The sequence below is a fragment of the Pseudomonas sp. UYEF17 genome (assembly GCF_040546125.1).
Lineage (GTDB): Bacteria > Pseudomonadota > Gammaproteobacteria > Pseudomonadales > Pseudomonadaceae > Aquipseudomonas > Aquipseudomonas putida_Z.
Map to the genome: position 1 here is coordinate 1 of NZ_JBEPNE010000011.1, position 57,671 is coordinate 57,671.

The window sequence follows — 57,671 nt, forward strand, 5'->3', positions numbered from 1 at the left end:
TAAGAAACCCTAAACTTGGCTCAGCAATCTCAAATGACTATGTGATTTCTCGCATGGTCACTTGTGATGCTGATAATCTTTGTGACTATCAGTCCATACTCACAAGCACCCACACGAATTGCTTGATTCGATTTGTTAAAGAGCGTTTGGTTAAGAGCTTTTCGTCTCAACCGAGGCGCGCATTCTACGCTTTCCTCATTTGCTGTCAAGCGTTTATTTTGAAGTTTTTTGCGAGAAACTCGTTTAGCTTCAAACACTTGACTCGCTGCGATCTCTCGTAGCGGGAGGCGAATCATACAGCGTTTAGAAACGCTGTCAACCATCATCTCAACCGCTGTCGATCATTTGATCGTAGCCCTTTCAGCTCTTTCCGAACAACCTAACTTATTGAATTTCAAGAAGTTTGTCGTTCCGATGTCGCTGGAAGTGGGGCGCATTATAAGGGGATTCGAAGGGGCGTCAACCTTTAATTTCAAGAAATTGAAATATCAGGGGAAAAGACCACATCAAGGCCACCAGGTGTTCGCCACAACACCTTCTGCGCCTATGAGATCGAGCGCCGCCCGCGCGGCGCTTCGCAGCACAAGGCTGCTCCTACATCTGTTTCGGGCCAGTCTCTCCTGTGCCTGGTGCGCGCGACCGCCTTGTCTGTTCCATTCAATATCGAAGGTTGCGCCTGCTGCTCTTCATCAATCTCCAGCCATGCACCCAGGGTGCGCGCGCCAATGGCGCAGGAATAATTGGCCCGAAACAGATGTAGGAGCAGCCTTGTGCTGCGAAGCGCCGCGCGGGCGGCGCTCGATCTCATAGGCGCCAGAAAACACAAGGCAGGCACCTCTCAAAGCCAATACCATCTCAAGACAGGCCCATAGCCGCCCTGACGCACCCAACAACCAAAAGCCAAACCCCAAAAACAAAGCGGGGAGGCCTATCGGCCTCCCCGCTTCTATATAGCCACACCCAAAGCCAATCACTCAGCCTTCAAGGTAACCCGCGCAAACGACTTCTTGCCCGCCTGGCACACATGGGTAGCACCCAGCGCAAACATGAAGTCACGATCAACCACCGCACCATCGACCTTCACCGCACCACCACTCAGCAAGTCCCGCGCCTGCGCAGAGTTCTTCACCAGGCCAGCCCGGTTCAGTACGGCAGCAATCGGCAGGCTTTCGCCCGCAGCCACTTCGATTTCCGGCAGATCTTCCGGCAGCTCGCCTTCCTTCATACGGTTACCCGCTGCACGGTGAGCATTGGCCGCTGCCTCCTCGCCATGGAAGCGCGCAACGATCTCTTCCGCCAGCTTGATCTTGATGTCGCGCGGGTTGGCACCATTGGCGACGTCGGCACGGAACTGCTCGATCTCTTCCATCGAACGGAAGCTCAGCAGTTCGAAGTAGCGCCACATCAGGGTATCCGGGATCGACACCAGCTTGCTGTACATCACCCCCGGCGCTTCCTGGATACCTACATAGTTACCCAGCGACTTGGACATCTTCTTCACGCCGTCGAGCCCTTCGAGCAGCGGCATGGTCACGATGTTCTGCGCTTCCTGGCCATAGGCGCGCTGCAGCTCACGTCCCATCAGCAGGTTGAACTTCTGGTCGGTACCACCCAGCTCGACATCCGCCTTCAGCGCCACCGAGTCATAACCCTGCACCAGCGGGTACAGGAACTCGTGGATGGCAATAGGCTGGTTGGTGGTGTAGCGCTTGTCGAAGTCATCGCGCTCGAGCATGCGCGCCACGGTGTACTGCGATGCCAGGCGAATGAAGTCGGCCGGGGTCAGCTTGTCCATCCAGGTGGAGTTGAACGCGACCTCGGTCTTGGCTGGATCGAGGATCTTGAACACCTGCTGCTTGTAGGTCTCGGCGTTTTCCAGCACCTGCTCGCGGGTCAGCGGCGGGCGCGTGGCGCTCTTGCCGCTCGGGTCACCGATCATGCCGGTGAAGTCACCGATCAGGAAGATGACCTGGTGGCCCAGGTCCTGGAACTGGCGCAGCTTGTTGATCAGCACCGTGTGCCCAAGGTGCAGGTCAGGCGCGGTCGGGTCGAAGCCGGCCTTGATGCGCAGAGGCTGGCCGCGCTTGAGCTTCTCCACCAGTTCCGACTCGACCAGTACTTCTTCCGCACCGCGCTTGATAAGCGCCAGCTGCTCTTCAACCGACTTCATAGACAAACCCGCAAGGCTCAGATTCAGGGGGAGCCAACCATACAAGATCGGCCGTCAATTACAAGTTTCGCAAAGGAATGTGACCCGAACGTGGGCTTGCGGCGTCTACGCGCCCTTGCGTGAAAATGGATTTGGTTATATTTTATACAGTTATTTCATCTTCATCATGTCATTCATCTTTTCCATTTCACCTTTTTCAAAGTCACCTTGCCCATGACCAACGAACCGCCTAAAGCGCCCCCGCTTTATCCGAAAAGCCATCTGTTGGCCGCCAGCGGCATCGCCGCCCTGCTCAGCCTGGCCCTGCTGGTGTTTCCCTCCAGCGAAGTGGAAGCCAAGAAAACCACCCTCAACCTCGAACTGGAGAGCCCTGCCGAGCAGTTGAAGGACGAATCCCGCGCTGCGCCCCTGGTGCAGGCAGAAGGTGAGCAAGGCTCGCCATTCGCCCAAATCGAAGAGACCACCCCCGAGACCCAGAACGCCGAGCAGGAAGCCCCTGCGGCCGAACCGGTCGTCGAAGCTGCCAAGCAACCCAGTCACCGTGAAGTCACCGTGGCCCGGGGCGATACCCTGTCCACCCTGTTCGCGAAGGTCGGCTTGCCGAGCAATGCGGTGCACGACCTGCTGGCCAGCAACAAGCAGGCCAAGCAGTTCAGCCAGCTCAAGCACGGCCAGGTGCTGCAGTTCGAGCTCGACAAGGACGGCCAGCTGGCCAGCCTGCACAGCAAGGTCAGCAACCTCGAAACCATTCGCCTGACCAAGACCGACAAGGGCTATACCTTCAACCGCGAAATCAGCAAGCCGGTAGTGCGTACCGCCTACGCCCACGGCGTGATCAAAAGCTCGCTGTCGGCCTCGGCCCAGCGCGCCGGCCTGTCCCACAGCATGACCATGGACATGGCCCGCGTGCTGGGTTACGACATCGATTTCGCCCAGGACATTCGCCCGGGCGATGAATTCGACGTGGTCTACGAGCAGAAGGTAATGGACGGCAAGGTCGTCGGCACCGGTAACATCCTGTCCGCGCGCTTCACCAACCGCGGCAAGACCTACACCGCCGTGCGCTATACCAACAAGCAGGGCAACACCAGCTACTACACCGCCGATGGCAATAGCTTGCGCAAGGCCTTCATCCGCACCCCGGTCGACTTCGCCCGCATCAGCTCGCGCTTCTCCGCCGGCCGCAAGCACCCGATCCTGAACAAGATCCGTGCCCACAAAGGCGTCGACTACGCCGCCCCACGCGGCACTCCAATCAAGGCAGCCGGTGACGGCCGCATCGAGCTGGCCGGGCGCCGCGGTGGTTACGGCAACACCGTGATCATCCAGCACGGCAACCGCTACAAGACGCTGTACGGCCACATGCAGGGCTTTGCCAAGGGCATCAAGACAGGCGGCTCGGTCAAGCAGGGCCAGATCATCGGCTACATCGGCACCACCGGCCTGTCCACCGGTCCGCACCTGCACTACGAGTTCCAGGTCAATGGTGTGCACGTCGACCCGCTGAGCCAGAAGGTGCCGATGGCCGACCCGATCGCCAGGAACGAGCGCCAGCGTTTCCTGCAGCAGAGCCAACCCCTGATCGCCCGTATGGATCAGGAAAAGGCCACCCTGCTCGCAGCGAACAAGCGCTAAGCCCATGGCGCTCTACCTGGGGGTGATGTCCGGCACCAGCCTCGATGGCCTGGACATTGCCTTGATCGAACAAGGCGAGCAGCTCGAACTGCTCGCCACCCACTACCTGCCCATGCCCGGCGACCTGCGCCAGGAACTGCTGGGCCTTTGCAGCAGCGGCCCTGACGAGATCGCCCGCGCTGCACTGGCGGAAAACCGCTGGGCCAGCCTGGCAGGCGAAGGCATCCGCGAGCTGCTGGCCAGGCAAGGGCTGCAGGCCGGAGCCATCCGCGCCATCGGCAGCCACGGCCAGACCATCCGCCACGAACCTGCACGCGGCTTTACCGTGCAGATCGGCAACCCGGCGCTGCTGGCCGAGCTTACCGGCATCAGCGTGGTCGCCGACTTCCGCCGTCGCGATGTGGCCGCCGGTGGCCAAGGTGCGCCACTGGTGCCGGCCTTCCATGAAACCCTGTTCAGCCACCTGGGCCAGCGCCTGGCCATTCTCAACGTGGGCGGTTTCAGCAACCTCAGCCTGATCGAACACGACAAGCCAGTCCACGGCTTCGACTGCGGCCCGGGCAACGTGCTGCTGGATGCCTGGATCGAACGCAAGCGCGGCCAGGCCTACGATGCGGATGGGGCTTGGGCTGCCTCGGGCGTAGTGCAAGCCGACTTGCTCAGCGCACTGCTGGCCGACCCGTTCTTCGCCGGCAGCGGCCCGAAGAGCACGGGCCGCGAAGTATTCAACCTGCCCTGGCTGGATGGCCACCTGACCCGCCTGCCCGCTTACCGCGACGAGGACGTACAGGCAACATTGCTGGAACTGACCGCACGCAGCATCATCGACTCGTTGAGCAACGCCCAGCAAGGCACCGAAGCGCTGCTGGTCTGCGGTGGCGGTGCGCGCAACGGCGCCCTGATGGCACGCCTCGGCCAGTTGCTGCCCGACGCCCGTGTCGCCAGCACCGGCGCCCATGGCGTGGACCCGGACTGGGTCGAAGCCATGGCCTTCGCCTGGCTGGCCCACTGTTGCCTGGAAGGCATCGCTGCCAATCGCCCTAGCGTGACAGCGGCCAAGGGCCTGCGCGTACTCGGCGCAATCTACCCGGCCTGAACGTTACGCCAGAAAGCAAAACGCCGCGCAATTGCGCGGCGTTTTCATATGGCCAGGCCTCAGATCGAGAACGAGGAGCCGCAGCCACAGGTGGTAGCAGCGTTCGGGTTCTTGATCACGAAGCGCGAGCCTTCCAGGCCTTCCTGGTAATCCACCTCGGCGCCGGCCAGGTACTGGAAGCTCATCGGGTCGACCACAAGGGAAACACCTTCGCGCTCGACGATGGTGTCGTCTTCGGCCACGTCTTCATCGAAGGTGAAGCCATACTGGAAGCCCGAGCAGCCGCCACCGGTGACGAACACGCGCAGCTTCAGACGATCGTTGCCTTCCTCGGAAACCAGGTTCTTCACCTTTTGCGCAGCGCCGTGGGTGAATTCCAAAGCGGTGGGGGTGAAGGTTTCGACGCTCATGTTGATTCTCCCGGCGTGGTAGCCGCCATAAAACTCGATGACGCGCATTATCCGCTTTCCCGAGAAAATCGGTCAAGAATTGTGCGGCTTTAGTCGCGACCTACAAAAAGGCCCGCACGACGCGGGCCTTTTCGAACGCTGGCGGCTTACGGCAGCAGGCCCGCGTGTGACAAGCCCATGCGCTCGTCCAGGCCGAACAGGATGTTGAGGTTCTGCACCGCCTGGCCGGACGCGCCTTTGACCAGGTTGTCGATCACCGACAGCACCACCACCAGGTCACCGCCTTGCGGGCGATGAACGGCAATGCGGCAGACGTTGGCGCCGCGCACACTGCGGGTTTCCGGGTGGCTGCCAGCCGGCATCACATCGACGAACGGTTCATCGGCGTAACGCTTCTCGAACAGCGCCTGCAGGTCGACCGAGGTGTCGGCGACGGTAGCGTACAAGGTGGCGTGGATGCCACGGATCATTGGCGTCAGGTGCGGCACGAAAGTCAGGCCGATATCCTTGCCAGCGGCCAGGCGCAGGCCCTGGCTGATTTCCGGCAGGTGGCGATGGCCCTTCACTGCGTAGGCTTTCATGCTTTCGCCGGCTTCGCAGAACAGCGAACCCACCGCCGCACCACGACCAGCGCCGCTGACACCCGACTTGCAGTCGGCGATCAGGCGCGACGGGTCGGCCAGGCCAGCTTCCAGCAGCGGCAGGAAGCCCAGTTGGGTGGCGGTCGGGTAGCAACCCGGCACAGCGATCAGGCGCGCCTGGCGAATCTTCTCGCGGTTGACTTCAGGCAGGCCGTATACCGCGTCCTTGAGCAGCTCTGGCGCACCGTGCGGCTGGCCGTACCACTTGCCCCACTCGGCGGCGTCCTGCAGGCGGAAGTCGGCCGACAGGTCGATCACCTTGGTACCGGCCGCCAGCAGTTCGCCAGCCAGGGCGTGGGCAACACCGTGCGGGGTGGCGAAGAACACCACGTCGCAGGCGGCCAGGGTCTTGCTGTCCGGCACGCTGAACGCCAGCCCGTCATAGTGGCCGCGCAGGTTCGGGTACATGTCCGCCACTGCAACGCCCGCCTCGGAGCGCGAAGTGATGACCGCCACTTCGGCCTGTGGATGCTGTGCCAGCAGACGCAACAGTTCGACGCCGGTGTAACCCGTGCCGCCGACGATACCGACCTTGATCATAACGCTTGCCCCTTATCAACGAGCCGTCTGGAAAGCGCACGATAATAGGGGCGCAAGGCGCCTGTAACAACTCTTCGGGTGACCCTTCGGGCGCTTGACCACTACTATCTGACGACCGTGAATACCTGAAGGAACTCCCCCATGCTTTACCTATGGATCAAAGCGCTGCATATCGTCAGCGTGGTCTGCTGGTTCGCCGGCCTGTTCTACCTGCCGCGGCTGTTCGTCTACCACGCCCAAAGCCAGGACAGCATCAGCCAGGAACGCTTCGTGACCATGGAGCGCAAGCTGTTTCGCGGCATCATGAACCCGGCGATGATCGCTACCTACGTGTTCGGCGCGTGGATGCTCTACCTCACGCCCGGCTGGTTCAGCCAGGGCTGGCTGCATGCCAAGCTGACCCTGGTCATCCTGCTGACCGTCTACCATCACATGTGCGGCGCCCAGCGCAAGCGCTTCGCCAGCGGCAGCAACACCCGCAGCCACGTCTACTATCGCTGGTTCAACGAAGTGCCCGTGCTGTTCCTGCTGGGTATCGTAATTCTGGTGGTGGTCAAACCGTTCTGACATAGCCACCCGCTCAAGGAGCCTTGCCATGTCGTTACCTGCCTCCCTCGAACAACGCCTGCGCCTGCCCGTGGTTGCCGCACCGATGTTCCTGATCTCCAACCCCAGGCTGGTACTGGCCTGCTGCTCCAGCGGCGTGGTCGGTAGCTTCCCGGCCCTGAACCAGCGCGACAGCGCCGGCTTCAAGGCCTGGCTGGAGGAAATCGAGGCAGGCCTCGCACAGTTGCAGGCGCCAGCCCCCTATGCCGTCAATCTGATCGTCCACCCGACCAACCCGCGCCTGCAGGCCGACCTGGCGTTGTGCGTGGAACACCGCGTGCCGATCGTCATCACCAGCCTCGGCGCGGTGAAGGAAGTGGTCGATGCCGTGCATGGCTACGGCGGCCTGGTGTTCCACGATGTCACCACCCGCCGCCATGCCGAGAAAGCCGCCGAAGCCGGTGTCGATGGCCTGATCGCCGTTGCTGCAGGCGCAGGCGGCCATGCGGGCACCTGGAGTCCGTTCGCCCTGGCCGCGGAGATTCGCCAGTTCTTCGACAAGACCCTGCTGCTGGCCGGCTGCCTCAACCACGGCCACGAGATCCTCGCCGCGCAAATGCTGGGTGCGGACCTTGCGTACATGGGCACCCGCTTCATCGCCACCGCAGAAAGCCAGGCCCCGAGCGCCTACAAGCAGATGCTGCTCGATTCCCATGCCGCCGACATCGTCCACACCCCGGCGGTGTCCGGCGTCCCCGCCAGCTTCCTGCGCCAGAGCCTGGAACAGGCCGGCTATGACATGAACGCCATCAGGGGCGGCCATGAGCAAGGCAAGCTCAAGCCGATCGACGACGAAGCCAAGGCCTGGAAGACCGTGTGGTCGGCGGGCCAGGGGGTCGGCGGTATCGACGACCTGCCCAGCGCCAGCGCGCTGATCGGACGGCTGCATGACGAGTACCGGGACGCCCTGGAACGCTGCCAGGCCCTGCGCGCCCGCACCCTGTAGCAAAAGGCAACACCTTGCCCGGCCAAGCTGTACACTAGGCGCCCTCTTCAGCCCCCAGGAGCCTTGCATGACCCGTTACGCCATGATCACTGGTGCTTCCAGCGGCCTGGGCCTGGCCCTGGCGGAAGCCCTGGCGCGGCGCGGGCGTAACCTGATCCTGGTGGCACGCCAGCGTGAAACGCTGGAACCGGTGGCCATCGAGCTGACCCAACGCTTCGGTGTCGAGGTGCTGTTCCGTGCCTGCGACCTCAGCCAGCCGTTGCGCCTGTCGGGCTTCGTGCTGGAACTGGAGGAAGGCGAGCGGCGCATCGACCTGCTGGTCAATTGTGCCGGCCTGCGCACCTACGGGCCATTCCTGGCCCATGAGTGGGCCGACGAGCAGGACCTGCTTGAAGTCAACGTGCTGGCCCTAAGCCGCCTGTGCCACGCCATCGGTAACCTGATGGCCGTGCAGGGCGGCGGGCAGATCCTCAATGTCGCCGGCCTGGCCGGGGTGGCGCCTGGCCCGTGGATGGCCGCCTATGCCGCCAGCAAGGCCTATGTGCTGAGCTTCTCTGAGGCCTTGCGTGAAGAACTCAAGCGCACCGGCATAAAGGTTTCGGTACTGTGCCCCGGCCCGGTGCGCTCCTCGCGCCGGCGCATTCCGCGGCTGGATGGCAAGCCACGCTGTCTCAGCCCTGAGGAAGTGGCGCTATACACCGTGCGCGCGCTGGACAAGAACCGCGCACTGATACTGCCCGGCCGGCGTAATCGCTTGCTGGCGTTCGCCCCGCGCCTGCTGCCGCGCTGGCTGGTGCGCAAGCTGGCCGGGGCCATCCACCGCCGCTATTGCCCGGTCGGCATGGAATAGCCACTGGGCGAGCGGCGCCCGGCTGAGTACACTCGGCCCGACCCTCACCATGGAGCAAGTGCTGTGGACGATTTATTCATCAAGATCATCAACCGGGAGATCCCGGCGAAGATCATCTACGAGGACGACCAGGTTCTGGCGTTCCACGATATCGCCCCCCAGGCGCCCGTGCATTTTCTGGTCATCCCGAAAAAGCACATCCGCACCCTCAATGACTTGACCGAAGAAGACAAAGGCCTGGCTGGTCACATCTTGTTCACCGCCCAGCGTCTGGCCAAGGAACTTGGCTGCGAGGAAGGCTTCCGCGTAGTGATGAACTGTAACGAGCAAGGCGGCCAGACCGTCTACCACATCCACATGCACGTGCTTGGCCAGCGCCAGATGCACTGGCCACCGGGCTGATCCACGGCAAGCGACCCTGCCACTATTGCGGTAAACTGTCGGGCACATTCTTGCGGAGGTGCCCGATGGCTACCGAACGTCACTACTCGCCGCTCGACCGCTTGTTGCTGCAGGCCGATACCGCCATGCGCACCTTGCTGCCCTTCAGCGGCCAACCCGCCCGCCCATCGCCGGCCATCGTCCAGCCGGACGCGGACCTGGACGAACAGCAGGCCCGCCATGTTGCCGGGCTGATGCGTATCAACCACACCGGTGAAGTGTGCGCTCAGGCGCTGTACCAGGGCCAGGCCCTGACCGCCAAGCTGCCCGAAGTGCGCAAGGCCATGGAACACGCCGCCGAGGAAGAAGTGGACCACCTGGCCTGGTGCGAACAGCGCATTCGCCAGCTGAACAGCCACCCCAGCGTGCTCAACCCGTTGTTCTACGGCATGTCGTTCGGTATCGGTGCACTCGCCGGGCTGGTCAGCGACAAGGTCAGCCTGGGCTTCGTCGCCGCCACCGAGCATCAGGTGTGCAAGCATCTCGACGAGCACCTGGAGCAGATCCCGCAGGAAGACGAAAAGTCCCGAGCCATCCTCGAACAGATGCGCATCGATGAGGAACAGCATGCCGAGTCTGCACTGGAAGCCGGCGGTTATCGCTTCCCCGCCCCTGTTCGCTTTGGCATGAGCCTGTTGGCCAAGGTCATGACCAAGAGCACCTACCGTATCTGAAGGCATCACCATGACGGACCGTTTCGACGCCAAGGACCTGGCGCGCGCCGTGCAAGCCGGCATTCTCCAGCCGGGCCAGGACCAGGCCCTGCTGGCTTTCCTGCACCATCAGCCGGCACAGCGCGGCAGCTTCCAGCTGGCCCATGTCGCTTTCTACTTCGGCGCCATGCTGATCATGGCAGCCATGGGCTGGCTGCTCACCGAAGCCTGGATGCGCATCGGCGACTGGGCGCTGCTGGTCATCGCCAGCCTCTATATCCTGCTGCTCACGCTGTTCGCCGTTAACCTGCAACGGCGCGTACAGCCCGTCGCGGCCGGGGTGCTGGCAGCAGTCGCGGTCAGCATCGTGCCATTGGCGGTGTTCGCCATCGAACGGCTGGCTGGCTGGTGGCCAATGGATGATGCGCAGGCAAACTATCACCAGTACTACACCTACGTGCAGGGCGGCTGGCTGGCAATGGAAGCAGCCACGGTGCTTGCCGGGCTGTTGATGCTGAGGCTGATCCCCTACCCGTTCATCGTCATGCCGATTGCCGTGGCCTTGTGGTTCATGTCGATGGACCTGAGCGAATGGTTCTTCGGCTCGCCATTCAGCTGGGAACAGCGCCGCGAGGTTTCGCTGTGGTTCGGGCTCGGGTTGCTGGTGGTGTTCGTCGGGGTGGACGGCCGCACCCGCGAAGACTACGCCCACTGGGGCTACCTGGCCGGGCTGGCGGCATTCTGGGGCGGGCTGACGCTGGTAGACAGTGGCAGCGAGCTGGGCAAGGCCCTGTACTGCCTGATCAATATTGCCCTGATGGGTATGGCGGTGCTGTTGCGTCGGACGGTGTTCATGGTTTTCGGGGCGTTAGGCGTGGCGGCTTACCTGGGGTACCTGTCGTACGAGGTGTTTGCCGACTCGCTGCTGTTCCCAGTGGTGGTGACCTTGATCGGGCTGGGGGTTATCGGGCTGGGGCTGGTTTACCAGAAGCGGCGGGAGCGGTTGAGCCGGGTGATGCGCGATTGTTTGCCGGGGTGGGTGCGGGCTGCGCTGCCGGCGCTTCGCAGCTGAAATTGTCGGGGCCGCTCCGCGCCCCATCGCGACACAAGGCCGCTCCTACAGGTGGTACGCGATCCCCTGTAGGAGCGGCCTTGTGTCGCGATGGGGCGCAAAGCGGCCCCAAAATGTCAGCCTTGACCCAGCTCTACAATCTCGTACCCGTGGGTAATCTCAACCCCGGCACGCTCGAGCATGATCGAAGCCGAGCAATACTTCTCCGCCGACAGCTCTACCGCACGCTTGACCTGGGCCTCCTTCAGCCCACGCCCCTTCACCACGAAGTTCATGTGGATCTTGGTAAACACCTTCGGGTCTTCGCTGGCACGCTCGGCCTCCAGGAACGCCTCGCAGCTTTCTACCGCCTGGCGCGACTTCTTCAGAATGCTGACCACGTCAAAGCTGCTGCAGCCACCCAGGCCCAGCAACAGCATTTCCATCGGGCGCACGCCCAGGTTACGGCCGCCGGCCTCGGGCGGGCCGTCCATCACGACGACATGGCCGCTCCCCGATTCGCCGAGGAACATCGCCTCACCGGCCCACTGGATACGTGCCTTCATCTACCCGGACTCCTGATTTTCGGAAAAGGGTGTCAGCTTAGACCTTGTGCGGCCGTGGGAAAAGCACGAGTCGTGTCGGTTTAGTACCGAAACATCCTGTAGTGTCTGATAAGCTGGCGCCAAATGACTGGCGCGCCCCGCCAGCCAACCTTTATAAAAAGCCTATGCGTCATATCGAACAGGATTTCGTGATGGTTGCTTCCGCCCTACCCGCCAAGATCAAGAACATCGACAAGCTGCTGGTGCACTGCCAGCGCCGTCGCTATACCGCCAAAAGCAACATCATCTGCGCCGGCGACCGGGCCGAGACACTGTCGTTCATCATCAAGGGTTCGGTCACCATCCTCATCGAGGACGATGACGGCCATGAAATGATCATCGCCTACCTCAACAATGGCGACTTCTTCGGCGAGTTGGGCCTGTTCGAACCGGTCGAGGGTGAACAGCAGCGTAGTGCCTGGGTGCGCGCCAAGACCGAATGCGAAGTAGCCGAAATCAGTTATGAGAAATTTCGCGAACTGGCGCGCCAGGACCCGGAAATCCTCTATGCCCTGGGCAGCCAGATGGCCCAGCGCCTGCGCAACACCACGCGCAAGGTCGGCGACCTGGCGTTCTTCGACGTTACCGGGCGTGTCGCCCGCTGCCTGCTGGAACTGTGCAAGCAACCCGACGCCATGACCCACCCCGACGGCATGCAGATCAAGATCACTCGTCAGGAAATCGGCCGCATCGTCGGTTGCTCGCGGGAAATGGTCGGCCGCGTCCTCAAGGACCTTGAAGAACGCAGCCTGGTGCAGGTCAAAGGCAAGACCATGGTGGTCTACGGTACCCGCTAGTCCCTGGGCAGGTCGGCCAGTACCTTGGCATAGGCTTGCGACAGCCGCTCGAACCATGGGGCCGCAGGCGCCACTTCGTGCAGGGCGATGTGCGCATCGGCGCGGCAGCGCTGCTCCAGCTCGCAGCACTCGTTGAAGCGGTTGACCGCCGCCACCATCGATTCACGCTCGTTGTCCAGCAGCAGCGCACCGTGCACCAGCACCACCGGGCGCTTGCCACCCAGCCCCTGGCGCCAGCGCTGGGCGGTGCCCACCAGTTTGCGGCCATTGAGGTTGACGTTGTAGCGGCCATCGCAGAAGGCACCGTCGATTTCGCCCACCGACGCCACCCCACCCCACTCGCGCAGCACGTCACACAGCGGCAGGCACAGGCGCTCGTAGGCGTTTTCGATGCGGCCGTGGTCGCCTTCGCTGCGGGGGGCAACATAGACCAGGGCAACATTCACCGTGGAGTGTGATTGCGGAACCGGCTCGCCGCCGGTTTCGCGCAGCAGCACCGGCCAGCCGGCAATCGCCAGCTCCGAGCAGGCGGCTTCGAAATTGTCCAGACGGCTCATGCGCCGGGGCATGACCAGGGCGTGGTCGGTCGGGCGCCAGAACAGCACGCCACTGTCGCGCTCGCCGCGGCAGACGGCGGCCAGCAATTCCTGTTCGGCGTGCAAGCCTTGTTCTACGGTCAGGGCCAGGGGTTGATCGGTCATTGATCCACCTTTGATGTTGTTATTCAGAGCCTCTTCGCGGGCACGCCCGCTCCCACAGGGATTACCACAGGCCCCGGGGGTGATGGAGAACCTGTGGGAGCGGGCGAGCCGAAGCGTCGGACCGCCGCGAAGGGGCCATTACAGGCATACAAAAAAGCCGGCAATAACGCCGGCTTCATTTGATCAGTCCAGTTGCTGAACAGTCTTCTTCACCTGTTCCGGGAAGAACAACCGCTGCAGCTCCAGCCCCGGCTGCTCGGCGCGCATGAACGCCTCACCGACCAGGAAGGAGTAGACCTCGTTGATCTCCATCAGCTCCACATCGGCCCGGTTCAAGATGCCGCTCTCGGTAATCGCCAGGCGATCACGCGGAATACGCGGCAGCAGGTCGAGGGTGGTTTCCAGGCTGACCTCGAAGGTGTGCAGGTTGCGGTTGTTCACCCCCACCAGCGGTGTATCCAGGGTTTTCAACGCGCGTTCCAGCTCATCGCCGTCGTGCACTTCCACCAGCACGTCGAGGCCGACATCCTTGGCCGTGGCCGCCAGTTCGGCCATCTTCACGTCATCCAGCGCCGACACGATCAGCAGTACACAGTCCGCGCCCAGGGCCCGGGCCTCGACGATCTGGTACGGGTCGACCATGAAATCCTTGCGGATCACCGGCAGCGACACCGCCGCGCGGGCCTGCTGCAAGTACTCGTCGGCACCCTGGAAGTAGTCCACATCGGTCAGCACCGACAGGCAAGTCGCCCCGCCCTTCTCGTAGCTGACGGCGATTTCCGCCGGCACGAAATGCTCGCGAATCACGCCTTTGCTCGGCGAGGCCTTCTTGATTTCGGCAATCACCGCCGGTTGCTTGCGCGCGGCTTGCTCGATCAGGGCCTTGGCAAAGCCACGCGGGGCGTCGGCAGCCTTGGCCAGGGCCTCCAGCTCGGCGAGGCTGACGCGCGCGCTGCGCTCGGCCACTTCCTGAAACTTGCGGGCGATGATCCTTTCCAGCACCGTCGGCACACTCATGCTTCGTTCTCCACCTTGAATACTGCAGTAAAGGCGCCCAGCTCCTGCAGCTTCTCCCAGGCCAGCCCGGTGTGCAGTACATCGTGGGCCAGTTCCACACCGGCTTTCAGGCTCATGGCATGGTCAGCGGCATAAAGCGCCGCGCCCGCATTGAGCACGATCATCTCGGCGGCCTTCTGGCCGTTTTCGGTCTTGCGTCGGCCTAGCGCATCGCGGATCAGCTCCAGCGACGCCTGCGGGTTCTCGACGGCCAGGCCGTGCAGGCTCTGGCTCTTCATGCCAAGGTCCTCCGGCTCTACCCAGTATTCGGTGATTTCGCCATTCTTCAGTTCGGCGACGAAGGTCGGCGCAGCCAGGCTGAACTCGTCCAGGCCGTCCTTCGAGTGCACCACCAGCACGTGCTTGCTGCCCAGGCGCTGCAGTACTTCCGCCAACGGGCGGCACAGGGTCTGGGCGAATACGCCGACCACCTGGTGCTTCACCCCGGCCGGATTCGTAAGCGGGCCGAGCATGTTGAACAGGGTGCGCAGCCCCAGCTCGCGACGCGGGCCGGCAGCGTGCTTCATGGCCGAATGATGGCTTTGCGCGAACATGAAGCCGATGCCCAGGCTGTCGATGCAGCGGGCCACCTGGGTGGGCGTCAGGTTCAGGTAGATACCGGCGGCCTCCAGCAGGTCGGCACTGCCGCTCTTGCCTGACACCGCGCGGTTGCCATGCTTTGCCACGGTGCAACCTGCCGCCGCCAGGACGAACGACGAGGCGGTGGACACGTTGAAGATGTTGGCGCCATCACCGCCGGTACCGACGATATCGACCACGCCATCGAGGCTCTGCAGTTCGACCTTGTCGGCCAGCTCGCGCATCACCGACACCGCACCGACGATCTCGTCGATGCTTTCGCTCTTCATGCGCATGCCCATCAGGAAGGCGCCGATCTGCGCTTCGCTGCACTGGCCGGTCATGATCTGGCGCATGACGTCGCGCATTTCTTCGGTGGAAAGGTCCAGCTGGCCGACGATACGGCTCAACGCACTCTTGATATCCATGTTCGATCCTTAGCGGCGGCCGCCGGTCTGCTTGAGGAAGTTGGCGAACAGTTCGTGGCCCTGTTCGGTCAGGATCGACTCGGGGTGGAACTGCACCCCTTCGATATTCAGCGTCTTGTGGCGCAGGCCCATGATCTCGTCGACCGAACCGTCAGCATGGGCGGTCCAGGCGGTCACTTCCAGGCACTCTGGCAAGGTTTCGCGCTTTACCACCAGCGAGTGGTAACGGGTCACGGTCAACGGGTTGTTGAGGCCGGCGAACACGCCCAGGTCACGGTGATGTAACGGGCTGGTCTTGCCGTGCATCACCTGGCGGGCACGTACCACATCACCACCAAAGGCCTGGCCGATGGACTGGTGGCCCAGGCATACGCCAAGGATCGGCAGCTTGCCGGCAAAGTGCAGGATGGCCTCGATGGACACGCCCGCCTCGCTCGGCGTGCACGGGCCTGGAGATACGACGATGCGCTCGGGGTTGAGGGCTTCGATCTGGGCGATGGTCATTTCGTCATTGCGAATGACCTTTACCTCGGCACCCAGCTCGCCAAGGTACTGAACGACGTTGTAAGTGAATGAGTCGTAATTGTCGATCATCAGTAACATCGGGTTAAACCTCTTGAATCTACTGACTTCAGAATTCGAACCTTTCTGCACCAGCCAACAGGCGCGGCTTTGCCACAAGGGGCGGTAGACAGGAAGGCAAACGGGGGCGGGCCGGACGGGCCGGCAGGGGATAAAGTCAGGCGCGCCAACGCCAACGGGCGTGGGCCTTGATTACGCGCATCAAGAGTTTGCTGACGATCAACACAGGATAGGTCTCGCTCATACGTCCCGGCACAGTAGCCTACCGGGGCGGCGGGCGCAATATGCCTGTAAACACGGGGAAACGAATGGACTTGGGAGGGATGCACTGCGATTTGCTAAGGTCGATCGGGTTGTCCTTCATAAAAACAAAGAAAAGGATGTTCACCGATGCGAAAAGCACCGTTATTGCGCTTTACCGTTGCCTCACTGGCACTGGCCTGCAGCCAGGCGTTCGCAGCACCCTCGCCCTACTCCAACATGATCGTGTTTGGCGACAGCCTCAGCGATGCCGGGCAGTTTGGCGGGGTGCGCTTCACCAACCGCGATGCCAATGGCAATTATGCGCCAGTGTCACCGATGATCCTGGGCGGGCGGCTCGGTGTGAGCCCGACCGAGCTTGGCCCTTCCACCTCCCCGGTCAATCCGGTGCTGGGCCTTCCCGACGGCAACAACTGGGCAGTCGGTGGCTACACCACCCAGCAGATCCTGGATTCGATCACCACTACCTCCGAGACTGTCATCCCGCCAGGGCGCCCCGGCGCCGGGCAGGTGCTGCGTGATAAACCGGGCTACCTGGCCAATGGCCTGCGCGCCGACCCCAATGCGTTGTATTACCTGACTGGCGGCGGCAATGACTTCCTGCAAGGCCTGGTCAACAGCCCGGTCGATGCCGTGGCCGCTGGCGCCCGCCTGGCCGCCAGCGCCCAGGCCCTGCAGCAAGGCGGCGCCCGTTACATCATGGTCTGGCTGCTGCCCGACCTCGGGCAGACACCGAACTTCAGCGGTACGCCGCAACAAAACCCGCTGTCGCTGCTATCCGGCGCGTTCAACCAGTCCCTGCTCAGCCAGCTGGGGCAGATCGATGCCGAAATCATTCCGCTGAACATCCCCGTGCTGCTGAGCGAAGCGCTGGCCAGCCCCGAGCAGTTCGGCCTGGCCAGCGGCCAGAACCTGGTCGGCACCTGCTACAGCGGCGAAGGCTGCGTGGAAAACCCGGTGTATGGCATCAACGGCGCCACGCCAGACCCGACCAAGCTACTGTTCAACGACTCGGTGCACCCGACCATCGCCGGCCAGCAACTGATTGCCGACTACGCCTATTCGATTATCGCCGCCCCCTGGGAACTGACCTTGCTTCCGGAAATGGCCCACGCCAGCCTGCGTGCCCACCAGGACGAACTGCGCAACCAGTGGCAGACACCCTGGCAGGCAGTTGGCCAGTGGCAAGCCTTCGTTGCCACCGGAGCCCAGGACCTGGACTTCGACGGCCAGCGCAGCGCGGCCAGCGGCGATGGCCGCGGCTACAACCTGACCCTGGGCGGCAGCTACCGCCTGAACGATGCATGGCGCCTGGGCCTGGCCGGCGGCGTGTACCGGCAGAAGCTGGAAGCCGGCGCACAGGACTCGGACTACAAGCTGGACAGCTACCTTGCCAGCGCCTTCGCCCAATACCGCCAGGACCGCTGGTGGGCCGACGCGGCGCTGACCGCCGGGCACCTGGACTACAGCGACCTCAAGCGCACCTTCGCCCTTGGCGTGAACGACCGCAGCGAAAAGGGCGATACCGATGGCGAGGCCTGGGCGGTGTCGGGGCGGCTGGGCTACAACCTGGCGGCCGAGAGCAGCAGCTGGCAGCTGGCGCCGTTCATCAGCGCCGACTATGCGCGGGTGAAGGTGGATGGCTATGACGAGAAAAGCGGACGCTCGACGGCGCTGGGCTTCGATGACCAGGAACGCACATCACGCCGTTTGGGCGTGGGGTTGCTGGGCAGTGTGCAGGTGCTGCCGAGTACCCGGCTGTTCGCCGAGGTGGCGCAGGAGCATGAGTTCGAGGATGACCAGCAGGATGTGACGATGCACCTGACCAGCCTGCCAGCGAATGACTTCACCCTGACCGGGTATACGCCGCACAGCGACCTGACCCGGGCGAGCCTGGGGGTGAGCCATGAAGTGGTGGCGGGGGTGCATTTGCGCGGCAACTATAACTGGCGCAAGAGTGATGAATTGACGCAGCAGGGGGTGAGTTTGGGCGTCAGCGTCGACTTTTGAATTGATGGGGCCGCTTTACGGCCCTTCGCGACACAAGGCCGCTCCTACAGGCGATCGTGTTTCCCTGTAGGAGCGGCCTTGTGTCGCGATGGGCTGCAAAGCAGCCCCAATGCCCACTGAATTACTTGGCCGAAGTCTGCTCAGCCAACGCCACCGCGCGGAACATCGCCCGGCGCTTGTTGATGGTTTCTTCCCACTCCAGCGCCGGCACCGAGTCGGCAACGATGCCGCCCCCGGCCTGCACATGCAGCTCACCGTCCTTGATTACCGCGGTACGGATGGCAATGGCGGTATCCATGTTGCCGTTCCATGCGAAGTAACCGACGGCACCACCGTAAACCCCACGCTTGACCGGCTCCAGCTCGTCGATGATCTCCATCGCGCGAATCTTAGGCGCCCCCGAAAGCGTACCGGCCGGCAGGATCGCCCGCAGTGCGTCCATCGCCGTCAGCCCTTCGCGCAGCTGGCCAGTGACGTTGGACACAATGTGCATAACGTTGGAGTAACGCTCGATCACCATCTTCTCGGTCAGGCGCACGCTGCCGGTCGAGGACACGCGACCGACGTCGTTACGGCCCAGGTCGATCAGCATCAGGTGCTCGGCAATTTCCTTGTCGTCCGACAGCAGGTCGTCTTCCAGCGCACGGTCGGCCTCTTCGGTAGCGCCACGCGGGCGGGTGCCGGCAATCGGGCGTACGGTGACCAGGTTGTCCTCGACGCGTACCAGCACCTCGGGCGAGCTGCCGACGACATGGAAGTCGCCAAAGTTGAAGAAGTACATGTACGGCGTCGGGTTGAAGCAGCGCAGCGCGCGGTACAGGTCGATTGGCGCAGCCTTGAAGTCGATCGACATGCGCTGCGACGGCACCACCTGCATGCAGTCACCGGCCAGGATGTATTCCTTGATGCGGCCGACGGCGTTCTCGTAATCCTCGCGGGTATAGCTGGAGCGGAATTCCGGCTCGGCAGCCTGCGGGCCACTCAGGTCCAGGCCACGGCGTGGGGTGATCGGCTGACGCAGGGTTTCCAGCAGGCCTTGCAGGCGTGCCTGGCCCTGTTCGAAAGCCTGCTCTTCAGCCGGGTCGACCAGCACGATCGCGTGCATCTTGCCCGCCAGGTTGTCGAACACCACCACCGCATCGGACACCATCAGCAGGATATCCGGCACACCCAGCGGGTCTGGGTTGGGGCTGGCGCCCAGGCGCTTTTCCACATAGCGCACGCAGTCGTAGCCGAAGTAGCCGACCAGGCCGCCGTTGAAGCGCGGCAGGCCAGGGATATCGGCGACCTTGTAACGATCCTTGAATGTTTCGACAAAGGCCAGCGGGTCTTCTACATCGTGGCTTTCCACCTCCACGCCATCCTGCAGGATGCTGACGTGGTAGCCGTGCACACGCATCACCGTGCGCGATGGCAGGCCGATCATCGAGTAACGGCCCCATTTCTCGCCGCCCTGCACCGATTCGAGCAGGTACGAGTTGGGCTGGTCTGCCAGTTTCAGGTAGATCGACAGCGGCGTGTCGAAGTCGGCCAGGGTTTCGCAGGCCAGGGGAATGCGGTTGTAGCCGGCAGCGGCCAGGCGCAGGAATTCTTCGCGGGTCATGGGTAGCCTCGTGGCAAGCAGCAATAGGTCAGGCAAACGGACGGGCCGGCACGCGCCGGCAGGCTGAAGTCAGGCGCGCCAACGCCAACGGGCCAGGGCCTTGATGACTTTCATCCAGAATTTGCCGGTAACCGCCACGGTGGACTCTCTGTCTTGTGAGGCTTGAAGGTCCGCCAACGTTATCCCAGTGGCCGGGTCTGCGCAACCGGGCAGCAATGCGCGCAGGTCGTCGATCACCAGGCTGGGGGCTTCGTCGTGGATCGGTCGGCCGTGGTTGTAGCCGTAGGTCAGGCCCACGCACTGCACGCCAGCCGCCTTGGCCGCCAGCACGTCACTGCGTGAATCGCCGACAAACAGCGACTGCTGCGGGGTGACACCAGCCATCTGCATGACGAACAGCAGCGCCGCAGGGTCGGGCTTTTTCTGCGGCAGGGTGTCGCCGCCGATGATCCAGCGGAAGTAGTTGCCGATCTTCATCTGGTCCAGCAGCGGGCCAACGAAGCGCTCGGGCTTGTTGGTGATCAGCGCCATTTCCACGCCCTGCTTGCGCAGCCAGCGCAGGGTGTCCTGCACACCGGGGTAGACCACGGTCAGTTCGTGGCTTTCGGCATAGGCGTCCATGAACAACGCCAACGCCTGGTCGGCCAGCGCATCGTCCACGGCAGCGTGGTCGATGCCACCGGCCAGCGCCCGGCGCACCAGCACCTGGGCACCGTTGCCCACCCAGTGGCGCACCGCCTCCAGGCCGGCAGGCGGGCGCCCCAGTTCGAGCAGCATGCGGTCCACGGCGGCGGCCAGGTCTGGCACGGAATCGATCAGGGTACCGTCCAGATCGAACATCACCAGCCTGGGCAGCGTCCCCGGGAACAGCTGCTCGAAGCCGCTCATGGGCGGGCCTGAGCCAGTTCGGAACGCATCCTGGCGATGACTTCCTGGTAGTCCGGGGCGTTGAAGATTGCCGAGCCGGCCACGAAGGTGTCGGCGCCAGCGGCAGCGATCTCGCGGATGTTGTTGACGTTGACGCCACCGTCGATTTCCAGGCGGATATCACGGCCGCTGGCGTCGATCAGCGCACGCGCCTCGCGCAGCTTGTCGAGGGTGCCAGGGATGAACTTCTGCCCGCCGAAGCCCGGGTTGACGCTCATCAGCAGCACCATGTCGACCTTGTCCATCACGTACTTCAGCGCGTCCAGGCTGGTGGCCGGGTTGAACACCAGGCCGGCCTTGCAGCCACCGTCCTTGATCAGCTGCAGCGAACGGTCGATGTGCTGCGAGGCTTCCGGGTGGAAGGTGATGTAGGTGGCACCAGCTTCGATGAAGTCGCCGATGATGCGGTCGACCGGGCTGACCATCAGGTGCACGTCGATCGGGGCGGTGACGCCGTACTTGCGCAGGGCGGTGCAGACCATCGGGCCGATGGTCAGGTTGGGGACGTAGTGGTTGTCCATGACATCGAAGTGGACGATGTCGGCACCCGCGGCCAATACCTTGTCGACGTCCTCGCCCAGTCGGGCGAAATCGGCGGAGAGAATGGAGGGGGCAATAGCGTAGGGCTGCATGGCGCACCTGTTGGCAGAATCACGGTGGCGCGCATTGTAACCCAGGGAAGCGGATGAAGGCTGATTAGCATCAACCTGTACCGGCCCCTTCGCGGCTAAAGCCGCTCCCACAGGGACCGCGCAGGCATCGAAAGCTGCGCAAATCCTGTGGGAGCGGCTTTAGCCGCGAAGAGGCCAGCGCAGGCAACATACCTTCAACCAGGCTGCTGGGTCCTCAGCTTCTCGCTACGCCCACGCAACCACTCCAGGGTCAGCAGCAACACCACCGAGAAGGCAATCAGCAAGGTCGCCGCCGCGGCAATGGTCGGGCTCAGGTTCTCTCGAATACCACTGAACATCTGCCGCGGCAGGGTCGCCTGCTCCGGCCCGGCCAGGAACAGGGTCACCACTACTTCGTCGAACGACGTGGCAAAGGCGAACAACGCCCCCGAAATCACCCCAGGCGCGATCAGCGGCAGGGTCACCCGGCGGAAAGTCAGCAGCGGCGAGGCGCCCAGGCTGGCTGCCGCGCGCACCAGGTTGTAGTTGAAGCCCTGCAAGGTCGCCGACACGGTAATGATGACGAACGGCACGCCCAGTACCGCATGCACCAGAATCAGCGAGGTGAAGCTGTTGCCCATGCCCAGCGGGGCAAAGAACAGGTAGCTGGCCACACCGATGATCACCACCGGCACCACCATCGGCGAAATCACCAACGCCATCACCAGCGACTTGCCCGGGAAGTCGCCACGGGTCAGGCCGATGGCCGCCAGGGTGCCGAACACCATGGCCAGCACTGTGGCTGCCGGGGCGACGATGATGCTGTTCTTCAAGGCCCGCATCCACTCGGCCGAGCCGAAGAAGTCCTGGTACCACTGCAGCGAGAAGCCCTGCAGCGGGTACACCAGGAAACTGCCACTGTTGAACGACAGCGGCACGATCACCAGCACCGGCAATATGAGGAACAGCAGGATCAAGCCGCAAAGAATGCGCAGGCTGTAGAACCACACCCGCTCCACGGGCGACATGTAAGGGCTCAGCATGACAAGGCTCCTCAGCTCAGGCGCAGGCGGCTGGCGCCGACCAGCCAGCTATAGATCAGGTACAACAGCACGGTCGCCAGCAGCAACAGCCCGCCCAGCGCGGTGGCCATGCCCCAGTTGATGCTGGTATTGGTGTAGAAGGCCACGAAGTAGCTGACCATCTGGTCATTCGGGCTGCCCAGCAGTGCCGGGGTGATGTAGTAGCCGATGGCCAGGATGAATACCAGCAGGCAACCAGCGCCAACCCCGGCGTAGGTCTGCGGGAAGTAGACCCGCCAGAAACTGGCGAACGGGTGGCAGCCCAGCGAGATCGCCGCACGCATGTAACTTGGCGAAATGCCCTTCATCACGCTGTACAGCGGCAGGATCATGAACGGCAACAGGATGTGCACCATCGAGATGTACACGCCGGTGCGGTTGAACACCAGCTCCAGCGGCTGGTCGATGATGCCCATGGCCATCAGCGCGCTGTTGATCAGGCCACCCGACTGCAGCAGCACGATCCACGCCGCCACCCGCACCAGGATCGAGGTCCAGAACGGCAGCAGCACCAGGATCATCAGCAGGTTGCTCTGCCGGGTCGGCAGGTTGGCCAGCAGGTAGGCCAGCGGGTAGGCCAGCACCAGGCAGATGGCGGTAATCACCACACCCATCCACAGGGTGCGGGCGAAGATATCCAGGTAGATGGCCTGGTCCGGGGTGGCCTTGGCCAGTTCGCCAAGGTCATCGATGCGGTGGTCGAGCGAAGCCAGCAGGTAGAACGAGGTGACCGTACTGGTGTTGCGGCGGATCGCCTGCCAGTAGGCCGGGTCGCCCCAACGCTCGTCGAGGGCCTGCAAGGCATCTTTATAGGAAGCGGGTTCGCTCTTGAACGGCAGCGCCCGCGCGGTCTTGGCCAACAGGCTGCGGTAACCGGCCAGCTCCATGTTCAGGCGCTTGGAAAGGTCGCCCAGGGTCTGGTTCTTGCGCGACTCGGCCAGGTCCTGGCTCAACGCCTTGTACACGTCCTCGCCCGGCAGGCTCTTGCCATCCCACTGGGTGATGACGCCCACGGTGCGCGGCAGGCCGCCAACCACTTCCGGGTTGCCGACGCTCTTGTACAGCAGCGCCGCGATCGGCACCAGGAACACCAGCAGGAGAAACAGCGCCAGCGGCGCGATCAACGCCTGCGCCTTCCAGCGGTTGACCCGCTCGGCGTGCTTGAGGCGCTGCTTGAGACTTGGACCTGCGCCTTCTTTGAGGGGCACTGCAATGGCCATGGCGAACTCCGCGATACAGGCTGAAATGGGGGCTGCAATGCAGCCCCACACACTGGTCGTTTACTTCTTCGCCGCCCAGGCGTTGAAGCGTTGCTCCAGCTGCTCGCTGTTGTCAGCCCAGAAGGCCACGTCGATCTGCACCTGGTTGGCGATGTTTTCAGGCGTGGTCGGCATGTCCTTCTTCACCGCGTCCGACAGCAGGCTCACGGCCTTGGAATTGGCCGGGCCGTAGGCGATGTTCTCGGAGTAGGTCTTCTGCTGCTCGGGCTGCACGCTGAAGGCGATGAATTTCTTCGCTTCCTCGGCATCCTTGGCGCCTTTCGGGATGGCCCAGGCGTCGAAGTCGTAGATGCCGCCGTTCCACACCACCTTCAGGTTGCTCTCTTTCTGCACCGCAGCGATGCGGCCGTTGTAGGCAGAGCTCATGACCACGTCACCCGAGGCCAGGTACTGCGGCGGCTGGGCGCCGGCTTCCCACCACTGGATGCTTGGCTTGAGTTCGTCGAGCTTCTTGAAGGCGCGGTCCACGCCCTCTTTGGTGCCCAGCACCTGGTACACGTCCTTCGGCGCCACGCCGTCGGCCATCAGGGCGAATTCCAGGGTGTACTTGGCGCCCTTGCGCAGGCCGCGCTTGCCCGGGAATTTCTTGGTATCCCAGAAATCGGCCCAGCTGGTCGGTGCGGTCTTCAGCTTGTCGGCGTTGTAGGCCAGCACCGTGGACCATACGAAGAAGCCCACGCCGCATGGCTGGATGGCACCCGGCACGTAGTCGGCCTCATTACCGAACAGGGCCGGGTCGAGTTCTTCGAACATGCCCTCGTCACAGCCGCGGGCCAGTTCTGGCGACTCGACTTCCACCAGGTTCCAGGACACGCTCTTGGTGTCGACCATGGCTTTGACCTTGGCCATCTCGCCGTTGTACTCGCCTGCGACGATCCTGCCCTTGCCGGCCTTCTCCCACGGTTCGTAGAACGCCTTGACCTGGGCCGCCTTGTTGGCACCGCCGAACGAGACCACGGTGAGGTCTGCGGCCATGGCCTGGCCAGCGGCGAACAGCCCCAGGGCCAGGGCGGTCAGTTTCAACTGCTTGCGCATTATTATTCTCTCCACAGTACAGGGTTGGTGAAGCAATCCATCAATGGGCTTCGGCAATAGGATCGAGCGCGCGGGCGTGCTCCACCTCCCAGCCCAGCGGTACCACATCGCCCACGGCCAGGGCCGGGTCGAGCTCGGCAATCGGCTGTTTCACGAAGAAGTCGCCCTTGCCGCAAACTTCCAGGCGCACCCGCACGTGGTCGCCCAGGTAAATGAATTCGGCCACCCGGCCCGAGAAGCGGTTCACGCAGCTTTCGCTGTGGCCGTTCAGGCGCACGCGCTCCGGGCGGATCGACAGGGTCACCGGCTCGCCGGCCTGGCCGACATTCACCGCCAGCGCCTCGACCCGCTCGCCACGTGGCAACTGCACCTGGCAGCGCTTGCCATCACTGGCCAGCAAGGTGCCATTGATGCGGTTGTTCTCGCCGATGAAGTTGGCGACGAAGGTATTGCAGGGTTCTTCGTACAGCGTGCGTGGGTCGGCGATCTGCTGGATTTCGCCCTGATGGAACACGGCCACCCGGTCGGACATGGTCAGCGCTTCGCCCTGGTCGTGGGTCACGTACACCACGGTCACGCCCAGGCGCTGGTGGATGTGCTTGATCTCCATCTGCATGTGCTCGCGCAGCTGCTTGTCCAGCGCGCCCAGCGGTTCGTCCATCAGCACCAGCTGCGGCTCGAACACCAGTGCGCGGGCCAGGGCCACACGCTGCTGCTGGCCGCCGGAAAGCTGGCCGGGGTAACGCTTGGCGAAGGCATCGAGCTGGACCATGTTCAGCACCCGCTTGACCCGCTCGCTGATGTCGGTCTTGCTCAGGTTGCGCACGGTCAGCGGGAAGGCCAGGTTCTCGGCCACGGTCATGTGCGGGAACAGCGCGTAGTTCTGGAACACCATGCCGATGTCGCGCTTGTGCGGCGGCACGTTGTTGATCGAACGCCCGGCCAGCTGGATTTCACCGGCGGTGGGGGTTTCGAAGCCGGCCAGCATCATCAGGCTGGTGGTCTTGCCCGAGCCGGACGGGCCAAGCAGGGTGAGGAACTCGCCCTTGCGAATATCCAGGTTGAGGTCTTTGACGATCAGCGACTCGCCGTCGTAGCTCTTCTGCACACCACGGAAGCTGACCAGCGTTTCGCTGGTTGCAGCGTTCGACTTCGCCTCGCTCATGCCTGCACCTTCTTGTTGGATGACTGCGTAGGCAAAGACTAGACAAGCGGCAAGCGCCGGAAAATCGGGGGTGCTGAGAGAATGCCATCATCCGGATGGAAGATTTGTTGTAGGGATTCCCCTACAAAGATGGCGGGTTTGGAATACTTCCCTCAGCCCTCCGGCGCGCCCGTGTGGGAGCGGGTTCACCCGCGAAGAGGCCGGCCCAGGCACCGCAGATGGCAGGTCAGGCCCTTTCGCGGGTAAACCCGCTCCCACAGGGATTCGCTACAGGCGGCAGGAAGCGCATGTCGCAATCAGACCAGCTTGTGCTCCATCGCGTACTTCACCAGCTCAGCCAGCGAGTTCACTTTCAGCTTCTGCATCAGGCGCGCCTTGTGGGTGCTGATGGTCTTGCTCGACAGCGCCAGCTGCTGGGCGATGTCGTTGACGTTGGCGCCCTGGGCCAGGCGTTCGAACACCGAAAACTCCCGCTCGGACAGCAGCGTGTGCAACGGCCGCGACTCCGTCAGGCCCACTTCGAAGACCATGCGGTCGGCCAGAGCCGGGTCGATATAACGCCCGCCAGCGGCAACCCGGCGAATCGCGGTCAGCAACAGCGCCGGGTCGCTGTCCTTGGTGGCATAGCCCGCCGCCCCGGCCTTCAGCGCCCGCGCCGCCATCTGCGCTTCATCGTGCATCGACAGCATCAGGATCGCCGGGGCGTCGTGCAACGCGCGGATCCGCGGGATCGCCTCCAGGCCATTCACACCCGGCATCGAGATATCCAGCAGTACCACCTCGCACGGCGTGTGGCGCAGGGTTTCCAGCAACTGCTCGCCGTTACCGGCCTCCCCCGCCACCTGCATGTCCTTGGCCAGGCCAATCAACTGCTTGATGCCCTCACGGACAATGGTGTGGTCTTCGGCCACCAGCACTCGAATCACGATCGCTCTCCTACTCCAACGGTATGGCCACGCTCAGGCTGGTGCCTTCGCCCGGTTCACTGTCCAGCGCCATGCTGCCGCCCAGCATCAGCACCCGCTCACGCACCCCTACCAGGCCGAACGAGGTGGGCCGGGGCTGGTCGCGGAAAAAGCCCTGGCCGTCATCGCTGACGGTCATGCGCAATTGCCCGTGCTCACGCACCAGTTCGATCTCCACGCTGTGCGCCTGGGCATGGCGCATCACGTTGGTCAGCGCCTCCTGGAGGATACGGAACAGCCCGGTGGCCTTGGCATCGCTCAATGCTGGCAGATTATCCGGTACTTGCACCAGGCAGGGGATCTGCGTGCGTGCTTCAAAGCGCCGCGCCTGCCATTCGATGGCCGAGGCGATGCCGGCATCGAGAATCGGCGGGCGCAAGGCGGTGGCCACGTCGCGCACCAGCTGGAACAGTTGGGCGATCAGGCGTTTCATGCTGGTCAGGCGCTCGTTCAGGCCCGGGTCCAGCTCGGCGAAAGCCAGCTCGCACATTGACACCTCCAGCTTGAGCACGGTCAGCATCTGCCCCAGTTCATCGTGCACTTCCCGGGCAATGCGGGCCTTTTCTTCCTCTCGCACGCTCTCCAGGTGGGCCGACAGTTCGCGCAGTTGCTCCTGGGACCTGGCCAGCGCCAACTCGGCCCGCTTGCCCTGGGTGATGTCCCAAACCACGCCGTCCCACACCACCTGGCCGTTGCCCAGGCGCCGGGTGCTGGCCTTGATGTCGGCCCAGCGCTGTTCACCCTGGCGGGTGAGGATGCGCCCCTGCCAGGACCAGTCCTGGTCACTGGCCAGGGCCAGGTCCTGCACTCGGTGGTAATCGGCGCGGTCCTCGGGATGTACCAGATTGCGCAGGCCCATCTGCGGGTGCTGGATCTCGCTGGGCGAATAGCCCACCAAGGCCTCGCTGCCCTCGCTGATGTAGGGGAATTCCAGGTCGCCCTCGGCCGGGTCGCGCTCCAGGCGGAACACCAACCCCGGCACGTTGCCGGCAATGCCCTTGAGCCGCGCCTCGCTTTCGCGCAGGGCCGCAAGGGCGCGGTGGCGCTCGGTAACGTCGGCGAGGTAAACCACCAGGTACTCGGAATCACGAAAGCGCAGAAAACTCAGCGACAGCTCGACCGGCAGCAGGCTGTGGTCAGCCCGGCGGCACTGCGTCTCGAACTGGCCGACACCGCCCGCCCCGGTGCGCGCGCCCTTCCACAGCTCCAGCCAGCGGTCCATGGTCAGGCTGGGTTCAAAGTCGCTCAGCGGCCGCTCCAGCAGCGCGCCTTCGCCATAGCCCAGCATGCGCTCGGCGGCATGGTTGGCGTAGCGTACGTGGCTGTCCCAGTTGACCCAGAGGATGCCCACCGTGCTCTGGTCGATGGCGAACTGGCTCAGGCGCAACGCTTCTTCGCGCACCTGCCGCTCCACCAGGCTTTCGCGCGTGGCCAGCAGGCTGCGCTCCAGCTGGCGCTGCTGCCGACGCTGCCACACCAGGGTGGCCAGCACGCACAACAGCAGCATGCCGAACAGCAGGGCCAGGTTCTGCCAGAACCCCGTCGACTCGCTCAGGCGTGGGTACTTTGGCTGCAGCCAACGCTGGTGCAGTTGCTCCAGTTCCTTGGCCGGCAGCGTCTGCAGGCCACGCTCGAGCACATCGGCCAGCAGTGGCCAGTCGCGCCGCGAACCGATGCGCAACAGTTGCGGCAGGCCGATATCGCCGACCACCGCCAGCTCGCCGAACTCGCTTTCGCGCGACAGGCGGCTGAGCTGGGCTTCGTCCAGCACTGCGAAACTGGCCTGGCCGCCCACCACCAGTTGCAGGGCCTCGCGCTCGTTGGGCACCCCTTGCAGGTTGAGGTTGCTGTAGTTGCCACGCAGGTAGTCCGCCAGCTGGCTGGGCATGCGCACCGCCACCCGCTGCTCGGCCTCGAGCGTTTCCAGTTCCACGGCCATGGTCCCGGTGCGCGGCCCAACCACCAGTTGCGGCACGCGCATGTAAGGGTCGCTGAACAGCCACAAACGCAGGCTGGCGGGGGTCTGGGTAAGCCCCGGGGCAAAGTCGATTTCGCCGGCCTGTAGGGCATGCTCGAGGCTGGCCTGGTCGGCGAAGTTGCGCCAGGTAAGGTCCAGCCGCAGCGCCTGCGCCAGGCTGCTCACCAGTTCCACGTTGGCCCCGTACAGCTGCTGCAGGCGCCGGTCGAACTGAGCGTAGGGCGCCTGCAACACCAGGCCGACACGCAGGCTGCGGTGTGTATCCAGCCATTGCTGCTGGGCCGGTTCCAAGGCAACCGTGGGCACCGCTTCGGGACTGGCCAATGCAATCAAGGGCAGCCAAAAGCAGCCGATAACCAACAGGCGACGCACTCGCTTCATCTACACGCTCGTCTTGGCAAGGCGGCCATGCAGCATGGCCGTCACGGGCAAATACTATTAGGCTGCCGGTATCATTCTGGCCCTGGGTTGACTCATGTCCACACTTTATCGCACGACGCTGGCAATGTGCTGCCTGGCCTCGATCCTTCCACTCGGCGCCCTGGCCGCCGATGCCGAAAAACCATCCACCACCACCGAGGCACCCGCTGCCCAAGCCCCTCGCCCGCCGCTGCTGGAGCGCAGCCAGGAGGACGCCCAGGCGCTGGAGCGGCTGGTGCCCAAGGCCGAACAGCAGACCCTCCAGGCCGGTGCCGACAGCTTCCTGGCCCTGTGGAAACCGGCCAACGACAGCGACCCGCAGGGGGCGGTTATCATCGTCCCGGGGGCTGGCGAAACGGCTGACTGGCCAAATGCGGTCGGCCCGCTGCGGCAGAAGTTCCCCGATATCGGCTGGCACAGCCTGAGCATCAGCCTGCCCGACCTGCTTGCCGACAGCCCGCAGGCGCGGATCGAGGCCAAGCCGGCTGCCGAGCCGCAGCCAGACAACGGCGAAAGCGCCCCGGCCAAGGACGTGCCGGCCGATGCCAATGCCAACGTCGCCCAGGCCACCGCAGCCGATGCCGACACCGCGGAAAGCACTGACGCCAAACAGGCCAGCGAGCAAACCGACCCGGCCGATGCCGAGCGCATTTTCGCCCGCCTGGATGCTGCGGTGGCCTTTGCCCAGCAGCACAACGCCCGCAGCATCGTGCTGATCGGCCATGGCAGCGGCGCGTATTGGGCGGCCCGCTACCTGAGCGAGAAACAGCCACCGCAGGTGCAGAAACTGGTGATGGTTGCCGCGCAGACACCGGCGCGGGTGGAGCATGACCTGGAAAGCCTGGCGCCGACCTTGAAAGTGCCGACTGCCGACATCTACTACGCCACCCGCAGCGCTGACCGCAATGCTGCCGCGCAGCGCCTGCAGGCCAGCAAGCGGCAGAAGGACAGCCAGTACCGGCAGTTGTCGCTGATTGCCATGCCGGGGAACAAGGTGGCCGAGCAGGAGCAACTGTTCCGCCGGGTGCGGGGGTGGATGAACCCGCAGGGTTGATCCAGGAATGCTGGGGCCGCTTTGCGGCCCTATCGCGACACAAGGCCGCTCCCACAGGTGCCGCGCAAAACCCGAGGGCTGCGCTGTACTTGTGGGAGCGGCCTTGTGTCGCGAAAGGGGTGCGAAGCGCCCCCGCTTTTACAGGCCGCGCCGCTTACGGATCATTGCATAGGCCTGATGCAACTCCCGGGTCCGCTCGGTCGCTTCACGCACCTGCGCCTCACTGGCACCAGTGCCCGCCAGCTTGTCCGGGTGGTGCCGGCTGACCAGCCGACGATACGCCTGCTTGACCTTGTCGGCATCGGTATCCGCCTCGACCGCCAGCAAGCGCAACGCCGCCGCATAGGTCATGGCGACCCCTTCCGGCCCCGCCGCCTTGCGTGGTTCGTACTCCAGCGACATGGCTTGCACCTGCCGCCGGCTCAGGCCCAGTTTCTGCCCCCAATCCAGCAGCAGTTCACGCTCCTTGTTGCCCATCTTGCCGTCGGCCCAGACCATGCGCCAACAGGCACGCAGGGTACCTTCGGCTGCATGCGGCTGCTGGCGAATGCGCCGCAGGTGCCCACTCAGTCGGTCCTTGCCCGCCTTGCCACGGTTGAACGCGGCAATCGCACGCAGCCGGGCCGCTTCGGCCAGGTCCAGGCGCACCATCTCCTGGCGCGCCTGCTGGATATGCTGCTCGCCCACCCGGCCATCGCACTTGGCCAGGCGCCCGAGCATCACGAACAGTAACTCGTCGTCCTGCAAGGCCGGGCGCCCGCCCAGGCGTTCGCGCATGTCCTCCCAGCCCTGCAAACGCAGGCGGCGGTCCATGGCCTGGCCGAGCAACGCGCCGAGCAAGGCCCCGGGGATGCTGGCAACGGCAAAGCCGGCACCGGCACCAATCACCGTGCTTGGCCACCACATGTCAGGCGCGCTCGCCGATCAGGCGCTCGGCCTCGGCCAGGCGTTCGAGCGTACCGACATCAACCCAGTGACCCCGGTAGTGCTCGCCACTGACCTGGCCCGCAGCCATGGCCTGGCGCAGCAACGGCGCCAGCTTGAAGGCGCCAGGCTGGCAGCCTTCGAACAGCGCCGGGTGCAGCACCGAAAGGCCGCTGAAGGTCAGCGTGCCAGGGCCATCATCACCATCGACCACCCGCTCGCCCACCAGGCGGAAGTCGCCGCGGCCGTGATGGCCTGGGTTATCGACCAGCACCAAATGGGCCAGGCCTTGCAGGGGAGCCAGCAGGCGCGCGAAGTCGTAGTCGGTCCAGACATCGCCGTTCACCAACAGGAACGGCGCGTCACCCAGCAATGGCAGGGCCTTGAAGATGCCACCGCCGGTTTCCAGCGGCTCGCCTTCGGGCGAATAGCGGATGCTCAGGCCGAAACGGCTGCCGTCACCCAGGTGGTCCTCGATCTGCTGGCCGAGCCAGGCATGGTTGATCACCACCTCGGAGACGCCCGCCGCAGCCAGGGCCCGCAGGTGATATTCGATCAGTGGCTGGCCGGCGACCGGGACCAGCGGCTTGGGGGTGTGCAGGGTCAGCGGGCGCATGCGCTCGCCTTTGCCCGCTGCCAAAATCATTGCCTTCATGCACGCGCTCCGGCCTGCAGCTCGGCAATCAGCTCACCCAGCTCCGCCAATTCGGGCCGGCGGCTGATCACTTCTTCTATATAGGCGAAGAAGCGCGGCACGTCGCCCAGGTAACGGGGTTTGCCGTCGCGGTGGCAGATACGGGCGAAGATGCCGATCACCTTCAGGTGGCGCTGCACACCCATCAGGTCGCTGGCACGCTGGAACGCCTCGAAGTCGGCCTGCACCGGGATGCCGGCAGCCTGCGCCTTCTGCCAGTAGTCGCGCAGCCAGCCTTCGACCCGCGCCTGCGGCCAGCTGAGGAAGGCGTCCTTGAACAGGCAGGTGATGTCGTAGGTGACCGGGCCGTACACGGCATCCTGGAAGTCCAGCACGCCGGGGTTGGGCGTGCTCTGCATCAGGTTGCGCGGCATGTAGTCGCGGTGCACCAGTACCTTGGGCTGGGCCAATGCGCTGTCGATCAGCAGCTGGCTGATTCGTTGCCAGGTGGCTTTCTGGGCATCGCTGAAGGTCAGGCCAAGCTCACGGCCCACGTACCACTCCGGGAACAACTCGACTTCACGGCGCAGCAGCGCATCGTCGTAGCTGGGCAACGGCGGGGCCATCGGCAGGCGCTGGAACGCCAGCAGCGCGTCGATGGCATCGGCGAACAGGCCGTCGGCGTTGTTGGCATCAATGATATCAAGGTATGTCTGGTGGCCCAGGTCACCCAGTAGCAGGAAGCCACGCTCCAGGTCCTGGGCATGGATCAGCGGCACGTGCACGCCGGCGCTGGCCAGCAAGTGGTCGATGGCGACGAACGGTCGGCAGTTTTCCTGCGGAGGTGGTGCATCCATGATCACGAAGCTGTGGCCGGCGCCCTGCCAGCGAAAGTAACGACGGAAGCTGGCATCGCTGCTGGCCGCGGTCAGGCTGCCTGCGGGCACTTCGCCCCAGGCGTTTTTCCGGAAAAGATCATTGAGCTGCTCATCGAGCCAGACCGTCAGTTGTTGCAGGCGTACATCGTGTTCAGGCATTACAAGGGTCTCCGACGGCCCTAGCCGTCAAGCGGGTCATGCTTTATTATCCAGCATCTTTTTCAGACCATCGAGAGGCGTGCGGCCCCACACGCGGGCAGATGGCACGCAGGAAGCCCGGACTAATAAGATGGCATTGAAATCCCCCGCGTTTCGTAGAAAGTTTCCGTTGCTGGTAACCGGCGGTTTGCTGGCCCTGCAACCTCTGGCCACGTCTTACGTGGTGGCAGCCGAACAGTTCGACTGCCAAGTGTCCGCCTCCGGTGGTTGGGACTGCAAGCCCAAGACCCCAGCCAACAACCTGCCGCCGCGCCCGGTGCATGAGGGTGCTGCTGTCAGCACCGGCACCGAAGCCGCGAGCGAAGGCGAAACCGCGGACCGGCCGATGCTGGTCACCGAGGCCAAGGGCCGTGGCCTGAAGTCGCGTAGCGAAGACTACAGCCACCTGGACTGGGTTCCGCGTGAAAAGCTCACTGCCGCACAGCTGGCCGAAACCGGCCCGTACTGCGGTGGCGCCTACATCGAACCAACCCGCCCGGGCATGGCCGACACCACGCCGAAGGACGAGTCGCCGACCTACATCAACGCCAAGGTGTCCAAGTACCAGCAGGAGCAGCAGATCGCTACCCTCGCCGGTGACGTGGTGATGCGCCAGGGCAGCATGCAGGCCGAGGCCGACGAGGCCAACCTCTACCAGACCGAAAACCGTGGCGAGCTCAAGGGCAACGTCAAGATCCGTGACAACGGTTCGCTGGTGGTCGGTGACGAGGCACAGATCCAGCTCGACACGGGCGAAGCCCAGGTCGACAACGCCGAATACGTGATGCACAAGTCGCACATCCGCGGCAGTGCCCTGTACGCCAAGCGTGGCGAGAACGCTATCATCCGCCTCAAGGACGGTACGTACACCACCTGCGAACCGGGCAGCAACGCCTGGCAGCTGAAGGGCAACAACATCACCCTGAACCCGGCCACCGGTTTCGGTACCGCGACCAACGTTACGCTGCGGGTCAAGGATTTCCCGGTGTTCTACACACCGTACATCTACTTCCCGATCGACGACCGTCGCCAGTCCGGCTTCCTGCCGCCATCGTTCAGCAGCACCAGCGACACCGGCTTCATGCTGGTCACGCCGTACTACTTCAACCTGGCGCCGAACTACGACGCCACGTTGTACCCGCGCTACATGACCAAGCGCGGCCTGCTGATGGAAGGCGAGTTCCGCTACCTGACGCCTTCCAGCGAAGGCCAGTTCGGTGGCGCGTACCTCAACGACAAGAACGACGACCGCAAAGAGCAGACTGACTACAAAGAGCAGCGCTGGATGGTCAACTGGCAGCACAAGGGCGGGCTGGACGAGCGCCTGATGGCCGAGGTGGACTACACCGACATCAGCGATCCGTTCTACTTCCAGGATCTGGAAACCGACCAGATTGGTGTTGAAACCCAGGACGTGCTGAACCAGCAGGGTGCACTGACCTATCGCGGTGACAGCTATACCGCGCGGTTGAACGTGCATGCCTACGAGATGGCGACCATCTCGCAAATCACGCCGTATGATCGCCTGCCGCAGATTACCTTCAATGGCATGCTGCCGTACCACCCGGGCGGTCTCGACTTCAGCTACAACACCGAAGCCGTGCGCTTTGATCGCGATTTAAAGACAGGCCCGGTGTTCAACGAAGACGGGGTACTGGACACCACTGCCGGGCCCAACGGCCAACGTCTTGATGAGAACATCTTTGGTCTCGCAAGGGCCAACGGCACCCGCCTTAACCTCGCGCCGTCCATCAGCCTGCCGATGGAGGCCAGCTATGGCTACCTCAAGCCGAAGCTGACCTACATGTACACCAATTACGACCTGGACCTGGACAGCGAAGGCAAGGCCGACCTTGCCAACGCCTCGCAAGCCACCCGCGACCTGCGCGGTGATTTCTCGAGCACCCAGAACCGTGATATTCCTATCTTCAGCGTCGACAGTGGCCTGTACTTCGATCGCAACACTTCCCTGTTCGGCACGAACTACAAGCAGACCCTCGAACCGCGCCTGTTCTATCTCTATGTCCCGTACAAGGACCAGATGGACATTCCACTGTTCGACTCGGGTGAAACGCTGTTCAGCTACGACTCCCTGTTCCGTGAAAACCGCTTCAGCGGTACTGACCGTATCGGCGACGAGAACAAACTGTCGCTGGGCGTGACGACTCGCTGGATCGAAGAAAACGGTTTCGAGCGCCAGAACTTCAGCATCGGTCAGGCGTACTACTTCAAGGATCGCAAAGTCCAGTTGCCGGGTATCGACTACCGCACCCGCAGCGACTCGCAGTCAGACGTGTCGCCGTACGCGCTGGTGTACAACTACTTCTTCAACCGCGACTGGCGCTTCAACTCAGACTTCAACTGGGACCCGGACAGCCGCAGCACCCGCTCAGGCAGCGCGATGTTCCACTACCAGCCTGAAGACAACCCGAACAAAGTGGTTAACCTCGGTTATCGCTACCGTAACGACACCATTGCTTACGACTCGGCCACCGGTCAGTGGGTAGTAGGCGGTGGTAACTATGGAGTTGAAGGACAACCTAACTTTATCAAGGACTACTACAAGATCCAGCAGCATGACTTCTCCGTCATCTGGCCGATCGTTCCGCAGTGGAGCGTCATCGCTCGCTGGCAGCACGACTACAACCGCAATCGCACCCTGGAAGCCATGGGCGGTTTCGAGTACGACAACTGCTGCTGGAAGCTGCGTCTGATCAACCGTTACTGGATCGACTACGACGACTTCAGCCAAGCCCTGCCGCAGAACGAAAAAGGCGACCACGGCATCTTCCTTCAGATCGTGCTGAAAGGCCTCGGTGGTGTAGTCGGCAACAAGGTCGAGTCTTTCCTCGACGAAGGCATTCAAGGTTATCGTGAACGTGAAGACCAAGCTTATTGATCGACTGCGCCCGGCGTTGCTGGGCGTTGCATTGCTGAGTGGCGCGGTGCATGCCGCGGTGCAACCTCTTGATCGCGTGGTGGCCATCGTCGACAACGACGTGGTCATGCAAAGCCAGCTGGACCAGCGTGTCCGCGAGGTCCAGCAAACCATCGCCAAGCGTGGCGGCGGCATGCCGCCTGCCGGTGCGCTGGACCAGCAGGTACTGGAACGTCTGATCGTCGAGAACCTGCAACTGCAGATCGGCGAGCGCTCCGGCATCCGCATCACCGACGAAGAACTGAACCAGGCCATGGGCACCATTGCCCAGCGCAACGGCATGTCGCTGGACCAGTTCCGCGCCGCCCTGGCCCGTGACGGCATGTCGTTCGACGACGCCCGCGAGCAGGTCAAGCGCGAGATGATCATCAGCCGCGTGCGCCAGCGCCGCGTGGCCGAGCGTATCCAGGTGTCCGAGCAGGAAGTGAAGAACTTCCTCAACTCCGACCTTGGCAAGATGCAGATGTCGGAAGAGTACCGCCTGGCCAACATCCTGATCCCGACCCCGGAAGCGGCCAACTCGGAAGCCATCCAGGCCGCCGCGCGCCAGGTTGGCGATGTGTACCAGCAGCTCAAGCAGGGCGCGGACTTCGGCCAGATGGCCATTGCCCGCTCCGCCAGCGAAAACGCCCTGGAAGGCGGCGAGATGGGCTGGCGTAAAGCCGGCCAGCTGCCACCAGACTTCGCCAAGATGCTCAGCAGCATGCCGGTTGGCGAAATTACCCAGCCTATCCGCATCCCCAACGGCTTCATCATTCTCAAGCTCGAGGAGAAGCGCGGTGGTAGCGAGAACGTGCTGCGTGACGAAGTGCACGTTCGCCACATCCTGATCAAGCCTAGCGAGATCCGCAGCGAGGCTGCTACCGAGCAACTGGCCGAGCGCCTGTACGAGCGCATCAAGAACGGCGAAGACTTTGGCGAGCTGGCCAAGAGCTTCTCGGAAGACCCGGGTTCGGCGCTCAACGGCGGCGACCTCAACTGGGTTGACCCGAACAGCCTGGTACCGGAGTTCCGCGAGCAGATGGCCAACGCCGCCCAAGGCGAAGTCACCCGTCCGTTCAAGACTCAGTACGGCTGGCATGTCCTGGAAGTGCTGGGCCGTCGCGCCACCGACAGCACCGAGCAGGCTCGTGAGCAGCAGGCCATGAACGTACTGCGCAACCGCAAGTACGACGAAGAGCTGCAGACCTGGCTGCGCCAGATCCGCGACGAGGCCTACGTTGAAATCAAGCTGCCTGGCGCTGACCAGGCCGCCCAGTGAAGCCCCTGCGCTTCGCCGTCACCCCCGGCGAGCCGGCCGGCATAGGCCCCGACCTGTGCCTGCTGCTCGCCGCAGACGCCCAGCCCCACCCCCTGATCGCCATCACCAGCCGTGACCTGCTCGCCGAGCGGGCCACGCAGCTGGGGCTGGCCGTCAACCTGCTGCCGGTAGCGCCGGGCCTGTGGCCCGAGCAGCCGGCGCCAGCGGGTAGCCTGTACGTCTGGGATACCCCCCTGGCGGCCCCGGTAGTGCCGGGCCAGCTCGACAAGGCGAATGCCGCGTTCGTGCTGGAAACCCTGACCCGTGCCGGGCAAGGCTGCCTGGACGGGCACTTCGCCGGGATGATCACCGCCCCTGTACACAAGGGCGTGATCAACGAAAGCGGTATCGCCTTCTCCGGGCATACCGAATTCCTTGCCGAGCTGACCCACACCGCGCAAGTGGTGATGATGCTGGCCACCCGTGGCCTGCGTGTGGCCCTGGTGACCACACACCTGCCGCTGCGCGACATTGCCGACGCCATCACTGCCGAGCGCGTCGAGCGTGTAACCCGTATCCTGCATGCCGACATGCGCGACAAGTTCGGCATTGCCAACCCGCGCATCCTGGTGTGCGGCCTCAACCCGCACGCGGGCGAGGGCGGCCACCTGGGCCGCGAGGAAATCGACATCATCGAGCCGACCCTGGCCCGCCTGCGCACCGAAGGCATGGACCTGCGCGGGCCGCTGCCGGCCGATACCCTGTTTACCCCCAAATATCTGGAGCACTGCGATGCGGTGCTGGCGATGTACCACGACCAGGGCCTGCCTGTACTCAAGTACAAAGGCTTCGGCGCTGCGGTCAACGTGACCCTGGGCCTGCCGATCATCCGCACGTCGGTCGACCACGGCACCGCCCTGGACCTGGCCGGCACCGGCAAGGTCGACACCGGCAGCCTGCGCGTCGCGCTGGAAACCGCCTACCAGATGGCCGAGAACCGACCATGAACGAGCAATACCAACACCGGGCGCGCAAGCGCTTCGGCCAGAACTTCCTGCACGACGCCGGCATCATCGACCGCATCCTGCGTGCCATCAACGCCAAGGCCGGCGAACATCTGCTGGAAATCGGCCCCGGCCAGGGCGCCCTGACCGAAGGCCTGCTGGGCAGCGGGGCACAGCTGGACGTGGTGGAACTGGACAAGGACCTGGTGCCGATCCTGCAGCACAAGTTTGCCGGCCGCAGCAATTTCCGCCTGCACCAGGGCGACGCCCTGAAGTTCGACTTCAACCAGCTGGGCGTGCCACCGCGCAGCCTCAAGGTGGTGGGCAACCTGCCCTACAACATCTCCACCCCACTGATCTTCCACCTGCTCAGCCATGCCGGGCTGATCCGCGACATGCACTTCATGTTGCAGAAGGAAGTGGTCGAGCGCATGGCCGCCGGTCCTGGCGGTGGTGACTGGGGGCGTTTGTCGATCATGGTGCAGTACCACTGCCGGGTCGAACACCTGTTCAACGTTGGCCCTGGCGCCTTCAACCCGCCGCCGAAAGTGGACTCGGCCATCGTCCGCCTGGTGCCGCACGAAGTGCTGCCGTACCCGGCCAAGGACGCAAAGCTGCTGGAGCAGGTGGTACGCGAAGCCTTCAACCAGCGCCGCAAGACACTGCGCAACACCATGAAAGGCCTGCTCGACAGCGCGGCCATCGAAGCTGCCGGCGTGGACGGCAGCCTCCGCCCTGAACAGCTGGACCTGGCCGCCTTCGTGCGCCTGGCTGACCAGTTGGCTGACCAACAAGCCTGATATCTCCTGTACCGGCCCTATCGCCGGCAAGCCGGCTCCCACAGGTACTCCACAGCCCTCAAAATCTGCGCAGTACCTTGTAGGAGCAGCCTTGTGCTGCGAAGAAACCAGTAGGGCAAAAAATTTCTTCGACAGTAATGACCTCTTCGCAGCACAAGGCTGCTCCTACAGGTGCTGTGCATGCCTTGAAACCCATGCCGGCCAGGTGGGAGCGGGTTTACCCGCGAAAGGGCCGGGACAGACAACACAAATCCCCAAGCCCCTCACCGCTGGCCCTTCCCCCTCTCAATGGCCTAGACTGCATTATTGCGTCAGTTCGCCCAAGGCCCTTGCATGTCCGACCCCCGCTATCAGATCGACGTCAGCGTCGTGACCCGCTACCTCAAAGAACAATCCGACCCCGAGAACAGTCGTTTCGCTTTCGCCTACACCATCACCGTGCAGAACAATGGCTCGCTCAAGGCCAAGCTGCTGTCGCGCCACTGGCTGATCACCAACGGTGACGGCGAGGTCGAGGAGGTGCGTGGCGCCGGCGTGGTCGGCCAGCAGCCCAATATCGACCCGGGCCAGAGCCATACCTACAGCAGCGGCGCGGTCATCAGCACCCGCGTGGGCACCATGCAGGGCAGCTACCAGATGTTCGCCGAAGACGGCAAACGCTTCGATGCCGAGATCGCCCCCTTCCGCCTGGCGGTGCCCGGGGCGCTGCACTGATGGCTACCTACGCCGTCGGTGACCTGCAGGGCTGCCTGCAGCCACTCAAGTGCCTGCTCGAACGGGTCAACTTCAACCCCGCCGTCGACCGCCTGTGGCTGGTCGGTGACCTGGTCAACCGCGGCCCCGAGTCACTGGAAACCCTGCGCTTCCTTTATTCGATCCGCCAGTCGCTGGTGTGCGTGCTGGGCAACCATGACCTGCACCTGCTGGCCGCCTGGCACAACGTCGAACGCCTGAAGAAAAGCGACACCCTGCGCGAGATCATCGAAGCGCCGGACGCCGACCAGCTGTTCGACTGGCTGCGCCAGCAAAAGCTGCTGCATTACGACGAACCCCGTGGCATTGCCCTGGTTCACGCCGGCATTCCACCGCAATGGACCTTGGGCAAAGCCCTGGAGTTGGCCGCCGAGGTCGAGGAAGTGCTGCGCGACGACGAGCGCCTGAAACTGTACCTGGACGGCATGTACGGTAACGAGCCGAACAAGTGGAGCAAGAACCTCAGCGGCATCGAACGCCTGCGGGTCATCACCAACTACCTCACACGCATGCGCTTCTGCACCGCCGAGGGCAAGCTCGACCTCAAGAGCAAGGAAGGCCTGGATACCGCCCCCAAAGGCTACAAGCCCTGGTACGCACACAAAGGCCGCCGCTCACGCCACGTGAAGATCATCTTCGGCCACTGGGCCGCCCTGCAGGGGCAGGTCGACGAGCCCGGCATCATCGCCCTGGACACCGGTTGCGTGTGGGGCGGTGCCATGACCCTGTACAACGTCGACAGCGGCGAATACCACCGCTGTGACTGCAGCGACGACGGCAACTTACGCCTCCCCACCCAAACGCCTACACTGAACGATCAATCCTGAAGGAAGCCGTACCCATGAGCGAATTCAAGCGCATCCCTCCCGAACAGGCCCTGGCCCTGCGCGCGCAAGGTGCGGTAGTCGTCGACATTCGCGACCCGCAGGCCTTTGCCGCCGGCCACATCACCGGTGCCAAGCATCTGGATAACCATTCGGTCGCCGAGTTCATCCGCAATGCCGACCTCGATGCCCCAACCCTGGTGGTGTGCTACCACGGCAATTCCAGCCAGAGCGCTGCGGCCTATCTGGTGGGCCAAGGCTTCTCGGACGTATACAGCGTCGACGGCGGCTTTGAGCTGTGGCGCGCCACCTACCCGGCCGAAACCGCCCAGGGCACTACCGAATAATTTTTTCATTTTTACTGCAGCCCGCGCCCCATGCGGGCTTGCGGCTTATCTGACGAACGGTCGTTCGCAACTTCTCCGCCCCTCGCCCTTGACCTTGCGGATAACCAACTATTCTTAAGCGCAGGCCATCCAGAAAAAGGGGAGAGCCGGTACACCGGCGTGCGGGTCATCGGTAGCGTTACAGGGTGTTCTGGGGGGTATACAGCAATCGGCAACCCCGGTTGCATGCCAGCATCAGCTGACTGATCCGGCGTCGTCTCCACGTATCGAGCGAGGTGACGTCATGAGTATTTTTAGCCACTTCCAACAACGTTTCGAGTCTACGCGCCAGGAAGAACTCTCGCTGCAGGAGTACCTCGAGCTGTGCAAAGAGGATCGCAGTGCCTACGCATCGGCGGCCGAACGGCTGTTGCTGGCCATCGGTGAGCCGGAGCTGATCGACACCTCCACCAACTCCAGACTGTCGCGAATCTTCTCCAACAAGGTTATCCGCCGCTATCCGGCCTTTGCCGACTTCCATGGCATGGAAGAGTGCATCGACCAGATCGTGTCCTACTTCCGCCACGCCGCCCAAGGCCTGGAGGAAAAGAAACAGATCCTCTATCTGCTGGGCCCGGTGGGCGGCGGTAAGTCGTCGCTGGCCGAAAAACTCAAGCAGCTGATGGAAAAGGTACCGTTCTACGCCATCAAGGGCTCGCCGGTATTCGAATCGCCCCTGGGCCTGTTCAACGCCACCGAAGACGGGGCCATTCTCGAGGAAGAGTTCGGCATCCCGCGGCGCTACCTGAACACCATCATGTCGCCCTGGGCTACCAAGCGCCTGCAGGAGTTCGGCGGCGACATCAGCAAGTTCAAGGTGGTGAAGCTGTACCCGTCGATCCTCAACCAGATCGCCATCGCCAAGACCGAACCCGGTGACGAGAACAACCAGGACATTTCGGCGCTGGTCGGCAAGGTGGATATCCGCAAGCTCGAGGAATTCCCGCAGAACGACGCCGACGCCTATGCCTATTCGGGCGCGCTGTGCCGGGCCAACCAGGGCCTGATGGAATTCGTCGAGATGTTCAAGGCACCGATCAAGGTCCTGCACCCGTTGCTCACCGCCACCCAGGAAGGCAACTACAACAGTACCGAAGGCCTCGGCGCCATCCCCTACTCCGGGATTCTGCTGGCCCACTCCAACGAATCGGAGTGGCACACCTTCCGTAACAACAAGAACAACGAGGCGTTCATCGACCGGATCTACATCGTCAAGGTGCCGTACTGCCTGCGCGTCAGCGACGAAATCAAGATCTACGACAAGCTGCTGATCAACAGTTCGCTGGCCAAGGCCCACTGCGCGCCAGACACGCTGAAGATGCTCGCCCAGTTCACCGTACTATCGCGCCTGAAAGAGCCGGAAAACTCCAACATCTATTCGAAGATGCGGGTGTACGATGGGGAAAACCTCAAGGACACCGATCCGAAGGCCAAGTCGATCCAGGAGTACCGCGATGCCGCCGGCGTCGACGAAGGCATGAACGGTCTGTCGACCCGCTTCGCCTTCAAGATCCTGTCTAAGGTGTTCAACTTCGACCCGCATGAAGTGGCCGCCAACCCGGTGCACCTGCTGTATGTGCTGGAGCAGCAGATCGAGCAGGAACAGTTCCCGGCCGAGGTGCGCGAACGCTACCTGCGCTACCTGAAGGAGTACCTGGCCCCGCGCTACATCGAGTTCATCGGCAAGGAAATCCAGACCGCCTATCTGGAGTCCTACAGCGAATACGGCCAGAACATCTTCGACCGCTACGTGCTGTACGCAGACTTCTGGATCCAGGACCAGGAATACCGCGACCCGGAAACCGGGGAAATCCTCAACCGTATCGCCCTCAACGAAGAACTGGAGAAGATCGAGAAGCCGGCAGGCATCAGCAACCCGAAAGATTTCCGCAACGAAATCGTCAACTTCGTGCTGCGTGCCCGGGCCAACAACAATGGCAAGAACCCGAGCTGGCTGAGCTACGAAAAGCTGCGGGTGGTGATCGAGAAGAAAATGTTCTCCAACACCGAGGACCTGCTGCCGGTCATCAGCTTCAACGCCAAGGCAAGCAAGGAGGACCAACAGAAACACAACGACTTCGTCACACGGATGGTGGAGCGTGGCTACACCGACAAACAGGTTCGTCTGCTGTCGGAATGGTACCTGCGGGTCAGGAAATCGCAATAAAGCGACAAGCTACCCACCGCGCGCCCAGGGCTGCTATGCCAGCCCTGGGCGGCGGCAGCTGCTTTGCTGCCTTTACGCGCAGCAGCTCGTAGCTTGAAGCGTGCAGCTGTTCCCAGCTACCGGAGGGACCATGAGCTACGTTATAGATCGACGCCTGAACGGCAAGAACAAGAGCACGGTGAACCGCCAGCGCTTCCTGCGGCGGTACCGCGAACACATCAAGAAAGCCGTCGAAGAGGCGGTTAGCCGCCGTTCCATCATGGACATGGAACATGGCGAGCAGATCAGCATCCCGGGGCGCGACATCGACGAACCGGTGCTGCACCATGGTCGCGGGGGCAAGCAGACCATCGTGCACCCAGGCAACAAGGAATTCACCGCCGGTGAACACATCCCCAGGCCACAAGGCGGTGGCGGTGGCAGCGGCCGAGGCAAGGCCGGCAACTCCGGCGAAGGCATGGACGACTTCGTCTTCCAGATCACCCAGGAAGAATTCCTCGAGTTCATGTTCGAGGACCTCGAGCTACCCAACCTGGTCAAACGTCACCTGACCGGGGCCGACACCTTCAAGACCGTGCGCGCCGGTATCGCCAACGAAGGCAACCCGTCCCGCATCAACATCGTGCGCACCCTGCGTTCGGCCCATGCCCGGCGTATCGCCCTGACCGGCAGCAGCCGCGCACTGCTGCGCGAAGCGCAGAAGGAACTCGCCCGCCTGAAGGTCGAGGAGCCAGACAACTTCACCGATATCCAGGAAGTCGAACACGAGATCGAGCGCCTGAAGGCACGCATCAACCGCCTGCCCTTCCTCGACACCTTCGACCTCAAGTACAACCTGCTGGTCAAGCAGCCCAACCCCAGCTCCAAGGCGGTGATGTTCTGCCTGATGGACGTGTCCGGCTCGATGACCCAGGCCACCAAGGACATCGCCAAGCGCTTCTTCATCCTGCTGTACCTGTTCCTCAAGCGTAACTACGACCGCATCGAAGTGGTGTTCATCCGCCACCACACCAGCGCCCGTGAAGTCGACGAGGAAGAATTCTTCTATTCGCGGGAAACCGGCGGCACCATCGTTTCCAGCGCACTCAAACTGATGCAGGAGGTCATGGCCGAACGCTACCCGGCCAGCGACTGGAACATCTACGCCGCCCAGGCTTCCGACGGCGACAACTGGAACGACGACTCGCCGATCTGCCGCGACATCCTGGCCAAGCAGATCATGCCGCATGTGCAGTACTACACTTACGTTGAAATCACCCCGCGTGAACACCAGGCGCTGTGGTACGAATACGAGCGCATCGGCGAAGCCTTCCCCGACACGTTCGCCCAGCAGCAGTTGGTATCGGCCGGCGATATCTACCCGGTCTTCCGTGAACTCTTCCAGCGCAGGTTAGCCACATGACCGCCAGAGCACAGAGACGCCAACCTATTTCCACCGGGTCCGAGTGGACGTTCGAACTGATCCAGACCTACGACCGGGAAATCAGCCGCCTGGCCGAGCGTTACGCCCTGGACACCTACCCCAACCAGATCGAGGTGATTACCGCCGAGCAGATGATGGACGCCTACGCCTCGGTCGGCATGCCGCTGGGTTATCACCACTGGTCCTACGGCAAGCAGTTCCTCAGCACGGAGAAGTCCTACAGCCGTGGCCAGATGGGCCTGGCCTACGAGATCGTGATCAACTCCGACCCGTGCATCGCCTATCTGATGGAAGAAAACACCATGTGCATGCAGGCACTGGTGATCGCCCATGCCTGCTACGGCCATAACAGTTTCTTCAAGGGCAACTACCTGTTCCGCACCTGGACCGACGCCAGTTCGATCATCGACTACCTGGTGTTCGCCAAGCAGTACATCGCCCAGTGCGAAGAGCGCCATGGCATCGATGCCGTGGAAGACCTGATCGACTCCTGCCATGCCCTGATGAACTACGGCGTCGACCGTTACAAGCGGCCTTATCCGATTTCCGCCGAAGAGGAGCGGCGGCGGCAGAAGGAGCGCGAGGAGCACCTGCAGCGGCAGATCAATGACCTGTGGCGAACCATTCCGAAGAGTGCCGACAAGGGTAACGAGCGCGATGATGCACGCTTCCCCGCCGAACCGCAGGAAAACATCCTGTATTTCATCGAGAAGAACGCCCCGCTGCTAGAGCCCTGGCAACGTGAAGTAGTGCGCATCGTGCGCAAGATCGCCCAGTATTTCTACCCGCAGCGCCAGACCCAGGTGATGAACGAAGGCTGGGCGACGTTCTGGCACTACACGCTGATGAACGACCTGTACGATGAGGGGCTGATCACCGAAGGCTTCATGATGGAGTTCCTGCAGTCGCACACCAGCGTGGTGTTCCAGCCCGGCTTCGACAGCCCCTACTATAACGGCATCAACCCCTACGCACTGGGCTTTGCGATGTACACCGACATACGCCGCATGTGCGAGAACCCGACCGAAGAAGATCGCCGCTGGTTCCCCGACATTGCCGGCAGTGACTGGCTTTCTACCATCAAGTTCGCCATGAGCAGCTTCAAGGACGAGAGCTTCATCCTGCAGTACCTGTCGCCGAAGGTCATGCGCGATCTGAAGCTGTTCAGCATCCTCGATGACGACCAGCGCGACGACCTGTATGTACCTGCCATCCACGACGAGGCCGGCTACCGGACCATTCGCGAACTACTGGCGGCGCAGTACAACCTGGGCAACCGCGAACCGAACGTGCAGATCTGGAGCGTCGACCGTCGCGGCGACCGCTCGCTGACCTTGCGTCACCAGCAACACAACCGCAAACCGCTGGGCGACTCTACGGACGAAGTGCTCAAGCACCTGCACCGCCTGTGGGGCTTCGACATCCACCTGGAGACCGTCCAGGGCGAGCAGGTGATGAAGACCCACCACATGCCACCACGCGGCGAGCACGGCGAAAGTGCCGACTACGGCCGCATGGACCTGGCCGTCATCCACCACCTCTAGTGCCACGCCATGAGTGCCGACAGGGTATCCTGTCGGCAGTTATGGAGAGCTGCACATGCACATCTACAAAGTTGGCGGCGCCGTGCGCGACCGCCTGCTCGGCCGCCCTGTCAGCGATATCGACTGGCTGGTGGTCGGCGCCACGGTCGAGGAAATGCACGCCAAGGGCTTTCGTCCGGTCGGCGCTGATTTCCCGGTGTTCCTGCACCCGAAAACCGGCGAGGAATATGCCCTGGCGCGCACCGAGCGCAAGAGCGGTCGAGGCTACGGCGGCTTCACCTTCCACGCCAGCCCCGATGTGACCCTGGAAGAAGACCTGATCCGCCGTGACCTGACCATCAATGCGATGGCCGAGGACGAGACGGGTACGGTGTACGACCCCTATCACGGCCAGAGCGATCTCGACCAGCGCCTTTTACGCCATGTTTCCCCGGCATTCGCCGAAGATCCATTGCGTGTGCTGCGTGTTGCGCGCTTTGCTGCCCGTTATGCGCCGCTGGGTTTCCGGGTTGCCGATGAGACGCTTGAGCTGATGCGCCAGATCAGCGCCTCGGGCGAACTGCAGGCGCTGACCGCCGAGCGCAGTTGGAAGGAAATCGAGCGGGCGCTGATGGAGGCACAGCCGCAGGTGTTCTTCCAGGTGCTGCATGCTTGTGGGGCCCTGCAGGAGCTGCTGCCAGAGCTTGGTGACGCCCCCCAGGCCCTGGCGGCGCTGGAACAGGCGGCGATGCACGAACAGCCCCTGCATGTACGCTGGGCCTGCCTGCTGCAGTCGCTGACACCGGCCGCGATCAAAGCCATCAACCAGCGCCTGAAGGCACCGCGAGAGTGCCAGGAGCTGGCGCTGCTGACGGGTGAGTGCCTGAAGCTGGGCAACCAGGCGAAGGAGCTGCCTGCCACGGCACTGCTGGAGCTGTTGCAGAAGTTCGATGTGTACCGGCGGCCACAGCGGTTCGAAGACTTCCTGATCGCTTGCGAGATGACAGCGCTGGGCGAGGGCAAAGCGGGTTATCCACAGGCCGACTACCTGCGAGGGGTAGCTGCGGCGGCGCGGGCAGTGGATGTCAAGCCATTGGTGCAGGCAGGGCTGACCGGCCAGGCCTTGGGTGAAGCGCTCAAAGGTGAGCGGCTGAAAGCGCTCGAGGCTTACAAGCTCGGCTGAACATACCGGCCCTTTCGCGGCTAAAGCCGCTCCCACAGGTACGGCGTTGCTCTCGAGGTTGTCGCTGTATCTGTGGGAGCGGCTTTAGCCGCGAAAGGGCCGGTACAGGCTTACGCGGGAGTCAGCTGCAGCCCACGCCACTCAAAGGCAACCGGGGCCAACACCTGATCAATCCGCGCCTCCTGCCACAACTGCGCCATTGTCTTGCCTACCCCCGGATGCACCAGATCTGGCGCCAGCAGCGACAGCGGCCACAGCACAAAGGCGTTCTTCAGGATCTCGGCCCGAGGCAATACCAGCCCGTCGAACGTGCCGTGCAGGCCGTCATACATCAGCACGTCGATATCCAGCGGCAGGCCCTTGCGGTCCGGCGCATAGCGGCCATTGTCGGCCTCGATGAACTTCAACCGGCGGTCCAGTTCGATCAACGGCAACACAGTCTGCCCGGTCACCACGAAGTTTATGAACGGCCCGCTCTTGATCCCCACTGCCTGGCTTTCGAACGCCGGCGAACAGCGCATGTCGGTCAGGATGCCCGCCAACGCATCGAGCCCGGCGCACAAGTGCGCCTCGCGGTCGATGTTGCTGCCAAGGCCCAGGTAAACCGTGCTCAGAGACATCCGCGCTCGATCTCCACGCCAACACCACCACGGGCCGCCGGCACCGCACCCGGCTTGGTCAGTTTCAACCGCACCCACGGGATATGGAACTCTTCCATCAACGTCGCCACCAGGCGCTCGGCGAAGGTTTCCACCAACTCGAAACGGGCCTGTTCGGCAAACGCCTGGATGCGCGCCGACACACTGGCATAGTCCAGCGCCAGGTTCAGGTCGTCACCGGCCGCAGCCGGGCGGTTGTCCCAGGCAAAGCTCAGGTCCAGGCGCAAGCACTGGCGAATATCCCGCTCCCAGTCATAGGCACCGATGACGGTATCGACTTCCAGGCCTTCGATGAACACTCTGTCCAAGCACTTCTCTCCACAGCACGACAAGGGCGACTGGCGCCGTTAGAATCAGGGCGTCCTCGCCCGGAATAGTTAGCATGTTTTGGTTACTGGCGTTGCTCGCCTACCTGCTCGGCTCGCTGTCCTTCGCCATCGTCCTCAGCCGCCTTACGGGCAGCCCGGACCCGCGTTCCAGCGGTTCAGGCAATGCCGGCGCCACCAACATGCTACGCCTGGCAGGCCGCAAACTGGCGATCCTGACCCTGCTTGGCGACCTGTGCAAGGGCCTGTTGCCGGTATTGCTCGCCCGCGGTGCCGGGCTGGACCTGCACGCGCAGGCCTGGGTTGGCGTTTGCGCAGTGCTGGGCCACCTGTTCCCGCTGTACTTCCGCTTCCAGGGCGGCAAGGGCGTGGCAACCGCCGCCGGCATGCTCATGGCCCTGTACTTCCCGGCCGCGCTGCTGGCCATTGGCGCCTGGCTGCTGACCTTCTACCTCACCCGCACCAGCTCGCTGGCGGCGCTGATCGCCACACCGCTGACCTTGCCATTGCTGGCCTGGCGCGAGCCAGAGGCCCTGCTGCCGATCACCGTGCTGACAGCGATGATCGTATGGCGCCACCGCAGCAACCTGCGCGACCTGTTCGCAGGCCGCGAACGGCACTTCTAACGCTTAAACCGGCGGCAACTGCTCCATCGGCCAGCGTGCCTGCACGCTGATTGCCAGGTCCTGCTTTTGCCCGGCCAACAACCGCTGGCAGCCGGCATAGGCGATCATCGCGCCGTTGTCGGTGCAGAACTGCGGGCGCGCGTAGTACACGTTGCCCTTGATGCTGCCGAGCATGTCCTCGAGGGACGCACGCAAGGCCTTGTTGGCGCTGACGCCACCAGCAATGACCAGGCGCTTGAGGCCAGTCTGCTTCAACGCCCGCTTGCACTTGATAGTCAAAGTCTCCACCACCGCCTGCTGGAATGCCAGGGACAGGTCGCAACGGGTTTGCTCACTGTCGTCGCCGGCATCGCGGCACTGCTGCCAAGTGTTCAGGGCAAAGGTTTTCAGGCCGCTGAAGCTGAACTCCAGGCCCGGGCGGTCGGTCATCGGCCGCGGGAACACGAAGCGGCCAGGCACGCCGCGCTCGGCCAGGCGGGCGATTTCCGGGCCACCGGGGTAGTTCAGGCCGATCAGCTTGGCGGTCTTGTCGAACGCTTCGCCGGCGGCGTCATCCAGGCTCTCGCCCAACAGCTCGTACTGGCCGATGCCATCGACCCGCACCAACTGCGTGTGGCCACCAGAAACCAACAAAGCGACGAACGGAAACTCCGGCGGGTTTTCTTCCAGCATGGGTGCCAGCAGGTGGCCTTCCATGTGGTGTACGCCAATCGCCGGGATGTCCCAGGCAAAGGCCAGCGCCTGGGCGCAGGAGGCCCCCACCAGCAGGGCACCGACCAGGCCAGGGCCCGCGGTGTAGGCGATGGCGTCGATCTCGGTGGCGACGCAGCCGGCCTCATCCAGCACCTGGCGGATGAGTGGCAGCATGCGCTTGACGTGGTCACGCGAGGCAAGCTCTGGCACCACACCGCCGAACACGCGGTGCAGGTCGATCTGGCTGAACAGCGCGTCGGCCAACAAACCGCGTTCGCTGTCGTATAATGCGACGCCAGTTTCGTCGCAGGATGTTTCCAATCCCAGTACTAGCATGGGTTCGTCCCTTGTGGGGGCTGAATTCGAAGCCGCGCATGATAGTCCCCGTGTCGGATGCCGACCAGCGGTTTTCGATCAGAGGCTTTGCATTCCGGCTTGCTAAGGGTTAACATCCGCAACCCTTGAAAACCGACGTTCTCCAGCACACCTTTGTTTTGCCAGGAGCACGTCTACCCCGGTAATGAATTAAGGTAGCCCTGGATGCCAGCCGTCAAAGTTAAAGAGAACGAACCCTTCGACGTAGCTCTGCGTCGTTTCAAGCGCTCCTGCGAAAAAGCCGGTGTACTGGCTGAAGTTCGTAGCCGCGAGTTTTACGAGAAGCCGACCGCCGAGCGTAAGCGCAAAGCAGCTGCTGCTGTTAAGCGTCACGCCAAGAAAGTTCAGCGCGAACAGCGCCGCGCCGTTCGTCTGTACTAATACAGACGTTCTACGCAAAGCTTCTGCCCTGCCCGGCTAACCGCCGGGCGATGGCAGTGGTCGCTTCAAACTTGAGCAGCTAGCTCAAGGCCCTGCACAAGCTTCATGCGAACTGCACATGGGCAACCTGCCTGAAACGTCAGAGCTGGTCCTCCTTGTTGTATGACCAGACGTGCACGTCCGACTGACGGGCCCTCAGGGGCCGGCGACGAGCACACATTCCCTCGCACTTTCCCAAGCGGCACTCGCCCCATCCGGCGCGTGAGCGATTAGACTTGCCAGCTGCCAGATGACGAGACTGCCATGGCCGGGCTGATTCCCCAGAGTTTCATCGACGACCTTATCAACCGCCTCGACATCGTCGACGTGGTGAGCTCACGCGTCCAGCTGAAAAAAACCGGCAAGAACTACTCCGCCTGCTGCCCGTTCCACAAGGAAAAGACCCCTTCCTTCACGGTCAGCCCCGACAAGCAGTTCTACTACTGCTTCGGCTGCGGTGCCGGCGGCAACGCCCTGGGCTTCGTCATGGACCACGACAACCTGGACTTCCCCCAGGCCGTCGAGGAGCTGGCCCGCGCCGCCGGCATGGAAGTGCCCCGCGAGCAAGGCCGCCGCGACCACAAGCCGCGCCAGCCAACCGATTCGCCGCTGTACCCGCTGCTGGACGCCGCCTCGGAGTTCTACCGCCAGGCCCTGCGCAGCCACCCGACCCGCAAGGCGGCGGTGGATTATCTCAAGGGCCGTGGCCTGTCCGGGGAAATCGCCCGCGACTTCGGCCTGGGCTTCGCCCCGCCAGGCTGGGACAACCTGCTCAAGCACCTGGGTGCCGACACTCTGCAGCAGAAGGTGATGATCGATGCCGGCCTGCTGATCGAGAACGCCGAAAGCGGCAAGCGCTATGACCGCTTCCGCGACCGGGTGATGTTCCCGATCCGCGACAGCCGCGGGCGCATCATCGCCTTCGGTGGCCGGGTGCTCGGCGACGACAAACCCAAGTACCTGAACTCCCCGGAAACCCCGGTGTTCCACAAGGGCCAGGAACTCTACGGCCTGTACGAGGCACGCAAGCACAACCGCAACCTCGACGAAATCATCGTCGTCGAGGGCTACATGGACGTCATTGCCCTGGCCCAGCAGGGCCTGCGCAACGCCGTGGCCACCCTCGGTACCGCCACCAGCGAAGAGCACCTCAAGCGCCTGTTCCGCGTGGTACCCAGCGTGCTGTTCTGCTTCGACGGTGACCAGGCCGGGCGCAAGGCCGCCTGGCGCGCCCTGGAGTCGACCCTGTCGAACCTGCAGGACGGCCGCCGCGCGCGCTTCCTGTTCCTGCCCGAAGGCGAAGACCCGGACAGCCTGGTGCGCGCCGAAGGCACCGATGCCTTCATGGCCCGCATCAACCAGCACGCCCAGCCGCTGGCCGATTACTTCTTCGAGCAACTAGGCGCCGAAGCCGACCCGCGCTCGCTGGAAGGCAAGGCGCATATGGCGACCCTGGCCGCACCGCTGATCGAAAAGATCCCCGGCGCCAACCTGCGCCAGCTGATGCGCAACCGCCTGAAGGAAATCACCGGCCTCGACCCGCAGCAGGTCGAACAACTGGCGCAACACGCCCCGGCCGCCAGCAGCGTGCCGGACTACGACCCTGGCTACGACTACGACGCCATGGCCAGCTACACCCCCGACTACGGCGACATGCCGCAGCACGACTTCGCCCCCGTTCATCAGGAACAGGAGTGGAAGCCGAACAAGGGCGCGGGCAAGAAGCAGTGGAGCGACAAACCCTGGGACAAGAACCGCAAGGGTGGCAAGCCATGGCAGCAACGTGACGAAGCGCCACCACGCGTACCGGCCCCGGTCGAGCCGCCCACCCTGGCCGCCCTGCGCACCCTGCTGCACCACCCGCTGCTGGCCGGCAAGGTGGAGGATGCCAGCCACTTCGCCGACGAAGAACACCTGTACAGCCAGCTTCTGGTGGCACTGATCGAAGCCGCGCAGAAAAATCCTGGGCTAAGCTCAATGCAGTTGATCGCACGTTGGCACGGCACCGAACAGGGGCGCCTGCTGCGGGCCCTGGCGGAAAAGGAATGGCTGATCGTGGCCGACAACCTTGAACAACAGTTTTTCGACACTATAACTAGCTTGTCCGCCCGCCAACGCGAGCGCAGCCTGGAACAACTGCTCAGGAAATCACGTCAAAGCGAATTGACCAGCGAGGAAAAAACCCAGCTCCTCGCCCTGCTGAGCCGGAATGTTCCCGCACAAACGCCGACCTCATCTGGCGCGTGAGGCCCATGCTCGGGTATAATCCTCGGCTTGTTTTTTGCCCGCCAAGACCTTCAGTGGATAGGGTGTTATGTCCGGAAAAGCGCAACAGCAGTCTCGTATCAAAGAGTTGATCACCCGCGGTCGTGAGCAGGGCTACCTGACTTACGCGGAGGTCAACGACCACCTGCCTGAGGATATTTCAGATCCGGAACAGGTGGAAGACATCATCCGCATGATCAACGACATGGGGATCAACGTATTCGAGAGTGCTCCGGATGCGGATGCCCTTCTGTTGGCGGAAGCCGACACCGACGAAGCCGCGGCCGAAGAAGCCGCTGCTGCGTTGGCGGCAGTTGAAACCGATATCGGCCGCACGACCGACCCGGTGCGCATGTACATGCGCGAAATGGGTACCGTTGAGCTGCTGACCCGCGAAGGCGAGATCGAAATCGCCAAGCGTATCGAGGAAGGCATACGTGAAGTCATGGGCGCCATCGCCCACTTCCCGGGCACTGTCGACTACATTCTCGGCGAATATGACCGTGTCACCACCGAAGGTGGCCGTCTGTCCGACGTTCTCAGCGGTTACATCGACCCTGATGACAATATCGCCGCGCCGACCGAAGAAGTGCCGATCCCTGGCACCAAGGCCGCCGCCGCGAAGGAAGAGTCCGACGACGACGAGGATGAATCCGAAAGCGGTGACGACGAGGAAGAGGCCGAGAGCGGCCCGGACCCGGAAGTCGCCCGCCAGCGTTTCGGTGCGGTCAACGACCAGCTTCAGGCCACCAACAAGGTCCTGAAGAAGAACGGTCGCGCCCACAAGGAAAGCATCGACGCCCTGCAGGCCCTGGCCGACCTGTTCATGCCGATCAAGCTGGTGCCGAAGCAGTTCGAGGTACTGGTAGAGCGTGTTCGTGACGCCCTGAACCGCCTGCGCCAGCAGGAACGCGCCATCATGCAGCTGTGCGTGCGTGACGCCCGCATGCCGCGTGCCGACTTCCTGCGCATGTTCCCGAGCAACGAAACCGACCAGACCTGGAGCGGTGACCTGGCCAAGCGCAACACCAAGTGGGCTGCCGCCCTGGGTGAAAAGGACGCTGCCATCGTCGCTTGCCAGCAGAAGCTGATCGACCTTGAGACCGAAACCGGCCTGACCGTTGCCGAGATCAAGGAAATCAACCGTCGCATGTCGATCGGTGAAGCCAAGGCCCGCCGCGCCAAGAAAGAAATGGTCGAGGCGAACCTGCGTCTGGTGATCTCCATCGCCAAGAAGTACACCAACCGTGGCCTGCAGTTCCTCGACCTGATCCAGGAAGGCAACATCGGCTTGATGAAAGCGGTGGACAAGTTCGAATACCGTCGCGGCTACAAGTTCTCGACCTACGCCACCTGGTGGATCCGCCAGGCGATCACCCGTTCGATCGCCGACCAGGCGCGCACCATCCGTATTCCGGTGCACATGATCGAGACGATCAACAAGCTCAACCGTATTTCCCGCCAGATGCTGCAGGAAATGGGTCGCGAACCGACCCCGGAAGAGCTGGGCGAGCGCATGGAAATGCCTGAGGACAAGATCCGCAAGGTACTGAAGATCGCCAAAGAGCCGATCTCCATGGAAACCCCGATCGGTGACGACGAAGATTCGCACCTGGGCGACTTCATCGAGGACTCGACCATGCAGTCCCCGATCGACGTGGCCACGGTCGAAAGCCTCAAGGAAGCCACCCGTGACGTGCTCTCGGGCCTGACCGCACGCGAAGCCAAGGTGCTGCGCATGCGTTTCGGTATCGACATGAACACCGACCACACCCTCGAAGAGGTGGGCAAGCAGTTCGACGTGACCCGCGAGCGGATCCGTCAGATCGAAGCGAAGGCGTTGCGCAAACTGCGCCACCCGACTCGCAGCGAGCATCTGCGCTCCTTCCTCGACGAGTGATGACAAAACCCCGGCCCAGGCCGGGGTTTTTCTTTTCCGCCTGTTGCGCAAAATCTGAATTCTGGCGCGATCTCTGTAGGAGCAGCCTTGTGCTGCGAAGAGTCCATTGCAACAGTAGATGATCTTTCGCCTAACTGGCGTCTTCGCAGCACAAGGCTGCTCCTACAGGGCGCGCGCATGCCATGAAGGCACTGCAGGCCGCCCCACAGCCGCAAGACCCTGCTGTCTCTGACAAAAGACCCCGCCCTCCACCGCACACCTGCAGCAATGCCCGTCTACACTCGACTTCATACCACTTGAATGTGAGGCCGCTATGCCGCTGATGCCGGCCATCCTGTTGCTGCTCCTGATTTTGTGGAACACAGCGGCCGGCGCCCTGACCCTGACAGACGAGGAGAAAGCCTGGTTGGCTGCCCACCCGCAGCTGAGCCTGGGTGTAGACGCCTCTTGGCCACCGTTCGAGTTTCGCGACCAGGAGGGCCGATACCAGGGATTGGCCGCCGATTACATCGCCACGATCCAGCAACGCCTGGGTGTGACGCTCAAACCGGTCGAACCCAGCAGCTGGACCGAGGTACTGGCGCAAGCCCGCGAAAGCCGCATCGACCTGCTGCCCGGCATCATGTCCACCCCCGAACGCCAAGGCTACCTGGCCTTCACCCGGCCGTACCTCGACTTCCCCATCGTCATCCTCGCCCACAAAGGCGGCGCACAGCCGCGCAACCTGGACGACCTGTACGGTCTGAAGATTGCCGTGGTCGAAAACTACGCCCCGCACGAACTGCTGCGCACCCACCACCCGGACCTCAACCTGGTGGCCCTGCCCAACGTCAGTTCCACCCTGCAGGCCCTGGCCACCGACGAAGTGGACGCGGTGGTCGGCGACCTCGCTTCAAGCATCTGGAGCTTGCGCCAGCTCAAGCTCGACGGCCTCTACGTCAGCGGTGAAACGCCCTACCGCTACCAGCTGGCCATGGCCGCCCCGCGCGACAAGAAGGTGCTGGTCGGCATTCTCGACAAAGTGATGGCCGACATGAGCAGCGGCGAAGTCAGCCAGATCCAGCAACGCTGGGTGGGCAATGTGGTCGACCAACGGATGTTCTGGTCCGACCTGCTGGTATACGGCCTGCCCGCGGTGCTGATATTGATGGCCGTGCTGGCAGTGGTCATCCGCATCAACCGCCGGCTCAGTTCGGAAATTTCCCGGCGCATCGCCCTGGAACAGGAACTGCGCAGCAGCGAGTACCACTATCGCAGCCTGGTAGAGAGCCTGTCCGCCATCGCCTGGGAGGCCGACGCCAACGACTTCACCTACAGCTACGTCTCACCCCACGCCGAAGGCCTGCTCGGCTACCCATTGGCCGACTGGCTCAAGCCCGGTTTCTGGCGCAGCATCCTGCACCCGGAGGATGCCCTCTGGGCCCAAGCCTACTGCGACAGCGAAACTGCCGCCGGGCGCGACCACAGCCTCGACTACCGGGTAATCCGGGCCGATGGCCAGCCATTGTGGGTACGCAACATCGTCAGCATGATCGAGCATGGCCACCAGCCGGTGATGCGTGGCCTGATGATCGACATCAGCGAGACCAAGCGCACCGAGGACGCCCTGCGCCTGTCCGAGCAGAAGTTCGCCTCGGTGTTCCAGCAGTGCCCCGACATCCTGCTGATCGCCCGCCACAGCGACGGCTGCCTGCTGGAGGTGAACGAAGCCTTCGAAGAGCAGATCGGCCTCACCCCGGGCCAGGTAATCGGCCGCACCGCCACCGAGCTCAACCTGTGGGGCGTCGAAGGCACCGGCCCGCGGCTGCTCGAACGCCTGCACCAGGGCGGCATCCGCAACCTGGAAATGAGCTTCCGCCGTAGCAACGGACAACTGTTCACCGGCCTGACCTCGGCCGAAACCTTCGAGCTCGACGGCAACCTCGCGCTGGTGGTAGCGGTACGCGACATCAGCCAGCTCAAGGAAACCCAGGAGCAGCTGCAAATCTCGGAAGAGAAATTCGCCAAGGCCTTCCATGCCTCGCCCGATGGCCTGCTGCTGTCGCGCCAGAGCGACGGCTTGCTGCTTGAAGTGAACGAGGGCTTCTGTCGCCTGACCGGCTATGACCTCAGCCCGACCCTCGACCAGACCTCGCTGGACCTGGGCATCTGGGTCGACCTCAACGAGCGCAAGCGCCTGGTCGAACAGCTCAACCGCGACGGCTTCGTACGCGACTTCACGTGCCACCTGCGCCGCAGTGATGGGCAGATTCGCCTCTGCGAGCTCTCTGCACGGCCGCTGCCGATTGCCGGCGACGACTGCATGCTGACCATCGCCCGCGACATCACCGAGCGCCACCTGATGCAGGAAAAGCTGCAGCTGGCCGCCACCGTGTTCGAGAACACCGCCGAAGGCGTGCTGATCACCGACATCGACCAGCGCATCAGTGCCGTCAACCGCGCCTTCAGCGAAATCACCGGCTACAGCGAGATCGAAGCCCTCGGCCAGACCCCGCGCCTGCTTGCCTCCGGCCAGCACGACAGCGCGTTCTATGTCGCCATGTGGCACCAGCTGACCGACGAAGGCCACTGGCAAGGCGAGATCTACAACAAGCGCAAGAACGGCGAGCTGTACCCCGGCTGGCTGACCATCAGCGCCGTGCGCAACAGAGAGCGCGAGATCACCCACTTCGTCGCCGTGTTTGCCGACATCTCCAGCCTCAAGCACGCCCAGGCCAAGCTTGACTACCAGGCCCACCACGACCCGCTGACCGGCCTGCCCAATCGTGCCCTGTTCGAGAACCGCCTGCAGGCCGCACTCACCTGCTCGCAAGTGTCCAACCGCAAGGGCGCGGTGCTGTTCCTCGACCTCGACCGTTTCAAGCACATCAACGACAGCCTCGGCCACCCGGTCGGTGACCTGCTGCTCAAGGGCATTGCCCAACGCCTGAAGGAGCAGGTGCGTGATGTCGACACCGTGGCCCGCCTGGGCGGCGACGAGTTCATCATACTGCTGCCCGGCTTGCACAAACCCAGTGACGCCAGCGCCATCGCCAACAAGCTGCTGGCCTGTTTCAACGCGCCGTTCCAGGCCGGCGAGCACGAGTTCTTCACCAGCGCCAGCATCGGCATCAGCCTTTATCCACAGGACGGCACCGACGTTTCCACACTGATTCGCAACGCCGACGCAGCCATGTACCGCTCCAAGGCCAAGGGCCGCAACCGCGTCGAAGCCTACACCCTCGACCTCACCGCCCAGGCCAGCGAACGCATCGCCCTGGAGCACGAACTGCGCCGCGCCATCGAGCGCAACGAACTGAGCCTGTGCTTCCAGCCCAAGCTCAGCCTCAAGACCCAGAGCCTGGTCGGCGCCGA

General features: G+C 63.3%; 50 protein-coding genes (1 of these 50 running past the window's edge). 27 read left to right on the forward strand and 23 right to left on the reverse strand.

Annotated elements, in window-relative coordinates; translation table 11 throughout:
- Positions 1-970 precede the first annotated feature (970 nt).
- Positions 971-2,170, reverse strand: a complete 1,200-nt coding sequence (tyrS, locus tag ABIB24_RS16845; protein WP_025337483.1) for a tyrosine--tRNA ligase — start codon at positions 2,168-2,170, stop codon at positions 971-973.
- 213 nt (positions 2,171-2,383) lie between these two features.
- On the opposite strand from tyrS, the gene ABIB24_RS16850 reads away from it, so the two are divergent.
- Positions 2,384-3,805: a peptidoglycan DD-metalloendopeptidase family protein gene (locus tag ABIB24_RS16850; RefSeq protein WP_084785121.1), complete on the forward strand. Its 1,422-nt coding sequence runs from the start codon at positions 2,384-2,386 to the stop codon at positions 3,803-3,805.
- 4 nt (positions 3,806-3,809) lie between these two features.
- Positions 3,810-4,901, forward strand: a complete 1,092-nt coding sequence (locus tag ABIB24_RS16855; RefSeq protein ID WP_354316924.1) for an anhydro-N-acetylmuramic acid kinase — start codon at positions 3,810-3,812, stop codon at positions 4,899-4,901.
- 59 nt (positions 4,902-4,960) lie between these two features.
- On the opposite strand, the gene erpA is transcribed toward ABIB24_RS16855, so the two are convergent.
- Both erpA and argC read right to left on the reverse strand, forming a co-directional pair.
- Complete coding sequence (gene erpA / locus ABIB24_RS16860) at positions 4,961-5,311, reverse strand: iron-sulfur cluster insertion protein ErpA (protein ID WP_015268740.1); 351 nt, start codon at positions 5,309-5,311, stop codon at positions 4,961-4,963.
- 146 nt (positions 5,312-5,457) lie between these two features.
- The gene (gene argC / locus ABIB24_RS16865; RefSeq protein ID WP_025337480.1) at positions 5,458-6,492 is read right to left on the reverse strand and encodes an N-acetyl-gamma-glutamyl-phosphate reductase; all 1,035 of its coding nucleotides are present in this window, start codon (positions 6,490-6,492) and stop codon (positions 5,458-5,460) included.
- 141 nt (positions 6,493-6,633) lie between these two features.
- On the opposite strand from argC, the gene hemJ reads away from it, so the two are divergent.
- From hemJ to ABIB24_RS16895, 6 genes are all read left to right on the forward strand, one after another.
- Positions 6,634-7,059: a protoporphyrinogen oxidase HemJ gene (gene hemJ / locus ABIB24_RS16870; RefSeq protein WP_274079904.1), complete on the forward strand. Its 426-nt coding sequence runs from the start codon at positions 6,634-6,636 to the stop codon at positions 7,057-7,059.
- 28 nt (positions 7,060-7,087) lie between these two features.
- A complete protein-coding gene (locus ABIB24_RS16875) occupies positions 7,088-8,044 on the forward strand; it encodes an NAD(P)H-dependent flavin oxidoreductase (protein ID WP_274079905.1) in 957 nt (318 codons plus the stop codon).
- Positions 8,045-8,111: 67 nt separating this feature from the next.
- Complete coding sequence (locus ABIB24_RS16880) at positions 8,112-8,894, forward strand: SDR family NAD(P)-dependent oxidoreductase (protein ID WP_274079906.1); 783 nt, start codon at positions 8,112-8,114, stop codon at positions 8,892-8,894.
- Positions 8,895-8,957: 63 nt separating this feature from the next.
- Positions 8,958-9,296 carry a histidine triad nucleotide-binding protein gene (locus ABIB24_RS16885; protein WP_013970615.1) on the forward strand — a complete coding sequence of 113 codons (339 nt, stop codon included), beginning with the start codon at positions 8,958-8,960 and terminating at the stop codon, positions 9,294-9,296.
- A gap of 65 nt (positions 9,297-9,361) precedes the next feature.
- On the forward strand, positions 9,362-10,009 hold the full coding sequence (gene coq7, locus ABIB24_RS16890; protein WP_137162855.1) for a 2-polyprenyl-3-methyl-6-methoxy-1,4-benzoquinone monooxygenase: 648 nt from the start codon (positions 9,362-9,364) through the stop codon (positions 10,007-10,009).
- Between the two features lie 10 nt (positions 10,010-10,019).
- A complete protein-coding gene (locus ABIB24_RS16895; protein ID WP_354316925.1) occupies positions 10,020-11,060 on the forward strand; it encodes a DUF2157 domain-containing protein in 1,041 nt (346 codons plus the stop codon).
- A gap of 116 nt (positions 11,061-11,176) precedes the next feature.
- Here ABIB24_RS16895 and ABIB24_RS16900 read toward each other — a convergent pair whose 3' ends face one another.
- A complete protein-coding gene (locus ABIB24_RS16900) occupies positions 11,177-11,605 on the reverse strand; it encodes an OsmC family protein (protein WP_025337475.1) in 429 nt (142 codons plus the stop codon).
- 191 nt (positions 11,606-11,796) lie between these two features.
- On the opposite strand from ABIB24_RS16900, the gene crp reads away from it, so the two are divergent.
- Positions 11,797-12,441, forward strand: a complete 645-nt coding sequence (gene crp / locus ABIB24_RS16905) for a cAMP-activated global transcriptional regulator CRP (RefSeq protein ID WP_012270218.1) — start codon at positions 11,797-11,799, stop codon at positions 12,439-12,441.
- On the opposite strand, the gene ABIB24_RS16910 is transcribed toward crp, so the two are convergent.
- The 4 genes from ABIB24_RS16910 to ABIB24_RS16925 all read right to left on the reverse strand — a co-directional run bounded on the left by ABIB24_RS16910 (position 12,438) and on the right by ABIB24_RS16925 (position 15,808).
- Positions 12,438-13,142, reverse strand: a complete 705-nt coding sequence (locus ABIB24_RS16910) for a lipoate--protein ligase family protein (protein WP_274079908.1) — start codon at positions 13,140-13,142, stop codon at positions 12,438-12,440. The two genes, crp and ABIB24_RS16910, sit on opposite strands and share 4 nt — an antisense overlap.
- A gap of 183 nt (positions 13,143-13,325) precedes the next feature.
- Positions 13,326-14,159 (reverse strand): indole-3-glycerol phosphate synthase TrpC, encoded by an 834-nt coding sequence (gene trpC / locus ABIB24_RS16915; protein WP_025337472.1) that lies wholly within the window; start codon positions 14,157-14,159, stop codon positions 13,326-13,328.
- A complete protein-coding gene (trpD, locus tag ABIB24_RS16920; RefSeq protein WP_137162852.1) occupies positions 14,156-15,205 on the reverse strand; it encodes an anthranilate phosphoribosyltransferase in 1,050 nt (349 codons plus the stop codon). The genes trpC and trpD overlap by 4 nt, the downstream gene beginning before the upstream one ends.
- A 9-nt stretch (positions 15,206-15,214) precedes the next feature.
- A complete protein-coding gene (locus ABIB24_RS16925) occupies positions 15,215-15,808 on the reverse strand; it encodes an aminodeoxychorismate/anthranilate synthase component II (RefSeq protein WP_137162851.1) in 594 nt (197 codons plus the stop codon).
- A 369-nt stretch (positions 15,809-16,177) separates the two neighbouring features.
- Here ABIB24_RS16925 and estP point away from each other — a divergent pair, with 369 nt between their 5' ends.
- Positions 16,178-18,058, forward strand: coding sequence for an esterase EstP (gene estP, locus ABIB24_RS16930; RefSeq protein WP_274079909.1), 1,881 nt, complete (start codon positions 16,178-16,180; stop codon positions 18,056-18,058).
- A gap of 121 nt (positions 18,059-18,179) precedes the next feature.
- On the opposite strand, the gene trpE is transcribed toward estP, so the two are convergent.
- The 9 genes from trpE to ABIB24_RS16975 form a co-directional block, all read right to left on the reverse strand.
- The gene (gene trpE, locus ABIB24_RS16935; RefSeq protein WP_013970606.1) at positions 18,180-19,661 is read right to left on the reverse strand and encodes an anthranilate synthase component I; all 1,482 of its coding nucleotides are present in this window, start codon (positions 19,659-19,661) and stop codon (positions 18,180-18,182) included.
- A 69-nt stretch (positions 19,662-19,730) separates the two neighbouring features.
- Positions 19,731-20,549 (reverse strand): phosphoglycolate phosphatase, encoded by an 819-nt coding sequence (locus ABIB24_RS16940; protein WP_085618962.1) that lies wholly within the window; start codon positions 20,547-20,549, stop codon positions 19,731-19,733.
- Positions 20,546-21,220, reverse strand: a complete 675-nt coding sequence (gene rpe, locus ABIB24_RS16945; RefSeq protein WP_075044416.1) for a ribulose-phosphate 3-epimerase — start codon at positions 21,218-21,220, stop codon at positions 20,546-20,548. The genes ABIB24_RS16940 and rpe overlap by 4 nt, the downstream gene beginning before the upstream one ends.
- 194 nt (positions 21,221-21,414) lie before the next feature.
- Positions 21,415-22,242 carry an ABC transporter permease gene (locus ABIB24_RS16950; protein ID WP_013970603.1) on the reverse strand — a complete coding sequence of 276 codons (828 nt, stop codon included), beginning with the start codon at positions 22,240-22,242 and terminating at the stop codon, positions 21,415-21,417.
- A gap of 11 nt (positions 22,243-22,253) precedes the next feature.
- Positions 22,254-23,501 carry an ABC transporter permease gene (locus ABIB24_RS16955; protein ID WP_013970602.1) on the reverse strand — a complete coding sequence of 416 codons (1,248 nt, stop codon included), beginning with the start codon at positions 23,499-23,501 and terminating at the stop codon, positions 22,254-22,256.
- A gap of 60 nt (positions 23,502-23,561) precedes the next feature.
- Positions 23,562-24,596, reverse strand: a complete 1,035-nt coding sequence (locus ABIB24_RS16960; protein ID WP_354316928.1) for an ABC transporter substrate-binding protein — start codon at positions 24,594-24,596, stop codon at positions 23,562-23,564.
- A gap of 40 nt (positions 24,597-24,636) precedes the next feature.
- Positions 24,637-25,761 carry an ABC transporter ATP-binding protein gene (locus ABIB24_RS16965; RefSeq protein ID WP_012270208.1) on the reverse strand — a complete coding sequence of 375 codons (1,125 nt, stop codon included), beginning with the start codon at positions 25,759-25,761 and terminating at the stop codon, positions 24,637-24,639.
- Positions 25,762-26,057: 296 nt separating this feature from the next.
- The gene (locus tag ABIB24_RS16970; RefSeq protein WP_170929296.1) at positions 26,058-26,690 is read right to left on the reverse strand and encodes a response regulator; all 633 of its coding nucleotides are present in this window, start codon (positions 26,688-26,690) and stop codon (positions 26,058-26,060) included.
- A gap of 7 nt (positions 26,691-26,697) precedes the next feature.
- Positions 26,698-29,085, reverse strand: coding sequence for a PAS domain-containing sensor histidine kinase (locus ABIB24_RS16975; RefSeq protein ID WP_354316929.1), 2,388 nt, complete (start codon positions 29,083-29,085; stop codon positions 26,698-26,700).
- A gap of 94 nt (positions 29,086-29,179) precedes the next feature.
- Between ABIB24_RS16975 and ABIB24_RS16980 the strand changes: the two genes are divergently transcribed.
- Positions 29,180-30,178 (forward strand): alpha/beta hydrolase family protein, encoded by a 999-nt coding sequence (locus ABIB24_RS16980; RefSeq protein ID WP_137162846.1) that lies wholly within the window; start codon positions 29,180-29,182, stop codon positions 30,176-30,178.
- Between the two features lie 138 nt (positions 30,179-30,316).
- Here ABIB24_RS16980 and ABIB24_RS16985 read toward each other — a convergent pair whose 3' ends face one another.
- The 3 genes from ABIB24_RS16985 to ABIB24_RS16995 are packed head-to-tail and all read right to left on the reverse strand — an operon-like array spanning position 30,317 to position 32,773.
- The gene (locus ABIB24_RS16985) at positions 30,317-31,084 is read right to left on the reverse strand and encodes a TerB family tellurite resistance protein (protein ID WP_025337464.1); all 768 of its coding nucleotides are present in this window, start codon (positions 31,082-31,084) and stop codon (positions 30,317-30,319) included.
- 1 nt (position 31,085) lies between these two features.
- Entirely contained in the window at positions 31,086-31,757 is a 672-nt protein-coding gene (gene murU, locus ABIB24_RS16990; protein ID WP_137162845.1) for an N-acetylmuramate alpha-1-phosphate uridylyltransferase MurU, read from the reverse strand.
- A complete protein-coding gene (locus ABIB24_RS16995) occupies positions 31,754-32,773 on the reverse strand; it encodes an aminoglycoside phosphotransferase family protein (RefSeq protein ID WP_354316930.1) in 1,020 nt (339 codons plus the stop codon). Before ABIB24_RS16995 ends, murU begins: the two co-directional genes overlap by 4 nt.
- Before the next feature lie 130 nt (positions 32,774-32,903).
- Between ABIB24_RS16995 and ABIB24_RS17000 the strand changes: the two genes are divergently transcribed.
- From ABIB24_RS17000 to ABIB24_RS17050, 11 genes are all read left to right on the forward strand, one after another.
- On the forward strand, positions 32,904-35,711 hold the full coding sequence (locus ABIB24_RS17000) for an LPS-assembly protein LptD (RefSeq protein ID WP_354316931.1): 2,808 nt from the start codon (positions 32,904-32,906) through the stop codon (positions 35,709-35,711).
- Positions 35,692-37,011 (forward strand): peptidylprolyl isomerase, encoded by a 1,320-nt coding sequence (locus ABIB24_RS17005; protein WP_015268722.1) that lies wholly within the window; start codon positions 35,692-35,694, stop codon positions 37,009-37,011. The genes ABIB24_RS17000 and ABIB24_RS17005 overlap by 20 nt, the downstream gene beginning before the upstream one ends.
- Positions 37,008-37,997: a 4-hydroxythreonine-4-phosphate dehydrogenase PdxA gene (pdxA, locus tag ABIB24_RS17010; RefSeq protein WP_075044408.1), complete on the forward strand. Its 990-nt coding sequence runs from the start codon at positions 37,008-37,010 to the stop codon at positions 37,995-37,997. The genes ABIB24_RS17005 and pdxA overlap by 4 nt, the downstream gene beginning before the upstream one ends.
- On the forward strand, positions 37,994-38,794 hold the full coding sequence (gene rsmA, locus ABIB24_RS17015) for a 16S rRNA (adenine(1518)-N(6)/adenine(1519)-N(6))-dimethyltransferase RsmA (protein ID WP_025337458.1): 801 nt from the start codon (positions 37,994-37,996) through the stop codon (positions 38,792-38,794). The genes pdxA and rsmA overlap by 4 nt, the downstream gene beginning before the upstream one ends.
- Positions 38,795-39,127: 333 nt before the next feature.
- Positions 39,128-39,508: a Co2+/Mg2+ efflux facilitator ApaG/CorD gene (gene apaG, locus ABIB24_RS17020; RefSeq protein ID WP_012270198.1), complete on the forward strand. Its 381-nt coding sequence runs from the start codon at positions 39,128-39,130 to the stop codon at positions 39,506-39,508.
- On the forward strand, positions 39,508-40,374 hold the full coding sequence (locus tag ABIB24_RS17025; RefSeq protein WP_085618945.1) for a symmetrical bis(5'-nucleosyl)-tetraphosphatase: 867 nt from the start codon (positions 39,508-39,510) through the stop codon (positions 40,372-40,374). Before apaG ends, ABIB24_RS17025 begins: the two co-directional genes overlap by 1 nt.
- A 14-nt stretch (positions 40,375-40,388) precedes the next feature.
- Complete coding sequence (gene glpE, locus ABIB24_RS17030) at positions 40,389-40,718, forward strand: thiosulfate sulfurtransferase GlpE (protein WP_286100913.1); 330 nt, start codon at positions 40,389-40,391, stop codon at positions 40,716-40,718.
- A 283-nt stretch (positions 40,719-41,001) separates the two neighbouring features.
- A complete protein-coding gene (locus tag ABIB24_RS17035) occupies positions 41,002-42,924 on the forward strand; it encodes a PrkA family serine protein kinase (RefSeq protein WP_015268718.1) in 1,923 nt (640 codons plus the stop codon).
- 130 nt (positions 42,925-43,054) lie between these two features.
- A complete protein-coding gene (locus ABIB24_RS17040; protein WP_013970586.1) occupies positions 43,055-44,326 on the forward strand; it encodes a YeaH/YhbH family protein in 1,272 nt (423 codons plus the stop codon).
- Positions 44,323-45,891, forward strand: a complete 1,569-nt coding sequence (locus tag ABIB24_RS17045) for a SpoVR family protein (RefSeq protein WP_025337455.1) — start codon at positions 44,323-44,325, stop codon at positions 45,889-45,891. Before ABIB24_RS17040 ends, ABIB24_RS17045 begins: the two co-directional genes overlap by 4 nt.
- Positions 45,892-45,946: 55 nt before the next feature.
- Entirely contained in the window at positions 45,947-47,053 is a 1,107-nt protein-coding gene (locus ABIB24_RS17050) for a multifunctional CCA addition/repair protein (protein WP_354316932.1), read from the forward strand.
- Between the two features lie 110 nt (positions 47,054-47,163).
- Here ABIB24_RS17050 and folK read toward each other — a convergent pair whose 3' ends face one another.
- Both folK and folB read right to left on the reverse strand, forming a co-directional pair.
- On the reverse strand, positions 47,164-47,673 hold the full coding sequence (folK, locus tag ABIB24_RS17055; RefSeq protein ID WP_354316933.1) for a 2-amino-4-hydroxy-6-hydroxymethyldihydropteridine diphosphokinase: 510 nt from the start codon (positions 47,671-47,673) through the stop codon (positions 47,164-47,166).
- Positions 47,664-48,020, reverse strand: coding sequence for a dihydroneopterin aldolase (folB, locus tag ABIB24_RS17060; protein WP_004375185.1), 357 nt, complete (start codon positions 48,018-48,020; stop codon positions 47,664-47,666). Before folB ends, folK begins: the two co-directional genes overlap by 10 nt.
- Before the next feature lie 74 nt (positions 48,021-48,094).
- On the opposite strand from folB, the gene plsY reads away from it, so the two are divergent.
- Positions 48,095-48,664 carry a glycerol-3-phosphate 1-O-acyltransferase PlsY gene (gene plsY, locus ABIB24_RS17065; RefSeq protein WP_013970581.1) on the forward strand — a complete coding sequence of 190 codons (570 nt, stop codon included), beginning with the start codon at positions 48,095-48,097 and terminating at the stop codon, positions 48,662-48,664.
- Between the two features lie 3 nt (positions 48,665-48,667).
- Here the strand turns inward: plsY and tsaD are convergent, their stop codons facing one another.
- A complete protein-coding gene (gene tsaD / locus ABIB24_RS17070; RefSeq protein WP_025337452.1) occupies positions 48,668-49,693 on the reverse strand; it encodes a tRNA (adenosine(37)-N6)-threonylcarbamoyltransferase complex transferase subunit TsaD in 1,026 nt (341 codons plus the stop codon).
- Between the two features lie 204 nt (positions 49,694-49,897).
- On the opposite strand from tsaD, the gene rpsU reads away from it, so the two are divergent.
- The 4 genes from rpsU to ABIB24_RS17090 form a co-directional block, all read left to right on the forward strand.
- Complete coding sequence (rpsU, locus tag ABIB24_RS17075) at positions 49,898-50,113, forward strand: 30S ribosomal protein S21 (RefSeq protein ID WP_003255575.1); 216 nt, start codon at positions 49,898-49,900, stop codon at positions 50,111-50,113.
- A gap of 303 nt (positions 50,114-50,416) precedes the next feature.
- Positions 50,417-52,399, forward strand: a complete 1,983-nt coding sequence (dnaG, locus tag ABIB24_RS17080) for a DNA primase (RefSeq protein WP_289514986.1) — start codon at positions 50,417-50,419, stop codon at positions 52,397-52,399.
- Positions 52,400-52,466: 67 nt separating this feature from the next.
- Positions 52,467-54,317, forward strand: coding sequence for an RNA polymerase sigma factor RpoD (rpoD, locus tag ABIB24_RS17085; RefSeq protein WP_137162841.1), 1,851 nt, complete (start codon positions 52,467-52,469; stop codon positions 54,315-54,317).
- Positions 54,318-54,630: 313 nt separating this feature from the next.
- Positions 54,631-57,671 carry the 5' portion of an EAL domain-containing protein gene (locus tag ABIB24_RS17090; protein ID WP_354316934.1) on the forward strand. Its footprint extends 703 nt past the window's final position, so the window shows 3,041 of its 3,744 coding nt (coding positions 1-3,041); its start codon is at positions 54,631-54,633; the stop codon falls past the right edge of the window.

Bases quoted from the DNA above. Each gene is read 5' to 3' on its own strand.
- glpE (WP_286100913.1), top strand. From the start codon at position 40,389: ATGAGCGAATTCAAGCGCATCCCTCCCGAACAGGCCCTGGCCCTGCGC.
- folK (WP_354316933.1), bottom strand. From the start codon at position 47,673: ATGTCTCTGAGCACGGTTTACCTGGGCCTTGGCAGCAACATCGACCGC.
- ABIB24_RS16950 (WP_013970603.1), bottom strand. From the start codon at position 22,242: ATGCTGAGCCCTTACATGTCGCCCGTGGAGCGGGTGTGGTTCTACAGC.
- ABIB24_RS16965 (WP_012270208.1), bottom strand. From the start codon at position 25,761: ATGAGCGAGGCGAAGTCGAACGCTGCAACCAGCGAAACGCTGGTCAGC.
- hemJ (WP_274079904.1), top strand. From the start codon at position 6,634: ATGCTTTACCTATGGATCAAAGCGCTGCATATCGTCAGCGTGGTCTGC.
- ABIB24_RS16960 (WP_354316928.1), bottom strand. From the start codon at position 24,596: ATGCGCAAGCAGTTGAAACTGACCGCCCTGGCCCTGGGGCTGTTCGCC.
- ABIB24_RS16995 (WP_354316930.1), bottom strand. From the start codon at position 32,773: ATGCCTGAACACGATGTACGCCTGCAACAACTGACGGTCTGGCTCGAT.
- tsaD (WP_025337452.1), bottom strand. From the start codon at position 49,693: ATGCTAGTACTGGGATTGGAAACATCCTGCGACGAAACTGGCGTCGCA.
- trpD (WP_137162852.1), bottom strand. From the start codon at position 15,205: ATGGATATCAAGAGTGCGTTGAGCCGTATCGTCGGCCAGCTGGACCTT.
- rpe (WP_075044416.1), bottom strand. From the start codon at position 21,220: ATGCAGCCCTACGCTATTGCCCCCTCCATTCTCTCCGCCGATTTCGCC.
- ABIB24_RS16955 (WP_013970602.1), bottom strand. From the start codon at position 23,501: ATGGCCATTGCAGTGCCCCTCAAAGAAGGCGCAGGTCCAAGTCTCAAG.
- rsmA (WP_025337458.1), top strand. From the start codon at position 37,994: ATGAACGAGCAATACCAACACCGGGCGCGCAAGCGCTTCGGCCAGAAC.
- ABIB24_RS16850 (WP_084785121.1), top strand. From the start codon at position 2,384: ATGACCAACGAACCGCCTAAAGCGCCCCCGCTTTATCCGAAAAGCCAT.
- ABIB24_RS16880 (WP_274079906.1), top strand. From the start codon at position 8,112: ATGACCCGTTACGCCATGATCACTGGTGCTTCCAGCGGCCTGGGCCTG.
- ABIB24_RS17000 (WP_354316931.1), top strand. From the start codon at position 32,904: ATGGCATTGAAATCCCCCGCGTTTCGTAGAAAGTTTCCGTTGCTGGTA.
- ABIB24_RS16910 (WP_274079908.1), bottom strand. From the start codon at position 13,142: ATGACCGATCAACCCCTGGCCCTGACCGTAGAACAAGGCTTGCACGCC.
- ABIB24_RS17045 (WP_025337455.1), top strand. From the start codon at position 44,323: ATGACCGCCAGAGCACAGAGACGCCAACCTATTTCCACCGGGTCCGAG.
- ABIB24_RS16875 (WP_274079905.1), top strand. From the start codon at position 7,088: ATGTCGTTACCTGCCTCCCTCGAACAACGCCTGCGCCTGCCCGTGGTT.
- ABIB24_RS17035 (WP_015268718.1), top strand. From the start codon at position 41,002: ATGAGTATTTTTAGCCACTTCCAACAACGTTTCGAGTCTACGCGCCAG.
- trpC (WP_025337472.1), bottom strand. From the start codon at position 14,159: ATGAGTGTGCCGACGGTGCTGGAAAGGATCATCGCCCGCAAGTTTCAG.
- ABIB24_RS17050 (WP_354316932.1), top strand. From the start codon at position 45,947: ATGCACATCTACAAAGTTGGCGGCGCCGTGCGCGACCGCCTGCTCGGC.
- ABIB24_RS16900 (WP_025337475.1), bottom strand. From the start codon at position 11,605: ATGAAGGCACGTATCCAGTGGGCCGGTGAGGCGATGTTCCTCGGCGAA.
- ABIB24_RS16985 (WP_025337464.1), bottom strand. From the start codon at position 31,084: ATGTGGTGGCCAAGCACGGTGATTGGTGCCGGTGCCGGCTTTGCCGTT.
- ABIB24_RS16980 (WP_137162846.1), top strand. From the start codon at position 29,180: ATGTCCACACTTTATCGCACGACGCTGGCAATGTGCTGCCTGGCCTCG.
- ABIB24_RS16895 (WP_354316925.1), top strand. From the start codon at position 10,020: ATGACGGACCGTTTCGACGCCAAGGACCTGGCGCGCGCCGTGCAAGCC.
- ABIB24_RS16940 (WP_085618962.1), bottom strand. From the start codon at position 20,549: ATGAGCGGCTTCGAGCAGCTGTTCCCGGGGACGCTGCCCAGGCTGGTG.
- estP (WP_274079909.1), top strand. From the start codon at position 16,178: ATGCGAAAAGCACCGTTATTGCGCTTTACCGTTGCCTCACTGGCACTG.
- argC (WP_025337480.1), bottom strand. From the start codon at position 6,492: ATGATCAAGGTCGGTATCGTCGGCGGCACGGGTTACACCGGCGTCGAA.
- ABIB24_RS16855 (WP_354316924.1), top strand. From the start codon at position 3,810: ATGGCGCTCTACCTGGGGGTGATGTCCGGCACCAGCCTCGATGGCCTG.
- trpE (WP_013970606.1), bottom strand. From the start codon at position 19,661: ATGACCCGCGAAGAATTCCTGCGCCTGGCCGCTGCCGGCTACAACCGC.
- erpA (WP_015268740.1), bottom strand. From the start codon at position 5,311: ATGAGCGTCGAAACCTTCACCCCCACCGCTTTGGAATTCACCCACGGC.
- rpoD (WP_137162841.1), top strand. From the start codon at position 52,467: ATGTCCGGAAAAGCGCAACAGCAGTCTCGTATCAAAGAGTTGATCACC.
- dnaG (WP_289514986.1), top strand. From the start codon at position 50,417: ATGGCCGGGCTGATTCCCCAGAGTTTCATCGACGACCTTATCAACCGC.
- tyrS (WP_025337483.1), bottom strand. From the start codon at position 2,170: ATGAAGTCGGTTGAAGAGCAGCTGGCGCTTATCAAGCGCGGTGCGGAA.
- plsY (WP_013970581.1), top strand. From the start codon at position 48,095: ATGTTTTGGTTACTGGCGTTGCTCGCCTACCTGCTCGGCTCGCTGTCC.
- coq7 (WP_137162855.1), top strand. From the start codon at position 9,362: ATGGCTACCGAACGTCACTACTCGCCGCTCGACCGCTTGTTGCTGCAG.
- ABIB24_RS16925 (WP_137162851.1), bottom strand. From the start codon at position 15,808: ATGTTACTGATGATCGACAATTACGACTCATTCACTTACAACGTCGTT.
- ABIB24_RS17025 (WP_085618945.1), top strand. From the start codon at position 39,508: ATGGCTACCTACGCCGTCGGTGACCTGCAGGGCTGCCTGCAGCCACTC.
- rpsU (WP_003255575.1), top strand. From the start codon at position 49,898: ATGCCAGCCGTCAAAGTTAAAGAGAACGAACCCTTCGACGTAGCTCTG.
- crp (WP_012270218.1), top strand. From the start codon at position 11,797: ATGGTTGCTTCCGCCCTACCCGCCAAGATCAAGAACATCGACAAGCTG.
- ABIB24_RS17040 (WP_013970586.1), top strand. From the start codon at position 43,055: ATGAGCTACGTTATAGATCGACGCCTGAACGGCAAGAACAAGAGCACG.
- apaG (WP_012270198.1), top strand. From the start codon at position 39,128: ATGTCCGACCCCCGCTATCAGATCGACGTCAGCGTCGTGACCCGCTAC.
- murU (WP_137162845.1), bottom strand. From the start codon at position 31,757: ATGAAGGCAATGATTTTGGCAGCGGGCAAAGGCGAGCGCATGCGCCCG.
- ABIB24_RS16975 (WP_354316929.1), bottom strand. From the start codon at position 29,085: ATGAAGCGAGTGCGTCGCCTGTTGGTTATCGGCTGCTTTTGGCTGCCC.